The following is a 46,328-nucleotide window of genomic DNA, read 5'->3' as shown; positions in this document are numbered from 1 at the left end:
GGCGCGGTGGACGGGGCTCGAACCCGCGACCCCCGGCGTGACAGGCCGGTACTCTAACCAACTGAGCTACCACCGCAAGCGGTCCGCAGAACGTGCTGGCGTCTTACGGAAGCCCGCGGGGGGCGTCAAGACCGCATCCGCACAGAAACCGAATTTTCCGCATCCGACCCGGCATCCGACCCGACACCCGACCCGGCGCCCTTGGCCGGCCCAAAGCGGAAAGGACCGCGGTCAGACCAGGTTGAAATCGTCCCGGCCCATGTCTTCCAGGCTCCAGCCCAGAACCTTGATCGACGAGGTCTCGGACAGCGTCAGCGTGACCCCGGTGGCATCTTCGGTCGCGACCATGTTCTTATAGGCCAAACGGCTGATCTGAATGAAATCGTCGGTCGGACCGCCATCCGCAAAGTCGGTGATCACATCGGCGCCATCTCGATAACGCATAAAGATGAAGACATCCGTATCCGCCCCACCGGTCAACATGTCATCGCCGATGCCGCCTCTCAGGACATCTTGACCCGCACCGGCCAACAGCGTGTCCTTGCCGCGCCCACCGGTCAAATAATCCTCGTTATCGCTGCCGTTCACCGTGTCATTGCCACGGGTCAACAGCGCAAAGGCCGCAGCCCCATCATCCACCGGGGCCAGGATCATGGCCTGGGCAACCGCCGTGGCCTTCAGGTTGAACCCGCTGCCCGAAAACGCCGTGGCGCCGGTGGTGGTCGTTTCGGTGACGCCCGTGATCTTGCCGCCGATCGGGCCGGTCGTCCCATAGACCAGCCCCGAACCCGTCAAGGTGATGGCGGCCCCAAACGCATCGCGCAAGACGAATTGGGTGGCGGTCAGGCTTGTCAGGTCCAAGGCAATCGACGCGCTGTTGGTGTCGGAATCAACGCTGAAATAGGTGAAAACGGCCAAAGTCGTTCCTTTCTGAAGGATCAAAGTCGCCCCAGAAATGCGTTCGGGGCCTGACACACCGTGGACAAGCCCCGGGCCGCCTGTCAAGCCTCAGCGGTCGGGCGCGGGGATGAACTCGTCCCGGTCGTTCGGCGGCAGACGAAAGCGCCCATGCATCCAGTCGCCCGCGCGCCAGGCCTCTTTGGCGGCCTCGATCCGCTCTTTCGACGAGGCGACGAAGTTCCACCACAGATGCCGCGGCCCATCCATCGTGGCCCCGCCCAACAGCATCAGCCGCGCCCCCGTGGCCCCGGCCCGCGCCGAGATCCGATCCCCGGGGCGAAACACCAGCATCCGTCCGGGCTCGAACACCTGACCCGCCACGGTCACTTCGCCCTTCAGCACGTAAAGCCCGCGGTCCTCGGTGTCGTCGGGCAAGGGGATCGCGGCAAAAGGGTCCAGGGTGATATCGGCATAAAGCGTGTCCGAGGCGGTGGCGACCGGCGCGCGCTCACCCCAGGCCTGCCCCAGGATCAACCGCACCTCCTTGCCCTCGCCCTGCAAAACCGGCAGATCGCCCGCAACGGTGTGGGAAAAGGCGGCCGGATCGTCCTCGTGGCTTTTGGGCAGGGCAAGCCAGGTCTGCAGACCGAAAAGCCCGTGGGGGCCCTGGCGCAGGTCCTGGTCCTGACGTTCGGAATGGGTGATGCCGATGCCCGCCGTCATCAGGTTCACATCCCCCGGGGCAATCCAGGCATCGGTGCCCAAGCTGTCGCGGTGATGGATGCGGCCCTTATACAGATATGTCACCGTGGCCAGCCCGATATGCGGATGCGGCCGCACGTCGATGCCTTGGCCGGTCAGGAACTCGGCCGGGCCCATCTGGTCAAAGAAGATGAACGGGCCGACCATCTGCCGTTGCGCCGAGGGCAGCGCCCGGCGCACCTCGAAGCCCCCAAGATCACGGGCGCGCGGCACGATCACGGTTTCAATCGCATCCACGGCATCGCCAAGGGGGATCGAATGGTCCAACAGGGGGTTCCAGCTCATCATGTGTCTCCTTGTTCCCCTTTACATAGGGCCAAACCTCCAGCGGATCACGCGCCAAGACTGCAGGGAGACTGTGCCGCAATGCACAAGGGGACGCGCAATGGCGCGCCCCCTTGCCCTGATACGCCGAACTCAGGATTTACGCGCGCGACGCCGGGCGATTGCACCCAGAACGACCGGCCCGACCAGCATCAGGGGCAGGGTCGCCGGGACCGGAACGGTCGGCACGGGCTCGACCACCGAATTGCGGACCGAGAACAACAGACGACCGGGGTTGGCCGGAAGCGTGTTCGTCGCCGTGATCAACTGGTTGCTGCCGCCATCCAGGAAGGCGCCATTGACGCCCGAACCGGGCTGCTCAAAGAAGGTCCCCGTGCCGTTCGACCAGCCCACCCGGGCCGAGAACCCGCCCAGGCCATTGGCATTGCCGTTGCTGGCTTGACCGGTTTCCCACTGGATCGAGCCATAGTTGAACTCGAAGTCGAAGGCCCCAGCCAAGATATCCGACCGATCAATCAAGATAAGCTGGATGCTGTTGCGCGCGGTATGGCTGAGTGAGCCGCCAAAGTAATCCACGTCCTGCCAGTTGACGCCGAAGGCTTGACGGCCGCCCACCGATCCTGCGCCATAAGTGACCGCAGAGCCTGCCGCTCTTGTGTCGATATCGGCAAAGAACGGCGCGATGATGGGCTGCGTTACGGCGCCCGTCAGACCGAATGGCGTGAAAGTTGGCAACGGCTGCGTAAAGGTCACGTTGCCGTTGTTGTTCACAAAGATCGAGTTGGTCGAGACCCCGAAAAAGTTCAGAAGGAAGCCGACATTCACGGCCCCCGTGCTGCCATCGTCGTTGCGCGGCAAGGTGTTGGCATCGAAACCCGTCCGAATCGTTGCCGCCTCCGTCGAAGTCAAAGTGGAAAGGCCGATCACGACCGCCGCCGCAAAAGCTTTAAAGTTCAGAGACATAATTGCCTACCCCTACCAAGGTTACATGTCGGAACGCTCCAACTTGAAAACGCTAGCATGAACCTAAAAATCTACCAAATCGCAAAAGGGAACCAAGGGCGAGGTCCGGGTGCTGCATATGGGAGTGGTGGGTGGTGACGGGTTCGAACCGCCGACATTCTCGGTGTAAGCGAGACGCTCTACCAACTGAGCTAACCACCCCTGACCCCAGATTTACCCGCGGATCGGTCGGGCTGCAAACCGAAATTTCCGAAACCCGGGGTATACCCCGGGCTACGCTGCGGATGCACAGCCCTGCCAAATCAAAAGGCCCGGCAAATCAAAAGGCGCGCCGGGTGGGGCGCGCCTTTGGAATGGTGGGTCGCATAGGGATCGAACCTATGACCCCTACCGTGTGAAGGTAGTGCTCTACCGCTGAGCTAGCGACCCATTGCGGCGGCTTTTAGTCGGCTTCGTTGGCCGCTGCAAGAGCCTCTTTCGCATCATTCTCGCCCTTTGCGGGCTTTTCTTTGACCGCCGAGGGGTCGGCCTGGCGCAGCTTCAGCACCATCTTGCCGTTGTCCTCGGTGCGGGCAACCTTCAGATGACCCAGGCCGGGAAGGTTGACCTGCTCGCCCTTGACCAGCGCCGCGCCAAGTTCGGCCAAGGCGACTTCGACGACCTCGCGCAGGTCTTTCTTCTTGACCGCGGTCTTGCCCCCGACCCGCTCCAGCAAGACGCGCAGGTTCAGCGTCGCGGTCTTGGCCTCGGGAGCGGCCTCGGCCACCACTTCGGGCGCAGCAGGGGCGGGCTTTGCTTTGGCACGGGAGGAAGTCGGTTTCGAGGCCATGTTCGGTCCATTGTTCAAGATTTGGAAACAAGGCTAACGGCATTTTCCCCGCTTGCCTAGAGAGGCGGCGGGAAAAGGTTAACGAAAGCCCCGTTGGATAAGGAAACGCCCGCACAAAGCGGGCGTTTCAGGGTCAATGAGCGGTTTTGGACGGCGCCTCGTCGATCCTTGCCGTGCGGGCGGCCTGCGCGGCCTCTTCGGCGGCCTCGTCCCATTCGACGGCCACGGGCTCACGCACCAGGGCCACTTTCAACACTTCGCGGACATGGGACACGGGGATGATCTCCAGCCCGTCCTTCACGTTTTGCGGAATATCGGCCAGGTCCTTGGCGTTTTCCTCGGGGATCAGCACGGTCTTGATGCCGGCCCGCAAGGCCGCCAGCAGCTTTTCCTTCAGGCCGCCGATGGGCAGGGCATTGCCGCGCAACGTCACCTCGCCCGTCATCGCCACGTCCTTGCGCACCGGGATGCCGGTGATCACGCTGACAATCGACGTCACCATGGCCAGACCCGCACTCGGCCCGTCCTTGGGCGTCGCCCCCTCGGGCACATGGACATGGATGTCGATATTCTCGAACTTGGGCGGTTTGACCCCCAGCGCAGGCGAGACCGACCGGACATAAGAGCTTGCCGCGTCGATGCTTTCCTTCATGACATCGCCAAGTTTCCCCGTCGTCTTCATCCGCCCCTTGCCCGGCAGTTTCAGCGCCTCGATCTGCAGGATTTCGCCGCCGACAGAGGTCCAGGCCAGGCCCGTCACCACGCCGACCTGATCTTCCTTTTCGGCCAGACCATAGCGGTAACGCTGGACGCCCAGGTAATCTTCCACCTTGGCCTCGTCGACCGAGACCTGTTTCGTCGTGCCTTTCAGGATGTCGGTCACGGCCTTGCGGGCCAGTTTCGCGATTTCCCGCTCCAGATTCCGCACGCCCGCCTCGCGGGTGTAATAGCGGATGACATGGGTCAGCGCCGCATCCGAAATCTCGAACTCGCCCTTCTTGAGCCCGTTGGCCGCGACTTGCTTGGCCACCAGATGCCCCTTGGCGATCTCGCGCTTTTCGTCCTCGGTGTAACCGGCGAGGCTGATGATCTCCATCCGGTCCAACAAAGGCCCGGGCATGTTATAGCTGTTGGCCGTGGTCAGGAACATCACGTTGGACAGGTCATATTCGACCTCCAGGTAATGATCGGTGAAGGTGCCGTTCTGTTCCGGGTCCAGAACCTCCAGCATCGCGCTGGCCGGGTCGCCCCGGAAATCCTGGCCCATCTTGTCGATTTCATCCAACAAGATCAGCGGGTTGTTCGTCTTGGCCTTTTTCAGCGCCTGGATGATCTTGCCCGGCATGGACCCGATATAGGTCCGCCGATGGCCCCGGATTTCGCTTTCATCCCGCACCCCACCCAGGGAAATGCGGATGAACTCGCGCCCCGTGGCCTTGGCGACCGACCGCCCCAGCGAGGTTTTACCCACGCCCGGAGGCCCCACAAGGCACAGGATCGGCCCCTTGATCTTGGTCGACCGCGCCTGAACCGCCAGATACTCGACGATGCGTTCCTTGACCTTCTCCAGCCCGTAATGGTCGGAATCCAGGACCTTTTGCGCCTCGATCAGGTCCTTTTTCACGCGGCTCTTCACGCCCCACGGCACCGACAACAGCCAATCAAGGTAGTTGCGCACCACCGTGGCCTCGGCGCTCATGGGCGACATGGATTTCAGCTTTTTCAGCTCGCTTTCGGCCTTTTCGCGGGCCTCTTTGCTGAACTTGGTGGCCTTGATGCGGGCCTCCAGCTCGTCCAGCTCGTTCTGGCCCTCGTCGCCCTCGTTCAGCTCCTTCTGAATGGCCTTCATCTGCTCATTCAGGTAATATTCGCGCTGGGTCTTCTCCATCTGGGTTTTCACCCGGGATTTGATCTTTTTCTCGACCTGCAGGACCGACATTTCGCCCTGCATATGGCCATAGATCTTCTCCAGCCGCTGAGCGACGTCCAACGTCTCAAGGATTTCCTGCTTCAAGGAGACATCGGCGCCCAGATGCCCCGCGACCAGATCGGCCAACCGCGCCGGCTCATGCGTTTCGGCAACCGCCGACAAAGCCTCTTCGGGGATGTTCTTCTTGATCTTGGCGTAACGTTCGAATTCGTCCGTGACCGAACGCTGCAAGGCCTCGGCGGCGACGCGGTCGCCCGGGGTTTCGTCCAGCACCTCGGCCCGGGCCTCGAAGAACGAGGAATTGGGCAGGAAATCGGTGATGCGCACGCGCGCCTTGCCCTCGACCAGCACCTTGACCGTGCCATCGGGCAGTTTCAGCAGTTGCAGCACATTGGCTATGACGCCGACGCGGTAGATGCCCTCGACAGCCGGATCATCGACCGAAGGGTCCATCTGGCTGGAAAGCAGGATCTGCTTGTCGTCCTGCATGACCTCTTCAAGGGCACGCACCGACTTTTCGCGCCCGACGAACAGCGGCACGATCATATGGGGGAAAACCACGATATCGCGCAGCGGCAACACCGGGTAGCTTTGGGGAAGTTTGTCCGTCATCTCGGTTCCTTTCCGGCAGGAGAGCGGGGCCCCGTTCGCGGCAACCCTTGGGCTCTCCCCATGCGTCCAATTTGGGGCAATGGCGCGGGGGTTTCAATGGCCCCCGGCGATCACGTTTCACCCAGCATGGACCGGCAGGGGGCCGGGTGCAAGGCGGGCCAAGGGACAGGGTAAAGGCGGAATGATCGGAAAGGGTCGACTTGTCGCCATTTCGCGCGGAAAGGAAAAGGGCTGCCCCGCGGACGGGACAGCCCCCAGATATGGACCCGCAGGTCAGGAGGACTTGCGCCGACGCGCCAAAAGGCCAAGGCCGCCCAGGCCCGCCAGCATCAGCGGCAGGCTTGCCGGCACCGGAACCGCAGCAAGCTCATAGGTGAAGTCGTCAAAGGCCATGCCGTCGCCGACCCCTGTCTCCGCGATTTGCGAGAACTCCACCCGCCAGATCGACGGCCCCGAGACCGACAGCGTCTGAAAGGTGCCAACACCGATGTCGACACCGGTAAAGCTGGCCATTTGCACCAGGTTGCCGCCCGACATCGCGTCAAACGCCTTTAGCACATAGCCATTCGCCCCGATGTCCAGTCCGGTCAACGACACAAAGGACGCCGCCGCGGCAAAGACCGCCTGAATCGGGCTGGCCTGCTGCGGCTGATAGGTGGCAGAGCTTGACCGGATGATGGTCGGCGCCGAATAGCCAGCCAGGAAGAATTGATCCGTCGTGGCATCCACAAAGGTCACGCCGGCATAGGTCGATCCGACCACCACACTTGGGCCAAGATCGTCGAAGTTGATCACGGTGGCCGCCGCAGCGCCCATCGGCAAAAAGCTCAGCGCCACGGCGCACAAAGTCGCATGTTTCATCTGAATCCCTCGGTAAAGTTACTTTCCCAAGGCTGCATGAAAAGACCCGAATCGTCAACCTTGACGAAAAGTTGATTGACCGGCTTCAACCTTGGGTGGATCTCACAGCGGCTCGATATCCCCCATCGCCCTTTGCGCATGGAACTCGGCCACGAAAGCCGCCAGCCGCCCCGCGGCAATGGCATCGCGCAGGCCCTGCATCAGCTCTTGGTAGTAATGCAGGTTGTGCCAGGTCATCAGCATCGACGCGATGATCTCGTCGCTTTTGAAGACATGGTGCAGATAGGCGCGCGAGTAGTTGCGGCAGGCGGGACAGGTGCAGGCCTCGTCCACCGGGCGGGGGTCGTTCTGGTGGCGGGCGTTCTTGATCGTCACCGGGCCGCGGCGGGTCCACACTTGCCCCGTCCGCCCCGACCGACTGGGCAACACGCAATCCATCATGTCGATGCCGCGTTCGACCGCGCCCACGATGTCATCGGGTTTCCCCACCCCCATCAGATAGCGCGGCTTGTCCTCGGGCAAAAACCCCGGCGCGTAGTCCAGCACGCTGAACATCGCCTCCTGCCCCTCGCCCACCGCAAGGCCGCCCACCGCATAGCCGTCAAAGCCGATGCCGCGCAGGGCCACCGCGGATTCCTCGCGCAGATCCTTTGTCACCCCGCCCTGCATGATCCCGAACAGCGCATGGCCCGGACGGTCGCCAAAGGCATCGCGCGACCGTTGCGCCCACCGCATCGACATCCGCATACTGGCCGCAACCACTGCATCATCAGCCGGAAGCGCGGGGCACTCGTCAAAACACATGACGATGTCAGAGCCCAGCAGCTTCTGGATCTCCATGCTGCGTTCGGGGGAAAGCATGTGTTTGGACCCGTCGATATGCGACGAAAACCGCACGCCTTCCTCGGTCAGCTTGCGCAGGGACGCCAGCGACATGACCTGAAACCCGCCGCTGTCGGTCAGGATCGGCCGCTCCCAGTTCATGAACTTGTGCAGACCGCCCAGGGAGGCGATCCGCTCTGCCGTGGGGCGCAACATCAGGTGATAGGTGTTGCCCAGCAGGATATCGGCCCCCGTGGCGCGCACGCTTTCGGGCATCATCGCCTTGACCGTCGCGGCCGTGCCCACCGGCATGAAGGCCGGCGTCCGGATCTCTCCGCGCGGGGTCGAAATCACCCCGGTCCTTGCCATGCCGTCGGTGGCCTTGACCTGATACGAGAAACGCGCGCCCATCCCGGCCTCCTTGCTGGTTTCGGCCCATTTGGACCCAAAGCCGCCAAAAGCCAAGCGTCGCTTTTCCGCGCAATACTCCGCACAATCGGGGGCAATGGCTTTCCCTTGCGGTCCACAGGCCCTAATGTGAACCCATGTCACTTTGGTCGCGCATCGTCGAAGCCATCTCCTCTCTGGCCACCGGTCAGGGCCTGGCCGAGGTTTTCGACCGCTTCCGCAGCCCGCCCGAAAAATCCGTGGCCTTCACCATCGCGGTCATTGCCCTGGGGGCCAAGATGGCCAAGGCCGATGGCGAGGTGACGCGGGGCGAGGTCGCGGCCTTTCGCCGGGTCTTCGTGATCCCCCCGGGCGAAGAGGATGCCGCGGCCCGTGTCTTTAACCTGGCGCGGCAGGATGTGGCGGGCTTTGACGCCTATGCGCGCAAGATCGCGGCCATGTTCCCCGGCGACCGCGAGGTTCTGATCGACCTGATGGAGGGGCTGTTTCACATCGCCCTGGCGGATGGCAGCTTTCATCCCGGCGAAGAAGCCTTCCTGACCGAGGTCGCCCGCATCTTCGGCCTGGATCAGCGCTGTTTTGCGGCGCTGCGGGCGCGGCATGTGCCGGGTGATCCCTATGCCGTGCTGGGTGTAGACCCCGGCGCGCCCCTGGACGAGGTCCGCCGCGCCTGGGCCCAGGCCGTCCGCGCCTCCCATCCCGACGGGATGATCGCGCGCGGTGTCCCGCCCGAGGCCGTGCGCCTGGCCGAAGACCGGATGCGGGCGATCAACGCGGCATGGGACGTGATCCAGAAGCGCGCCGCATGAAATTCGCGACCTGGAATGTCGCCTGGATGAACGCGCTGTTCGATGATCAGGGGGCGATGCTGCCCGATGATCAGCCCTCGTCGCGATATGGGGTGACGCGGGGGGAACAGCTTGCGGCCATCGGCATCGTCCTGACCGCGCTGGATGCCGATGGGATCATGCTGATCGAGGCGCCCGACCAATCGGCGCGCCGGTCCACGCTGCGCGCGCTGGAGGGTCTGGCCGCGCATGTCGGCCTGCGGGCGCGCCGCGCCGTGGTGGGCTTTGCCTCGGACACCGAACAAGAGATCGCCTTTCTGTATGACCCCGATGTGATGGCGGCGCGTCACGACCCCCAAGGCGCCCCGGCGCTGGCCCAGGGCGGAAGCCTCGCGCAGGCGCCGCGCTTTGACACGGGCTTGCGCCATGATGCCGATGGCGATGGCGCGGCAGAGCTGATCCGGTTCTCCAAGCCGCCGCTAGAGCTGGCGGTGGACACTGCGACGCGGCACCTGCGGCTGATCGGGGTCCATGCCAAGTCCAAGGCGCCGCATGGGGCCAATGGCGCCGAGGAGGCGCGGCGGATCTCGATCACCAACCGTCGCAAGCAGCTGGCGGAATGTACCTGGGTCCGGGCCCGGGTCGAGGCGCATTTGGCCGCGGGCGACAGCCTGATGGTGATGGGCGATTTCAACGACGGCCCGGGGCTGGACAAGTATGAACGGCTGTTCGGCGTGTCGGGGGTCGAGCTGGTGATGGGCCTGTCCCTGCCCCGGCCGCGGCGGCTGTTCGATCCCCATGCCTTTCTGGCGATCAACCAAAGGGGCGGGTTGACCCCCACGACGGCGCGGTTCTGGAACCCGGTCCACAAATGCTATTTCGAGGCGCTGTTGGATTACGTGATGGTCAGCCATGACCTGTTCACCGATGCGGCGCGCTGGCGGATCTGGCATCCGTTCAACGATCCGGGCGTGGCGGGGGTGGCGGACTTGTCCGCGGCGGTGCTGGCGGCCTCGGATCATTTCCCGGTGACGGTGGATCTGTAGCCGGTTCCCCTGTCGCCCGTCAGCCTGGCCCCCCGGTTGACCTTCTCTCGCCCTTGCGCCACCAAGGCCAAAACGGAGGGGCTGATGCGACTTTCCATGATCTCTGCGGCTTTGGTCGCGGCCCTGGTGGGCTTTGGGTCGACCATCGCCCTTGTCCTTGCCGCCGCCGCCGCGCTGCAGGCAACCCCGGCGCAAACCGCCTCGTGGGTGACGGCCATCTGCCTGATGAAGGCCGCGGGCTCGGCCTTCCTTTCCGCCCGGGGCCGCATCCCCACGGTGTTGGCCTGGTCGACCCCCGGAGCCGCCCTGATCGCCGCCACCCAGGGCCTGACCATGGCCGAGGGCGTCGGCGCCTTCCTCCTGGCCGGCGCCCTGATCGCGGCCAGCGGCGCCATCCGGCCTCTGGGCGCGCTGATCGCCCGCATCCCCGACTCCGTGGCCTCTGCCATGCTGGCGGGCGTGCTTTTGCCCTTTTGCCTCAGGGGTCTGGCCGCCAGCCCCAGCCTTGGCCCCATCGCCGCCGCCATGATCGCGGTCTTTGCCCTGGTGCGGCTGCGCAATCCCGCGCTGGCCGTGCTTGCGGCCCTGTCCACCGGCCTGATCGCCGCCTTTTGGGGGGCGCCGCCTGCGCTGGCCCTTGCCTGGCCGCAGCTGACCTTTATCGCGCCCCAGCTTTCGACCCAGGCGCTGATCGGCCTTGGCCTGCCGCTGTATCTTGTCACCATGGCCTCGCAGAACCTGCCCGGTTTCGCCACCCAGCGCGCGGCGGGCTATACGCCCCAGGTCGCGCCGGCGCTGATCACCACCGGCGCGCTCTCGGTCCTGGGGGCCCTCGCCGGCGCGCATACGGTCAACATGGCGGCCATCACCGCCGCCCTCTGCATGGGCGACGACGTGCATCCCGACCGCGACCAACGCTGGAAAGTCGGGCTGGCCTATGCCGGGGCCTGGGTCGCGCTGGCGGCCCTGTCGCCCGAGGTCATCGGCCTTTTGCGCGACCTGCCGCCCGGGATATTGACGCTGCTGGTCGGCCTTGCCCTGCTGGGCCCCCTGACCGGAGCCCTGACCGGCGCCTTTGCCGCCCCGCCCCAGCGCTTTGCCGCGACGATCACGCTGACCGTCACCGCCTCGGGGCTGGCGCTTTACGGTGTGGGCGCGGCGTTTTGGGGGCTTCTGGCGGGACTTGCCGTGCTGGCACTGGACCGGATCAGCCCCAAACCCCGGTAAGCACCCGCCGCGTCACCCGTTCAACCGGGGCTTCGCGGGCGATCAGCCCGGCCACCCATTCGCAGGACCCGGCGTTAAAGACCGCGCCGCTGCCGCGCCGGTATTCCGCGATGCAGCCATTCCCCCGGCTGGCGCGGCCGACCGTTTCGGGCGTCACCGCGCCATAGACCACCTGGGCCACCTCTTCGGCATCCAGATGGCCGATGAACTTGTCTGCGTCATGCGGGCCGGTGGAATGGGCCAAGGTCGTGGCAGGCGACCAGGCGATGATCTGCAAATCGCCCACCAGCCCCGGATCGACCGGGAAAGGCAGGCCCTGGGTCATCGTCATCTCGATCCCGTCGACCTCATAGGCAAAGATGCGCGAGGCCGCCCCCAGCACATCGCCATACCCCAGCCCGCTTTCGGTCAGGCTCCAGTGGTCGGGGCGATAGATGGCAAAGCCGCCCGACCCATGGGCGGCACAGCGGCTCCAGCCGGCATAGACCCCCATCGACCCGGTCAACCCCATCGAGGCCACCGCAGGCCGCCCCACCCCGGGATGATCCCAATACGAGGTCAACCGCGACGGGTCCGACGTCGGGTCCGCCCGCGGCGCGTCGTATTTGTAGCAGGTCTGGACCGACAGATCGTCCGACAACCGCGTCTGCCAAAAGAAGTTGCCGGCGAAGCGCGCCAGCTCTCCGCCCGCATCGACCCAGGCGTCCAGATGGTCGCGCATCTCCCAGGTCCAGTATTCGTCATGGCCCACGATCACCGCGCGCTTGCCCGGGGTCACACCGCGGTGCAGGTCATGTTGCGTGATAAAGGACAGCGCAATTCCCTGCGCCTCGCACCACAGCGCAAAGGGCCGCTCAAACGCCGCCCAACCCGAAGAGGCGTATTTTTTCGACACGCCCTTGGCGCGGGCATAGTCCATATGCGGATAGCGCGGCCGCGTCAGCAGGGGCGAGGCATGGGGGATGCGCGGCGCATCATGGGGCCAGGACACAAACCCCCGCGCCCAAGGCCGATGGATCGACACATGGGGCGCGAACTCCACCCCATGCGGCCCGGTGATGCCCTGATAATGGTTCGACCCGCCCCAATCGTTATAGGCGCACCAGGTGCCGGTGGACAGGATCATGGTCAGGTCACTGACGCCCCGGACGACGAACATATGGTCCGACTGATGGCCCGGCACGGTCAGGCGCAGCACATAAACGCCCGAGCGCCAGTCGGGCAGCACCAGCCGCAAGACCTCGGGCCAGGCGCAACCCGTGACCGAGGCCTGTTCCGGGGTCGGCGCGAAATCCACCGCGATATCCTGCTCATGCACGGTTTCAGGCGTGATCCCGTCGCGCAGGATGGTCAACCGCGCGGGACCTTGGCCCATGGCATGAAGCCGCAGGGTCTCGCCGGGGTCATAGCTGATCTTGTCGGTGTAACCCCAGACCTGCGCGGCCTTGGGGTCGGGGCTGGCGGTTTCGTAAAAGATACCCGTGACCGGGTCGCCGTCATCCTGCGGACCGGGGACGAAAAAGCCTTGCAGCATCACAGGGTCTCCAGGAAGGCGGCGGCGCGCAGGAAAAAGGCCTGAAGGTTGGCGGGGCGGGTGATAGTGCTGGTCTCGTCGGGCAGGAACAGATCCGGGCTGCGGCCCCGCGTCGGGGCATGGGCGAAATGGACGCGCAGGGTGGGCACATCCTCGGGCACCGGGGCGGGACCGATGCGGATGACACCCGTGGCCAGGTGAGTGAGGCCGTCGATCCGACAGACCCGGGGCGGCAGGTCCAGCGCGCGGAGTGCGGCGGCAAGGTCGGCTTGCGGCCCGATGACCGCCCAGCCCAGCGCGGTGAAAAAGCCGGTCCAGGCCGGATCGGGCGGCATCACGACCAGGCCCTTGGGCGCATCCGGCCGCCAAAGCGGGCCGAACTCTGTCACGTCGGCCGGGTCAAGCGTCGGGCCGGTGGCCGCGTCCAGGCGGCGGTCGGCCCAGACCTCGGGCGGGGCGCAGGGGTCGCGGGTGACGCCCAGCCAGCCTTCGGGCAAGGCCGCCATGGGCCGAAATCCCGGCGCCTCCTCTGTGCGTGTCAGCGCCCAGCGCCCGTGACCCGCCGCGATGTCCCGGCCCTCCAGCCACTCCACCCCACCCGTCAGCGTCACGATCCCCGGCCGGTCGCCCAGAACCGCGATGCGGGTGGCGTCGATCCAGGTCGCTTTGGTGACGCCCGCCAAAAGGTCGCGCAGGGCGCCATCCCAAAGCCACAGGCCGTCGCCCGCCAGCAAGATCCCTCCCGGGCCTGCCTGCACCGTCCGGGGCAGGCAGGGCAGCGCAGTCAGGGCCTCTAGCCTGGCGGAGGTCAGGTCCAGCCGCCAAAGCGTCGGAGCGCCGTTTTCGTCGCTGGCAAAGATCACCCCGCCCGACACAAAGACCCCGCCGCGCAGGTGGTGCCGCTCTTGCTTGGGCGTCAAAAGCCGCAGGCGGTTGCCCAGCGTCCGGTCCAACAGCAACAGGTGGTCATGGCCCGACCCGTTGCGGCTTTGCCCCAGGATCAGCCGCAACCCATCGCCCGACACATCGCGGATGTCGTGGTGATCGGGCCCGAAGGTCAGCTGTTCCGGATGGCCGCCGGACAGGAGGGCTGTGGACGGCAGGGCTGTGAACGGGGCTTTGGACGGGGCGACGGTCAGGGGCGCGCAAAACACATCCCGCCCATGATCGCCCTTGCCGGTCCAGAAGGCCCAGGCCCCATCGCCCGAGGCCAGAACCTGCCAAACCTCGGGCCGCCTTGCCCATGTGCGCGCCAGTTGCTTCATGACGCCATGACGGCCTGTGCCGCGCCAGAAGTCAACCGGGCGCACCCGGGCTGGGCGCACCTGTTGTTTGCGCACTTAGACTGGGCGCACCCGGGCTGGGCGCCCTGATGACTGTGACCGAGGCCGCGGCCTCTGCGACGACCTTGGCCGAGACGGACCCCAGATAGCGCCGCGCCGTCGAATGGCCGCGTGCGCCCATCAGGATGTGATCGGCCCCCACCTGCGCCGCATGATCCAGAATCGCCTGGGCGGCATCAGAGTTCTCCAGCACCTGAAAGGTCAACTGCGCCTCGGGCAGGTCAAGGCCCCCTCCATTCAGCCCCCCTCCGTTCATTCCAGCCCCATCAAGCCCCCCGCCCTTCAGATCGGCCGCCCAATGCTTCAAGGCCACCAGCCGGCTGACATGGATGCTTTGCCCCGCCGCATCCGTGCCGCTGTCCAGCCCCAGGATCGCGGTGCGGATCACGTTGACCAGCGCCACGCGGGCATCGGGTTGATGGGTCAACATGCGGCGGACCCAGGTGATCAGCAGGTCATGCAGCGCCTCACCCTCTGGGGACAGATCGACCGCGACCAGCAGGATCGGCACATCGGCCCGCGCCCAGGTGGCGCCAAGCCGCGTCACCCCGCGCATCCTGCGCCGCCGCTTCCACAGCGTGACCCAGCCGTCGGGCTTCAGCTTGCGCCCCCGCGCGGTCAGGACCACTTGCCCCGGATGCTGCAGGTCGAACCGCAGCTGAGCGGCGGTCTGATAGCGGCGCTCGGGGTCGACCTCCAGCGCGCGCAGGATGATTTCCTGCAGCCACTCTGGCAGATCGGGCCGCAGAAAGCGCGGCGGAACCGGGTCCAGCCAAAGCCGCTTTTTCAGCTGTTTCATCTTGGACGGCATCCCAAAGGGCGCGCGACCGGTGGCCATCTCATACAACAGCGCGCCAAGGGCAAATATATCCGACCGCGGATCGCCCCGCGTCTGCAGGACCTGTTCGGGGGCGATATAGGGGTAAGTCCCCATCGGGATGCGGAATTCCTCTTCCAGCAGGTCCGGAAGGTCGCGGTGACGCGCCAGGCCAAAGTCGATCAGGACCATTTCCCCGGTCTCGCGGGTCAGGATATTGGCGGGTTTGATGTCCAGATGCGCCGCGCCCTGGGCGTGCAGCGCGGCCAGGGCCTCGGCCACGCGGGCCGCCGTCTCCAGCAGGTCCGAGAGCGCCCAGGGCCCCATGTCAAAGCGCGATTGCAGCGAGTGGCCGGGGATCGCCTCCTGGACGATATAGGGCAGGCTGTCAAAGCCGCCCTGCCCCATGATGCGGGGCACATGGGGACCGGTCAGGCGCGGCATGATCATCTGTTCGATCTCGAAGCCGACGATGGTCGGGCCATCGTCGCCATCCAGGATCTTGGGCGCCTTCAGGATCATCGGCGTGCGATACAGCGGATGGGTCACGGCCCAGATCGTCGCAAAGCCGCCCTCGTGCAGTGGGTCGCCAAGGGTAAAGCCGTCGATGGTCAGGCCCTTTTCGGGTCGCAGCATGTCAATCTCCGCCAAGCAGTCGCAGGGCCAGGGCCTCGGGCAGGCCCGCGGCGCGGACCTTCAGCGCGGTGGCGCCGCAGTCATAGGGGGTGCGGCGAAAGGTGATCTCTTGCGCCGTGGTGTCGACCAAAGCCCAGGCCGCCAGCGGCGAGCGGTCGCGCGGCTGACCGACAGAGCCCACGACGGCCAGCCAGCGGCGGGTCAAAAGCAAGGGCATGGCCTGGCCGATGCTCACCCGCATCCCCGCGACCATGCCGCGCAGGTCCTGGGAATACAGCTGCGGCACATGGACATGACCACACAGCGTCAATCGCGCCCGGCTGGCCCGAAAGGACCCGGCGGCGGTGGCCTCTCCGGTCACATAGATCCAGTCGGCGGGGGCCTGCCAGCTGGCATGGACCAGGGCCAGACCCTCCATCTCGGCGGTCAGCGGCAAGCCGGCCAGCCAATCCGCCTGATCCGCTGAAAGCTGCCCGCGGGTCCAGTCGATCGCCAGCCGCGCATTGGTCGACATGTCATCGCCCGAGCCCCGGATCGCCGCGTCATGGTTGCCCTGCAGCGTGACGCAACCAAGGCTGCGCACCCGGTCGACGCACCAGGCCGGGTCCGGCCCATAGCCCACGATGTCGCCCAGCACGGCCATGCCATCGCAGCCCCGCGCCGCGATGTCGGCAAGGACGGCGGTCAAGGCCTCTGCGTTGCCATGAATATCGGTCAGAACTGCCAGCCGCACCCGTTCCTCCTTCAGGCCGCCTGCCCCCTGCTTAGCCGGTTTTCTGCGCCCTGCCCATGCGACCGATGCGCGCCCTTGGTCTTTGTCCTCAGGCCCGCGCCTGCAACACCGCCAAAGCGCAGGACACCAGCCGCGCCGTCATCCCGTCCGACCGGCTTGTCAGGATCACCGGCACAGAGGCCCCCATGACCAGACCGGCCGCCTCGGCATGGGCCAGGTGGGTCAAAAGCTTGACCAGGATATTGCCGGCCTCGATCCCGGGCACGATCAGCACATCGGCGCGCCCCGCCACCAGGCCCGTGACGCCCTTGGCCCGCGCGGCCGCGGGGTTCACGGCGATGTCCATGGCATAGGGCCCCTCGACCACGCCGCCGGTGATCCGCCCGCCGGTCATGGCCGCCAAAGCCGCCGCATCCATCGACGAGGGCATATCCGGGGTCGGCACCTCGACCGCGGACAGAACGGCGACGCGGGGGCAGGCAATCCCAAGCCGCTGGCCCAGGTCGATGGCGTTTTGCGTGATCTGCACCTTGGTTTCCAGGTCGGGCGCGATGTTGATCGCGGCATCCGACACCAGGATCGGGTGATCCACCCCCGGCACATCCATGACAAAGACATGGGAAAACCGCCGCCCCGTCCGCAACCCCGTCTCGCGCGCCAGCATCGGGCGCAAAAGGGTATCGGTGTGCAGATGCCCCTTCATCACCGCGCCCGCCCGGCCTTGCCGCACCAGGTCCACCGCCAAAGCCGCGGCCTCTGTGTCTGTGGCGGCCTCGATCACCTCGGCGCCGGTCAGGTCCAGGCCCAGCCCCGAAGCCAAGGCGCGCAGGCCCTGACCGATCAGCAGGGGCGTGATCAACCCCGCCTCCATCGCCCGCAAGGCGCCCGCCAAAGAGGCCGCGTCCGAAGGCCAGACCACCGCCGTCCGCAAGGCGGCCAGGCCCCGCGCCCGCGCCAGAATCGCCTCGAATTGCCGGTGGCTTTGCACGATCAGGCCGGGCAAAGCGCTGTCGTCAAAGGATATCTCGTGGTCGGGCGCGTTCACCTCGGCCTCACCCTCGGCGATGATCACCCCGCGACAGGCGACCTCTGTCGCCAGCACGGCCACGCCGCCCGACAGGCCCGTCACCGTGACCCGCGCCACCAGCTCGTCCCCCACCCGCGCCACGCCGTGAAACCGCAGGCTCTGGCTGCGATAGGTCGTCCCCGGCCCCGGCAGGTAATTCCCCAGCGTCGTGGCCACCATCGCCGCCACAAAGGTCGCCGGAGCCCGGCTTTCGCGCATACCGTCGCCGTCCAGGTCCTGATCCGGCAGGTTCATCGGGTTGTGGTTGCCGGTGGCCGCGGCAAAGACATACAGGTCGTCAAACGTCACCAGGCGGCGGTATTCCGCGTGGTGTCCGATCGACAGGCTTTCATAGGGGCGATTGTCCAGGGTCATGCCCCTACCTTGCCCCATAAGCATGACAGTTCAACCCTTGACGGCCGCAAGGCAGGTTTACCTTGGCGCCCCCTGCCCATAACCTGTGCGCCTGCGAATCCCAGGAAGTCCCATGACCGATCCCGCCTACCGCGTCCTTGCCCGCAAATACCGGCCCGAGACATTCGCCGACCTGGTGGGCCAGGAAGCCATGGTCCGCACGCTGAAAAACGCCTTCGCGGCGGGCCGGATCGCCCATGCCTTCATCATGACGGGCATCCGCGGGACGGGCAAAACCACGACCGCGCGGATCATCGCCAAGGGGCTGAATTGCGTAGGCGCCGATGGCAAGGGCGGCCCCACGACGGAACCCTGTCTTGTGTGTGAGCCCTGCCGGGCGATTTCCGAAGGCCGCCATGTCGATGTGATGGAGATGGACGCCGCCAGCCGCACCGGGGTGGGCGACATCCGCGAGATCATTGATTCGGTGCGCTACCGCGCGGCCTCGGCCCGGTATAAAGTCTATATCATCGACGAAGTGCATATGCTGTCGACCGCGGCCTTCAACGCGCTGCTGAAAACCCTGGAAGAACCGCCGGAGCATGTGAAGTTCATCTTTGCCACCACCGAGATCCGCAAGGTCCCGGTGACGGTCCTGTCGCGCTGCCAAAGGTTCGACCTGAAACGGATCGAGCCGGAGGTGATGATGGGCCTGCTGCGCAAGATCGCCGGGGGCGAGGGCGCCACGATCACCGATGGCGCGCTTGGCCTGATCACCCGCGCGGCCGAGGGTTCGGCGCGGGATGCGACCTCTTTGCTCGACCAGGCGATTTCCAATGGCGCCGGAGAGGTCCAGGCCGATGCCGTCCGCGCCATGCTGGGCCTGGCGGACCGCGGCCGCGTCATGGACCTGTTCGACATGATCATGAAGGGCCAGGCGCCCCAGGCCCTGACCGAACTGGCCGCACAATATGCCGATGGCGCCGACCCCTTGGCGATCCTGCGCGACCTGGCGGAAATCACCCATTGGGTTTCCGTCACCAAGATCACCCCCGAAGCCTCGGAGGACCCGACGCTGTCGCCCGACGAACGCACCCGCGGCGCCGAGATGGCCAAGGGCCTGCCGCTGCGCAGCCTGTCGCGGATGTGGCAACTGCTGCTGAAGGCGCTGGAGGAAGTCGCCCAGGCCCCCAATGCCATGATGGCGGCCGAAATGGCGGTGATCCGCTTGACCCATGTGGCCGATCTGCCCGATCCCGAGACCCTGATCCGTCACCTGCGCAACGTCCAACCCGGCGCGGCCCCGGCCGGTGGCGCGCCCTCCGGTCCCGGCCTTGGCAGGCCGTTGCATTCCCCCATGACCCGGGCGCCGGCGCGGGGCCCCATAATGTCGGGCGCCCATGCCCTGGCGCTGCAGACCGATGCCCAGACGCTGTATCAGACCTTTGACCAGGTCGTCGCCCTGATCCGCGAAAAGCGCGACATGAAGCTGTTGGTCGAGGTCGAAAGCCACCTCCGCCTTGCCCGCTATGCCCCCGGCCGGATCGAGTTCGAGCCGACAAGCGACGCCGCCCCCGACCTTGCCGCCCGCCTCTCGGCCCGGCTGCAGGGCTGGACCGGCAATCGCTGGGGGGTGTCGGTGGTCTCCACGGGCGGCGCGCCGACCATCTCCGAGGCGCGCGACGCGGTGCAGACCGCCGCCCGCGCCCGCGCGATGGAAACGCCGATGCTGCAAGCGATATTTCAGGCCTTCCCCGGCGCAAGGATCACCGAAATCCGCGCCCCCGAGGAACTGGCCGCCGCAGCCCAGGCCGAATCCCTGCCCGAGGTCGAAGACGAATGGGACCCGTTCGAAGAGGGCTGATCTGTCGAAGCCCCGGGGTATACCCCGGGCTACGCAGCTTGACCCAAGCCCCCAGCCCCGGCCCATCGCGCTTGGGGCCTGGCCGCTCTTGACCCTTCCCGGCCCCCGCCCCATCTGCTATCCCAACCAGAACGAAAGGGAGACGGCGATGCTGAAAGGTTTGGGCAATCTGGGCGGGCTTGGCGACATGGCCAAGATGATGCAGGCCGCCAAGGACATGCAGTCGAAAATGGCCGATCTGCAACAGGATCTGGCCAAGATCGTCGTCATCGGCGAGGCTGGCGCCGGCCTCGTCAAAGCCCGCGCCACCGCCAAAGGAGAGGTCACGGGCCTGGACATCGACCCTTCCATCCTGATCCCCAGCGAAAAAGAGGTCATCGAAGACCTGATCCTGGCCGCGATCCGCGACGCCCAATCCCGCGCCGTGGCCCGCAGCCAGCAGGAGATGCAACGCCTGATGGCCGAAATGGGCCTGCCCGCCGATATGAAGCTTCCGTTCTAAGATGCAAGGCCGCTCTTCTGGCGCCTCGCTTTTCTGGCCCCCCACTTTTCTGGCGCCCCGCCCCCGGGTTGCGCCCAGCCAGACGGCAAGCCAAAGCCGCAGGGGCGCGCCTTTTCGTCTTTCACATTGGCTCAAATATTCTCGGGGGGTCCGGGGGGCAGAAGGCCCCTCGGCGTCTGGCCCCGGACGCGAAGCCCTGCCATGAATGACACCCGCGACATCGAGGCGCTGATCGACCTGATGGCCCGCCTGCCGGGCCTTGGGCCGCGCTCGGCCCGCCGCGCCGTGCTGGCCATGCTGAAACGCCGCGAGGCGCTGATGGCGCCGCTGGCCCAGGCCCTTGCCACCGTGGCGCTCAAGGCGCGCGACTGCCAGACCTGCGGCAATATCGGCACCCAGGACCGCTGCCCGATCTGCGCCGACGCCTCCCGCGCCACCGGAGAGCTGTGCATCGTCGAGACCGTCGCCGATCTTTGGGCGATGGAACGCTCCCGCGCGTTCAAGGGGCGCTATCATGTGCTGGGCGGCACGCTGTCGGCCATCGACTCTGTCGGCCCCGATCAGCTGCGCATCCCCGCCCTGCTTGACCGCATCCCGACCGAGGGCATCACCGAAGTCATCCTCGCCCTGAACGCCACGGTCGAGGGCCAGACCACCGCCCATTACATCGCCGACGCGCTAGAGCCGTTGAACCTGCGCCTCACCTCACTCGCTCAGGGCGTGCCGATCGGCGGAGAGCTGGATTACCTGGACGATGGCACCATCGGCGCGGCGCTGCGGGCCAGACGCGGGGTCTAGCCGAACCGCGTCACGATATGGCCCTCCAGACCGAAGACCGAGGTCAGGCCCAGCACATGCAGCTCTTGCACGCCGAAATCCAGCACGACATGACCGGCGCGCAACAGGGCGAATTGCGCCACGATCTCGGCATGGCCCAGGGCCGCCCCGCCCCACAAATCGGCATCCAGTGCCAGCACATCCAGCGCATTGTCGAAATCCGTGACCCAGTCGCTGCCATCGCCCTTGTCAAAGACGAAACGGTCCGCCCCAAGCCCCCCGGTCAGCGTGTCATTGCCGATCCCGCCGTCCAAAGTGTCATCGCCCTGCTTGCCCGTCAGCCGGTTGGCCAGACCATTGCCCAGGATCAGATCCGCCCCCGCCCCCCCCACGGCATGTTCGATCGACACCCCCAGCGCAATTGACAGATTGCCGCGATAGCCGCCCACATCCGAGAACCGCCCCGCCGTCAGGTCGATCTTCTGCGCCTGGGAAAAGCCCGACAGATCAATCGTATCGACCCCCGCCCCGTCCCAGATGCACAGCAACGGCGCCTTGTTGACCGCAAAGTCATAGGGACCGCCCATGGTCGCATTGAACCCATAGGTCGAATTCCCCGCCCGGGCCGCATAGCTTGCGCCATAAAGCCGCTGCAGCGCCAGGATGTCATGCATCATCAGCGTGTCAGGCATCTTGCGCGGGGCATTGGGCTCGGTCGCCCAGGCGTCGAAATAGCTCATGACGGTGTATTGTGTGCTGTCCTGGGCATATTGCGCATGGGTCCGATAGGTGATGACCTCGCCCGGGGCGGCGTTGTAATCGCCGGGATGGTCCAAGCCAAGGGCATGGCCCATCTCGTGCAAGATGGCGAAATGCGCATAGCTGCCGCGGGGCAAGGCGGTCTGCGAGATCGAGTCGTTGTTCAGCCAGACATCCCCGTCCTCTGACGCCGCAGCCCGGCTGCCGGGCAGGTTTGCATAGGCCCCCGCCCCATCGGTCTGCGACCAATAGGCGCCGATGCGGATCGTGGCCTCTGCCCCCGCGACCTGCTGAAAGCGCACCCCCGAAACCTCGGCATAGGCGTTCAGCACCTGCACCACCGCGGTTTTTTGCGCCGCGGTCAGGGTGGCGAACTGCGCCCTGTCACCGCTGGCATCATAGGCCGGGCCCGCGGTCACATAGCCCCAAGTCACCGTCGCGGCCTGCGCCGGCGCAGCGGCCCAAGAGCCCCCCTCGCGCAGCAGGGCGCCGGCCGCGGCCTCGGGTGCCAAGGAGGCCATGGTGCCCACCACGACCGAGGCCGCATAGGCCCCCGTAGCCCCGCTTTGATGCGAGATCACCTCCAGGAAATAGCTGCCCCCGCGCGGCGGCACATAGGTGAACAGCGCCGAAAGCCCCGGCCCGCCGTCCTCGTCCCCGAACAGCGCCGCCCCGCTGGCATCGCGCAGGACCAGCCGCGCATCGACCAGGCCCAGACCCAAAGCGCCCAGCCCCATGACGGCAAAGGCATAGGATTGCCCCGCCACCAGCGAGATCCGGACCCAATCCGACTGCCCCGTGCCCAGACTGCCACGGAACACATCGCCCACCGCCATGGCATAGGTGGTGGACAAGCCATCGGCGGCATCGGCACTTTCAAACAAGACGGCCAAGCGGTTCTCCAGCAGGCAGTTGCGTGCCTTGAAAACAGCACAGGCCCCCGCCCGTTTCCAACCGCCAACAAAGTTAATGCCGGGCGAAGTGCCCGGCATTCATGTCGAATTCCGCTAAAAGACGATCAAAGATCGTCGTCGTCCTCGTCGTCGCCATCATCCTGCGGCAGGTTAAAGAAGCTTTCGGCGTCCGAGTAATCGGCGGGCTTCTTGGGTTCTTCTTGCGGCCGGGTAAAGGCCTCAAGCCCCGAGGGCATCCGGGCCTCTTCGCCCATCGACAGGGATTGTTCGGTCGACACCAGCTTGCGACGTTCGTCGTCGGTCATCACCACGCCATCGCCAGCCTTTTTGCGGGCGGCGGCCTGGACGGCGGTGTCCAGTTCCGACTGGCGGCAGAAGCCCAGCGCGACCGGGTCGATCGGCGAGATATTGGCCATGTTCCAATAGGTCCGCTCGCGGATGGCAAGGATCGTCGGCTTCGTGGTGCCCACCAGCTTGCCAATCGCGCCATCGGTCAGCTCCGGGTGGAACTTGACCAGCCACAGGATCGCGGCCGGGCGGTCCTGACGCTTGGACAGGGGCGTATACCGCGGCCCGCGACGCTTTTCCTCGCCGACGGCGGCGGGGTTGAACTTCAGCTTCATCCGATACAGCGGATCGGCCTGGCCCTTTTCGATCTCGCCGTCGTCCAACTGGTTGTTGCCGACCGGATCAAAGCCCTTGACCCCCGTCGCCACGTCGCCATCGGCAATCCCCTGCACTTCCAGCTCGTGCATCGAGCAGAAGTCGGCGATCTGCCGGAAGGTCAGCGTCGTGTGTTCCACCAGCCAAACGGCGGTCGCCTTGGCCATAAGCGGTTTGGACATCGGATCACTCCTTTACAAATCTCTCCCGCGCCGGGAAAACGGCTGCGACCGGGGCCGCGACTTTCTCGTTTTCGGGGGGAAGTCCGGGGCCGTATACCTGATGAAAAGCCCAAGGGGAAGCGGAAATGCGTGTGATACTGGCCCTGATCGCTTGGGTTTTTGCCTTTCCCGCATGGGCGGATGGCGAAAAGGCGGGGGATTTCGACTACTATGTGTTGTCGCTGTCCTGGTCGTCCTCGTGGTGCGCGGAAACCGGCGATGCCCGCGACGATCCGCAATGTGACGCGGGGCGCGGGCTGACCTTCATCCTGCACGGGCTTTGGCCGCAATATGACGAGGGCGGCTGGCCGTCCTATTGCCGCACCGATGTGGCGGATGCGACCCGGGCCGAAACCGCCGCCATGGCCGATCTGATGCAGTCGCAGGGTCTGGCCTGGCACGAATGGAAGGCGCATGGCCGCTGTTCGGGCCTGTCCGCCCGCGCCTATTTCGCCGCCGCCCGCAAGGCCTGGCAGGGTCTGACCATCCCCCCGGTCTTTGGCCGCGTCACCACCCCCCTGCAGGTCCCGCCCTCGGTGCTGGAGGAGGCTTTTTACGAGGCCAACCCCGCCTTGCCCAAAGGGTCGATCACGCTGTCTTGCGGCGATGGCCGGATCGAGGAGGTGCGGCTGTGCCTGACCCGCGACCTGTCGCCCCGCCCCTGCGCCCCCGATGTGGCGGCTTGCCGGATGAAAACTGTGACCCTGCCGCCTCTTCGGTAGTCATTCTTGGGCGGTGGAAGAAATTTCACTTCACGGCCCGGCGCATTGCGCCAAAGAAGGCTACAATCCGGGAGCCAACCCGGTTTTTGCAGCGGTATTGCCGCAGGATAAGGGAACAGTGACATGATCAAGGAATTTCGGGACTTCATTGCCAAGGGCAATGTCATGGACCTCGCCGTCGGTATCATCATCGGTGCCGCCTTCACCGCCATCGTCAAATCGCTGGTCGACGACCTGATCAACCCGGTGATCGGCCTGATCGTCGGCAGCGTCGACTTTTCGAACCTCTATGTCGTCTTGACCGGCAATGCCGTGCCGGGCGCCAGCCTGACCGCCGCCCGCGAAGCCGGCGCCGCCGTCTTTGCCTATGGGTCCTTCCTGACCGCCGTGATCAACTTCCTGATCATCGCCTTTGTCGTCTTCTTGCTGGTCAAGTCGGTCAACAAGATGAAGGAAGCCGCCGTCAAGAAAGAAGCCGAGGCTCCCGCCGCGCCGGCCGGCCCGACCGAACTGGACGTCCTGCTGCAGATCCGCGACTCGCTGCAGAAATAAGCCTTCCCCATGGAAAAGGCCCCCGGAGCGATCCGGGGGCCTTTTGCGTTTCGGCGCGCAAGCACGCCCTTCGCTTACATATCCAAAGCCTCCGCCGCCGGGATCGTCGGCAACCCCAAGGCAACCCCAACCGCCGCATAGGTCAGCTTTCCGGCATGGGTGTTCAGCCCGGCCAACAGGTGCTTGTCCTCGGCACATGCCTTTTTCCAACCTTTGTCGGCCAGCGCGAGCATGAAAGGCATGGTCGCATTGCCCAAAGCCAAGGTCGAGGTCCGCGCCACCGCGCCGGGCATGTTGGCAACGCAGTAATGCATGATCCCATCGACCGCATAGATCGGGTCCTGATGCGTCGTCGCATGGGACGTCTCGAAGCAGCCGCCCTGGTCAATCGCCACATCGACCAAAGCCGCACCGGGCTTCAGCAGTTTCAACTGGTCCGCGCGCAGCAGCTTGGGCGCCGCAGCCCCCGGGATCAGCACCGCGCCGATGATCAGATCGGCTTCCCGCGCCAGCTCCAAGGTCGTGGCCGCATCGGCAAAGGCGTTCTTGAACTGCCCGCCAAAGACGTCATCCAGATAGCGCAGCCGGTTGACCGACCGGTCCAGCACCGTGACATCCGCCCCCATCCCCGCCGCGACCTTGGCCGCATGGGTGCCGACAACCCCACCGCCGATGACCAGCACCCGCGCCGGCAGAACCCCCGGCACGCCGCCCAGCAGCACACCGCGCCCGCCATTGGCCTTTTGCAGCGTCCAGGCGCCGACCTGCGGCGACAGGCGCCCCGCGACCTCCGACATCGGCGCCAGCAGAGGCAAGCCGCCGCGATCATCCGTCACCGTCTCATAGGCGATGGCCGTAACGCCCGAGGCCAAAAGGTCCGCCGTCTGCTCCGGATCGGGCGCCAGATGCAGATAGGTGAACAGCACCTGCCCCTTGCGCAGCCGCTTGCGTTCGGCCGGTTGGGGCTCCTTGACCTTGACGACCATATCGGCGGCAAAGACGTCATCGACCGCGCCCATCTGGGCCCCCGCCGCCACATAATCCGCATCGGTAAAGCCCGCGCCGATGCCGGCCTGGGTTTCCACCACCACGGCGTGACCCCGGTTCACCGCCTCGCGCACGGCAGCGGGCGTCATGCCGACGCGGAATTCCTGCGGTTTGATCTCTTTCGGGCAACCGATCTTCATTTCGCTCTCCTGATGGGGGGCCAACCCCTGATGGGATCAGCTTGGCGCAGATTTTCGCATCAGGTTTTGAATTCTGGCTGGCATGTCCGCGCGTTTTCGGGAAATCCTTGCGTCAAGCGACACTTGGACGAAAGATCCTCCCATGCTGGAAGCCCTTGACGCAATCGACCGCCGCATCCTGGGGGTGCTGCAAAAGGATGCCCGTGTCACCAATGCGGAACTGTCCGAACGGGTGAACCTGTCGCCCTCGGCCTGTCACCGCCGGGTGCAGCGGCTGGAAGAAGAGGGTTACATCGCCGCCTATGTGGCCCTTCTGGACGCGCGCAAGATGGGCAAACCCACGACGGTTTATGTGGAAATCACCCTGCAATCGCAGGCCGAAGACCTGCTGGACGCCTTCGAACGCGAGGTCGCCAAGGTCCCCGACGTGCTGGAATGTCACCTGATGGCGGGCTCGGCCGATTACCTGATCAAAATCATGGCCGAAGACACCGAGGACTTCGCCCGCATCCACCGCCGCTATCTCGCCCGCCTGCCCGGCGTGCGCCAGATGCAAAGCAGCTTTTCCTTGCGGACGGTTGTGCAGACGACGGCCTTGACGGTTTGACGGTTCAGACCTGATCGGCCCAGACCGCGAATTTCTCCAGCACATGCGGCCCAAAAGAGTGGATCAAGGGCACATCCGCCGCATCGCGCCCATGGGCCACGACGATCCGCCCGATCCGCGGCTTGTTGTTGCGCGGGTCAAAGGTGTGCCAGCCGCCCTCAAGATAGCACTCCATCCAGGCCGCGAAATCCATCGGCCCCGTCACGGGAACCCCGATATCGCCCAGATAGCCGTTCACATAGCGCGTCGGAATGTTCATGCAGCGGCAGAGCGTCACCGCCAGATGGGCGAAATCGCGGCAGACGCCGGTTTGCTCTTGCCACCCCTCATAGGCCGTCCGCGTCACGCGGGCGTTCATATAGTCAAAGCGGATGTGGTTGTGGACATAGTCGCAGATCGCCTGAACCCGAGGTTGCCCCGGGGTGACAGTGCCGAACATGTCCCAGGCGAATTGCGACAGGCGGTCGGTCTCGCAATAGCGGCTGCCCAGAAGGTAAAACACCACATGGTCGGGCAGATCGGCCACCGGAACCTCGCGCAGATGGGCGGGCACGGTGTTGGGCAGGTCAGAGGTCTCGATCGTGCAATCGGCGCGCAGGCGGAACAGCCCTGCCGGCGCCACGACGCGGCGACAGGTGTTGCCGAACATGTCACGGTAAGACCGCGTGGGCACCGAAGGCATCGTCTCGACCGCGCCCTGGATGCGCAGATCGTCGCGGGCCTCGTCACGGACCGACATCATGGTGATCAGCGGCGTATCCTGCGGACAAGAGACGGTGATGTCATAGCCATAGCGGATGAGCATGGGGGCGCGGACCTTTCAGAGCCGTCGCAAGGGCGCGACAGATCAGCCTTAGGCGCAAAAGCCCCGCTTGGCGCTAAAGAATGATGCGGCGCGCCCTTTATCCGCACGCTGATCGGCCAAATTGCCCTCAGGCGGGCAAAGGCGCGGTCAAAAACAAACCCCCGGCCTTTCGGTCGGGGGCTGGCTTCGGGGATCGCTCCCCCAGCTGTGTAACGGCTTACATACCGCCTTCGCGCTGAAGCTTCTTCCGGGCGAGCTTACGCGCGCGGCGGACAGCTTCGGCTTGTTCCCGGGCCTTCTTGACGGAAGGCTTTTCGAAATGTTGCTTGAGCTTCATTTCGCGGAACACACCTTCGCGTTGAAGTTTCTTCTTCAGAGCGCGGAGGGCCTGTTCGACGTTGTTATCACGAACGCTGACCTGCATGTGGTTTTCACCACCTTCCTAAGCTAGAGTTGCACTGATTGTGCAGGCAGGGGCCGCATAGCAGTCAAAGCCCCGCTTGTCCACCTTTGTGCAAGAGGCCACCCGATGGAAAACGCCGAAACCCTGCAACGCCTGGTCGATGCCGCCCTGGCACATGTGGTTTTCGATGGCTGGGGGCCGGCGACCCTGCGCGCGGCGGTGGCCGATTCGGGGGTCGATCCCGCCCTGGCCCATGCGCTTCTTCCGCGCGGGGGGCTGGACCTGGCCTTGGCCTGGCATCACCTTGGCGACGCGGAACTGGCGCGCCAACTGGGGTCTGAGGACCTGACCGCGCTGCGCTTTCGCGACCGGGTGGCCCATGCGATCCGGGTCAGGCTGCAGCTGTCCGACCGTGAGGCCACGCGGCGGGCAACGGCGCTTTACGCCCTGCCGCAGAACGCCGGGGATGGCGCGCGGGCGCTGTGGCACACCGCCGACACGATCTGGACCGCGCTTGGCGACACCTCCCGCGATGTGAACTGGTATACGAAACGCGCGACGCTTTCGGCGGTTTACGCCGCGGTGGTGCTGTATTGGCTGGGCGCGCCCGAGGATCTGGACGACTTCATCGACCGCAGGATCGAGGGCATCATGGCCTTCGAGAAGACCAAGGCGCGGATCAGGGAAAATCCCCTGGCCAAGCTGCTTCTGGCTGGTCCGCTAAAGCTTTTGGAAAGGGTTTCTGCGCCACAACCAGCCGAAGATCTGCCCGGATTTGTCAAGAAAGGCGCCTGAGATGAGCTTGTCGAATGCCATGCTGGCGATGGAGATTTCGTCCCATGGCGGGCCGGATGTGCTTTATCCCTGTTCGGTGCCGGTGCCGGTGCCAGGCCATGGCCAGATCGTGATCCGCCTGGCCTATGCGGGCGTGAACCGGCCCGATGTGCTGCAACGCCAGGGGCTTTATGCGCCGCCGCCCACCGCCTCGCGCCTGCCCGGGCTGGAGGGGTCGGGGACCGTGGTCGAAACCGGCCCCGGTGTGACGCGCTGGAAGATCGGGGATCAGGTTTGCGCGCTGCTGCCCGGGGGCGGCTATGCGGAATATGCCGCCTGCCACGAAAGCCACGCCCTGCGGGTGCCGCGCGGCCTGTCGCTGCGCGAAGCCGCGGCCCTGCCCGAGGCGGCCTTTACCGTCTGGTCCAATGTCGTGATGCGCGGCGGGCTGCGGGCCGGAGAGAAATTCCTTGTCCATGGCGGGTCCTCGGGCATCGGGACCATGGCGATCCAGGTCGCGGCAGCCTTGGGCGCCCGGGTTTTCACAACCGTCGGCGCGCCGGAAAAGCAGGCGGTGGTGCGCGGTCTGGGGGCCGAGCAGGCGTGGAATTACCGCGCCGACCCTTGGGGGTCTGATGCGAAAAAGCTGGGGATGGACCTGATCCTGTGCATGGTGGGCGGGCCCTATATCCAGCCGAACCTGGCCGCTTTGGCCGATGACGGGCGCCTTGTGCAGATCGCCTTTACGCTGGGCGCCAAGGCCGAGGTGAACTTCTCCGAGCTGATGATGCGGCGGCTGACCTTTACCGGCTCGACCTTGCGGCCGCAGTCGGACCTGGCCAAGGGGCGGATCGCGGCAGAGCTGGAGACCCATCTTTGGCCGCTGATCGAGGCCGGCAAGGTCCGCGTGCTGATCGACAGCGAATTCCCCCTGACCCAGGCCCCCGCCGCCCATTGGCGGATCGAGGCGCCCGGCCATATCGGCAAGATCGTCATGAAGGTCGAAGAGTAAGCCCCAGGCCCCGCACCGCCCAGCACCACCGCCTCCGAAAGGTCGCTTTGGTGCCACGGCGTAGCCCGGGGTATACCCCGGGGCTCTCAGCGCCGCCCCGAGGCCGGGGGAAGGCCCAGCTCTTCGCGGTATTTCGCCACGGTGCGCCGGGCGATGCGGGCGCCTTCCCCGGTCAGCAGATCGGCAATCGCCTGATCGCTCAGCGGCCGCGCCTCGGTCGCAATCAGCGCCGCCACCCGCGCCCGCAGCGCCGCCGCCGACACCCCGCCCATATCGCGCGAAAACAGCGCGCGCAGCCACCAGACCCCCGAGGGCGTATCGACCGAGGTCCCCGCCACCACCCGGCTGACCGTGCTTTCCGCAAGCCCCAGCGCCGCCCCGACCTCGGCCATGGTCAAGGCCACCAGGTCGCCGCCCGCCAAGGCCGCCTCTTGCCGCCCCAGCACCTCGCGCGCGACCCGCAACAGCGTCGCATTGCGCGCCGACACCAGCCGTTCCAGCCCCTTCAGCGCCGAGGTCGCAGCCTTTCCCGCGCCCTCGGCCAAGGAAAGCCCCGGCAGCGACGAGCCCGAAACCTCCAGCACCCCACCGCGCAAAACCAAATCGGGCTCCCGCAGGGGGGGCGCCGCGCGGTCGTCGAAACTGGCGCCGGGCTTGGGGTTCATCGTGCGGATGGTGCGAAACCGCCGCAGGACCTCGGCTTCCTCGACCGCAGCCAGCGCCGCCAAAGCCGCGAAATCGGCCCGCGCCAGCAGGTCCAGACGCGACAGGATCAGGGCCATGACCGGGTCCAGAACCCCGGCCTCGGCCGCCTGAAGCCGCAGGCAATCGGCCAGGTCGCGGGCAAATATCCCTGTCGGCTCAATCTCTTGCAACTGCACCAGCACGGCATCGACCGCAACGACCGGCACGCCCAGGTCGCGCGCGACCGCGGGCACCGACCGTTCCAGCCAGCCAGCCGGCCCCAGCGCCTCGGCCAGGGCCAGGGCGATGCGCCGCGGCGCGGCCCCCTTGATGCGCAAGTCGATCTGCCCCAGCACATGCCCCATCAGCGACGAGGTCGCAGGCGCCGCGATCTCGCCCTCGAACACCCCGGTCCAGCGCGGCAGCCAGTCGCGCGGCATCGGCGGCCGGACCACAAGGCCCGGAACCTCGGCCGCCTGTTCCTCCAGGTGGCGGGCCAGGGCGGGACCGTCCATCCGCAGGACCTGAATGGCGGTGTGCAGCCCGGTGGTCAGCTTTAACCGCAGGCTTTGGCGGACTTCGATGCGGGGGCGTTGCGACATGGGACAGGACTAGCGCCCGCAAAGGCCTGTGGCAACGCCCCCGGCTTGGCGATAGGGTTGGCGGATGCAGAACTTTCAATCCGACCTGCCGCTTGTCCAGGATCTTGTGCTGATCGGTGGCGGCCATGCCCATGCCCTTGTCGCCCGGGCCTGGGCCATGGCGCCCCTGCCCGGCGTGCGCCTGACGCTGATCAACCCTGACCCCGTGGCGCCCTATACCGGCATGTTGCCCGGGCTGATTGCGGGCCATTACCGCCGGGACGAGATCCTGATCGACCTGGTGCGGCTGGCGCGGCTGGCCGGGGCGCGGCTGATCCTGGACCGTGTCACCGGGATCGACCTTGCGGCGCGGCGCATCCATCTGCAGGGCCGCCCGGCCATCGACTATGACCTGGCCTCGATCGACGTGGGCATCACCTCGGACCTGGCGGGGCTTGCGACCCATGCGGCCAAGCCGCTGGGCGCCTATGCCGAGGCCTGGGAGCGGTTTGTGGCGACGGCTCCGGCCCAGGCGCGGGTGACGGTGATCGGCGCGGGGCTGGGCGGGGTGGAACTGGCCTTGGCCTCGGCCCATCGCCTGCCCGGCGCCCAGGTGACGCTGGTCGACCGCGCCCCGCCCTTGCAGGGTCAGCCGGGCCGCGAGGCGCTGTTGGCCGAGCTGTCACGCGCCGGGGTGCGGTTTTTGCAAGGCGTCCCGGTCGAGGCCCCGCCCGGCGCCTTGCGGCTGGCCGATGGCGGGCTGATCGGGTCGGATTTCACGCTGTCGGTGGCGGGTGGGCGTCCCCAGGCCTGGCTAACGACGACGGGGCTTGCCCTGGAAGCGGGCTTTGTGACGGTGGATGCGCGGCTGCAGACCTCGGACCCTGCGGTCTTTGCGGTGGGCGATTGCGCGCATATGCCCCATGCGCCGCGGCCCAAGGCGGGGGTCTTCGCGGTGCGCGCGGCGCCGGTGCTGTTGGCCAATCTGAAAGCGCGGTTGACGGGGGACGCCTTGCGCGACTTTCACCCGCAGCGCGATTACCTGAAGCTGGTGTCCTTGGGCGACCGGCGGGCCCTGGCGGTGAAATGGGGGATGGCGGCGCGCGGCCCGGGGCTTTGGCGGCTGAAGGACCGGATCGACCGGCGCTTCATGGCGATGTTTGACCAGGGTCCGGTGATGAAGCCGCCCGCCCTGCCGCCCGTGGCAGGCTTGGCCGAGGCGATGGGGAACCGCCCGCTGTGTGGCGGCTGCGGCGCCAAGCTGGGGCCGGGGGCGCTGGTGGCCCTGCGCGCCGCCCTGCCCGCGCCCGCGCGCCCCGAGGTCCTGTCCGGTCCGGGCGACGATGCGGCCGTGCTGAGGGTGGTGGGCGGGGTGCAGGTCCTGACGACCGACCATCTGCGCGGGTTCACCCATGACCCCCGTCTGATGGGGCGGCTGGTGGCGGTTCATGCCCTGGGCGATGTCTGGGCCATGGGCGCGCGGCCTCAGGTGGCCTTGGCGCAGATCACCTTGCCCCGCGGATCAGAGGCGCTGCAAGCCCGGATGCTGGCCGAGGTCATGGGCGGCGCGGCCGAGGTCTTTGCCGCCGCAGGGGCCGATGTGGTGGGCGGCCATTCGGCCCAAGGCGCCGAGCTGGTCGTGGGCTTCACCGTCACGGGCCTGGCCGAACGCCCCGTGACCAAGGGCGGGGCGCGGGTGGGCGATGTGCTGGTGCTGACCAAGCCGCTGGGCTCCGGGACGATCCTGGCCGCCGAGATGGCAGGCCTGCGGGTGCCGGGCCTGATGCTGGGCGAGATCGTGGCAAGCTGTTGGGCCGAGATGGCCAAGGACCAGGCCCGGGCCTCGGAGGTGCTGTCAGCCCATGCCCATGCGATGACCGATGTGACGGGCTTTGGCCTGGCCGGGCATCTGATGGAGATGCTGGAGGCCTCGGGCCTGGCGGCGCGCATCCGGCTGGATGCCCTGCCGCTGATGCCGGGCTATGAGGCCCTGGCGGCACTGGGGGCCGGGTCCTCGCTAGAGCCCGCCAACCGGGCGGCGCTTTTGGGGCGGATCACGGGCGGGGACCTGACGACGCCGCGGGCGGCCGCCCTGTTCGACCCGCAGACCTGCGGCGGGCTTTTGGCCGCGGTGCCCGGGGCCTTGGCCGACCGTGTGGTGCAGGCCCTGGGCGCGGTGGTGATCGGCGAGATCGTGCCCGGGGCGCCGGGGATTGCGCTGGAATAGGCGGGGCTGGACTAGGCGGGCCCGTCACAGCACCCGCGGGAACTCGGCTGCAAGGCGGTCAAGCGCCGGGGCGTCAAGGCTTTCGGTCTGCAAGGTCAGGGCCGGCGGGGCGCTGCGCTCGCGGTGCTTTTGATAGCGCGGGTCATAGTGGTCGCGCATCAGAGCCTCGGCCAGGGGCGGAAAATCGCGCGCCTCGGCCAGGGTCTGCCAATCGGCAATCGTCTCGCGGGCATGCCAGGGGCGCAGATGCTCCAGCGTCTGGATCAGCCGGGCGGGGTCGGCGGTGATATCGGCATAGGCCCCGGTCAGCCAGGCGGCGCGGGCCGCAAGCGGGGCCGCGATCTCGACCCTTGGGGCCACGCGCATCGCGGCCCACAGCGGCGCGGGCAGGCGCAGGTTGCCGACCTTGGCGCTTTCGGCCTCCAGGATCAGCGGACGGGCCGGATCAAGCCGCGACAGCTGCATGGCCAGGGCACATTCAAACGCCTTCTGGCTGGGCTGGGCGCCCTGACCGCCAAACAGGCTGCCGCGGTGGTTGGCCAGACCTTCCAGGTCGATGACCTGATGGCCCAGGGCGGCCAGCCGCGCCAGAAGCGCCGTCTTGGCCGTGCCGGTGTTGCCGTCCAGAAGGATGACCTTGGCCGTGACGGGCTGATTGTGAACCTGTTCGACGACCAGCTTGCGCCAGGCCTTGTAGCCGCCCGAGATGGTCTCGACCCGCCAACCGATCTGGCTGAGGATCAGCGCAAAGCTGCCCGACCTTTGCCCGCCGCGCCAGCAATAGACCAGGGGCCGCCAGCCGCCGGGCTTGTCCATCAGATGCGCCTGAATATGGGCCGCGACATTGCGCGCCACCAGCGCCGCACCGATCTTGCGGGCGGTAAAGGGGCTTTCCTGCTTATAGATCGTGCCGACTCGGGCGCGTTCGGCGTCGTCCAGCACCGGCATCGACACCGCGCCGGGCAAATGATCCTCGGCATATTCGGCGGGCGCCCGGGCGTCGATGATCTCGTCAAAGCCGGTCAGGTCGGAAAGGCTGTTAAGTGTGATCACAAGCCTGCCTCTAGCCGGTCAAGCAGCTTGGCCAAGATGGCCTCGCAGCGGGTCATCTGGTCCAGCGTGACATATTCGTCGGGCTTGTGGCCCTGCGCCATGGAGCCGGGGCCGCAAATCACGGTGGGGATGCCAAGCCGGGCGTCGAACAGGCCGCCCTCGGTGCCGAAGGCCACCTTGATCGTGCCATTGGCCCCGGTCAGCGACTTGACGAAATGGACCACCTGCGCCTCCGATTGCGTGCCAAGGCCGGGGTAATCCCACAGCCGTTCGATGCGGATCTCGGCCTCGGGGAAGTCGGGATAGGCCGCCACGATCTGCGCGGCCCGGGCTTTCAGCCTGTCGATGATCACCGCCGGATCGTCGCCCGCCAAAGAGCGGATCTCGAAGTCCAGCACGGCCTTGTTCGGCACGATATTGACCTGCACGCCGCCCGACATCTTGCCGACATGGACGGTCGTATAGGCCACGTCGTAATCGCCGTCCTTCAGGCCATGGGCGGCAATCTCGGCCTGTTCGGCGCGCAAGGCCCCGATGAATTCCGCCGCCAGATGCAGGGCGTTCAGCGCCAAGGGGGCCAGCGCCGAATGACCCTCGCGCCCGATGCAGGTGGCCCGCAGCGCGACCTTGCCCTTGTGGCCGGTGGCGACCTGACAGCCGGTCGGCTCTCCGACGATGCAAAAGCGCGGGCGCTGGGGGGCGGCCTCCAGCAGGGTGATCAGCGAACGCACCCCCATGCAGCCGATCTCTTCGTCATAAGACAGCGCCAGGTGCAGCGGCGTCTTCAGCGGGCGCTGTTTGGCCGCGATCATGGCGGCGATGGCTGCGGCGCAAAAGCCCTTCATGTCGGCGGTGCCGCGACCGTAAAGCCGCCCCTCGGCCTCGGTCAGTTCAAAGGGAGGCCGCGTCCAGGCCTGGCCCTCGACCGGGACGACATCGGTATGGCCCGACAGCATGACCCCCGCCCCCGGCCCGGTAGAGGCGTAAAGGTTCGCCTTGCCGCCCGCAGGATCGGGGATCAAGGTGGCCTCGATGCCATGTTGCGCCAGAAGGCCCAGGACATAGTCCATCAGCGCCATGTTGGGGTTGGAGCTGACCGTGTCAAAGCCGATCAGGCGGGCGAGGATCTCGCGGGTCAGGGCTTGCATCGGTCGTCTCCTGGCGCCTTGGGCGTTCGGCTCTGTGTTACGCCCAGGCGGCGGGGCGCTGCAAGCCTGCTTGCGACAGGCGACGCGCGCGGGGCGTTGCGGTCGCCTTGGCGGCCTGCGGGTCCTTGATCATGCAGCCCCAGCGGCCTGCGGGGCGGCTTCTCTTTTGGCGGCAAATGGGGCACAAGGCGTCATGCGCAGGTATTTCCCCTCTTTGGTCTGTGGCGCCCTTTTGGTTGCGATGAGCTGCGGACCGGCCCCGGCAGACACACCCGCACCCGAAACACCCGCACCCGAGGGCCCCGCCGCGCGTTGGGTCGCGGCGCATCGGCTTGTGGACCTGGGCACCCGCGCGCGCGACCCGGTCCTGGTCTTTGCCGCGGCACGGTTGATCCAGGGCCTGCAACTGGCCGAGACCCAGCGGCAGCCCACGGACGTAAACCCGGAACTGGCCCCAAACCCCACCGCCAAGGTGCCCGATCCCGCCGCCCAGGCGCCGTTGCCGGGGGCGCTGGACGCCGCCGCGCTGTTCGAGACGGCGCGGCAGATGGCGCCCGAGGGCTCTGCCCTGCGCGAGGCGATTGCGCTTGCGGCGGCCGAGGTCCCCGCGGCGCCGGCCTTCCTGCAGGTGTCGGCCCAAACCGGCGCGCAAAGCCTGACGCTGACACTGGCGGGGGGCGAGCCGGTTCAGATCGGGCTGATCCGCCTGGGGGCCTTGACCTACCGTCTGGTTGCGCCCGATGGCACTGTGCTGTGCGAGGATGCGTCCGCCGCGCGCGCCAGCCTTTGCACCGTGACGCTGCCCGAAAGCCAGGTGCTGACCCTGACCACGACGGGCTCTGCCGACTGGGTCCTTGCGACGCCCTAGGGGCCCTGCCGTCCAAGGCGCATCCCAAGTCCGACCCCCAAATGCAAAGGGCGCCCCGTCACCAGGGCGCCCCATACCGCAAATGCCCCGGGGTCAGACCTCGGACATCTTGACCGTGCGGCCCAAGGCGACCGATTTCAACGCGGCCTCTGCCAGGGCCAGGGCGGAAAGCCCGTCCTCGCCCGAAGGCTCCGCCGCCGTCTTGGCCGCCACCGCGTCGATAAAGGCTGCGATTTCCGCGGCATAGGCCTCGGTATAGCGCGTCATGAAGAAGTCGTGCAGCGGGGGACGGGTATAGCCCGCCCCATTGGCCACCTCGATCGACACCGGCCGCTGGTTCTCGGCCGAGACGACGCCCTTCGACCCGTGAACCTCGATCCGCTGGTCATAGCCATAGGTCGCCCGGCGCGAATTCGAGATCAGCGCCATCTTGCCCGTGGCCGTCTTCAGCATGACCTGAACCGAGTCGCTGTCGCCCGCCACGCCAATCGCCGGATCGACCAGAACCGCCGCCATGGCCGATACTTCCGTCACTTCCTCGCCCAACAGGAACCGCGCCATGTCGAAATCATGGATCGTCATGTCGCGGAAAATCCCGCCCGAGCGGGCGATATACTCGACCGGAGGCGCGCCGGGATCGCGAGAGGTGATCGTGACCATCTCGACCTCGCCAATCGAGCCCTTGGTGATTTCGGCCTTCACCGCCGCGAAATGCGGGTCAAAGCGGCGGTTGAAACCGACCATCAGCGTGCCCTTGTTGGCGCGCACGGTCGCCAGGCACTCTTTCACCCGGGCCAGCGACAGGTCGATGGGCTTTTCGCAAAACACCGCTTTGCCGGCATTGGTAAAGGCCTCGATCAGGTCGGCATGGGTGTCGGTCGGCGTGCAGATCACGACCGCGTCGATGTCAGCCGAGGCCAGGATCGCGTCAATCGAGCGGACCTCGCAGCCATATTGCGCGGCAATCGCCTCTGCCGCCGGCGCCATGGCATCGGCCACCGCGACCAACTTGGCCGCCGGATTTCCCGTCACCGCCTTGGCGTGAACCTTACCGATGCGCCCGGCGCCCAAAAGCCCAAATCTCAACATGTTATCCTCCTGTACCCGCAGCCCGGGTTTTGTCGCTGGAACTTCTATTCCATTTCCGGCGGATTTCAACGCGCAATTCCAGAACTGACGCGATTTCGCCGGGGGAACTGACGAAAATCCGTCACCCCTCGACAGTGCGCAAAACCCCCGCGGGCCGGGCCGAGATCGGCACCGCGGCAAAGGCCAGCCCCGCCAGCAGCGTGACCACGACCCCGCCCGAGACGACCAGAACCGCCGAGACGGGCTCGAACACAAAGGGCAGGTCCATGACCAGACGCATCACCGCCCAGCCGCCCGCCGCCCCCGCGCCCACCGCGACAAGCCCCGCGGCCAGCCCCATGATCGCCGCCCGCAGCGCGAAACTGGCCAGGATTGCGCCGCGCGTGGCCCCCAGGACCTTGAGGATAGACGCCTCGCGCACCCGGGCCGGCACGCCCGAGGCCACGGCGCCGATCAGCACCACAAGCCCCACGATCAGCACCGCCCCCGCCGCCGCCACCGTGGCGGTGGCCACCGCGGTCAGCGCCTCGACCACTTTGGCGATGGCCTCTTTGACCGAAATCGCGGTGATGTTTGGCCAAGTCCGGGCGGTGTCGCGCAACAAGGCCGCCTCGGCCTCGGCCCCGGCATAGACCGTGGCGATCGACGTATAAGGCGCCCCCGCCAGCGCCGCCTTGTTCACCACCATGACGAAACCCATCCCGGCATTAGAGAAGTCGACATTGCGCAAGGATGTCACCGTGACCTCGATATCGCGGCCAAGGATGTTCAGCGTCAGCCGGTCGCCCAGTTTCAGCCCGATTTCCCGCGCCTCCTCGGCGCCAAAAGAGACCTGCGCCGCGCCGGTCAGCCCCTCGGGCCACCAGGCGCCCTCGGCGATATCGGTGCCCTCGGGCATGGCATCGGCCAGCGAAATCCCCCGGTCGCCGCGCAAGACCCAGTGATCCTGCGTGGGCTTCGCGCCATTGATCGCCACCACCGCGCCCCGCAGCATGGCCGCGGATTCGACCTTGGTGACGGCGGGGTTGCCGGTCATCTTGGCGATAAAGGCCTCGGTCTGATCGGGCTGGATGTCGATGAAAAAGAACGACGGCGCCCGGGTCGGCAGGTCGCGCGCGATGGCCAGGCGGAAGTTCTCGTCGATCTGACCCACGACGGCCAGCACCGACAGGCCAAGGCCCAGCGACAGCACGACCGACATGGCCTCGGACCGCGGACCGCCCACGGCGGCCAGCGCCAGCCGCAACCCGGGCCGGCCGTTGACCATCCGGCTGCGCGCCAGACGCCGGGCTAGTCGCGCCAAGGCCCAGCCCGAAGCCCACAGCACCGCCAAGACCGCGGCCACCCCGCCCAAAGTGCCCAAAGTCAGCATCCAGTTGCCCGAGAACCAGACCGCGCCGCCCACCAGTGCCACCAGCAACACGGTCTGGACCGCAAGCCATCCCGCCCCCGGCCACAGCCGCCCCGCGCCACGATACAGCGCCGCCGCCCCCTGTCGCAAAGCCTGCGCCAAAGGCCAAAGCGCGAACAGCATCCCCGTCACCAAGCCATAGAACCCGGCCTCCAGCAGGGGCCGGGGGTAAAGGCCGATGGTCACGGGAAAGGGCAGCTGCGCGGTCAGAAAGGGCAAGACGACCCGCAAGGCGCCGGCGCCAAGGATCAGGCCCAGCAGGGTGCCCAAGGCCACGATGCCCAGGATCTGGATCAGGTAAACCCGTGCCACAAGGCCGCTTTCGGCACCCAAGACCTTCAGCGTGGCAATTGTCGCCACCCGCCGCTCCATCCAGGCGCGGACGGCCGACGCCACACCCACGCCGCCCACGGCCAGGCCCGCCAGGCCGACCAGCACAAGGAAAGACCCCAGCCGTTCCACAAAACGCTCCACCCCGCGGGCGGCGTTGCGGCGGTCGGTCCAGTCCAGCCCCTTGGCGGCAAAGCGCGTCTCGGCTTCGGCCCTGGTGGCGTCCAGATCGCGCCCCGTGACCATGCGGTAATGGCTTTCATACATCGACCCCGGCGCCAAAAGGCCGGATTGCCCAAGGTCTGACGAGCGCACCACGGTTTTCGGCGCCAGACCCACGCCCGCCATGGCGCTGTCGGGTTCGGACAGCATCAGCGCGCCCAAGCGGAACTCTTGCGCGCCCATCTTGAACCGGTCGCCAACGCTTAGGCCCAGACGGTCGGCCAGAAGCTTCTCCATCAGCGCGCCGGGGATGCCGTCCACAGGCGCAAAGGCCTGTTCCAGCGTGCCTTGATCCAGACCGACCGTGCCCAGCAAGGGCCAGGCCTGATCCACCGCCTTGACCTGGGTCAGGGCCTGATCCTGCCCCACCACGGCCAAAGACCGAAAGGTCAGCACCTCTGACACTTTGTCGGCCTTGGAGGTGATCCAATCCAGCTCCTCGCGTTCCGCCCGGCGATAGGTGAACGACACCTCGGCGTCGCCACCCAGGATCACCGCGCCCTGATCCGACAACCCCGCCTCGATGGCCGCCCGCAAGGACCCCACGGCGGCAATCGCCGCCACGCCAAGCGTCAGGCACAGGATCAGAACGCGAAAGCCCGAGAGCCCGCCGCGCATCTCCCGCGCGGCCAGGGTCAGAGCCAGCCTCATGCCAGATCTCCGGGGGCCAGCCGTCCATCGGCCATGCGCACCACCCGGTCGCAGCGTTCCGCCAGTTCCGGCGCATGTGTCACCATGATCAGGGTCGCGCCATGCCGGTCGCGCAGGCCGAACAGCAGGTCCATGATCGAGGCGCCATTCGCCTGATCCAGGTTCCCCGTCGGCTCATCCGCCAACAACAGCTTCGGCCGCCCCGCCGAGGCGCGAGCCAGCGCCACGCGCTGTTGCTCACCCCCCGACATCTGGCTGGGATAATGCCCCTTGCGGGCGCCAAGGCCCACGGCGTCGAGTTCTTCGGCGGCCAGACGCGCGGCGTCAGTCACGCCCGCAATCTCCAGCGGCACCGCGACATTTTCCAGGGCCGTCATGGTGGGGATCAGGTGAAAGCTTTGGAACACCACCCCCATCCGCCCGCGCCGAAACCGCGCCAAGGCGTCCTCGTTCATCGCGCCCAGATCCTGGCCCAGGGCCGCAACCCGCCCCCCCGTGGCCTTTTCCAAGCCCGCCATCAGCATCAGTAACGAAGATTTGCCCGAACCAGAGGGCCCGATCAGCGCCAGGCTCTCTCCCTCCTTGACCCTAAGGTCGATCCCCCGCAGGATTTCCACCGGCCCGGCATTGCCATCCAGCGTCAACCGCACCCCATCGAGTTCAAGAACATCCATGCATCACCTCTTTCGCCTGACATATGGGTCCGCAAGGACGATCCGCAATCTCACGCTTGCGTTACTATTGGGTGTAAGTGCCCTGCCCGCCGTGGCGGAGCCGGTGATTGCCGCCTTGGGCGACAGCCTGACGGCGGGGTATGGGCTGGCGGATGGTCAGGGTCTGGTGCCGCAGCTGCAGGCCTGGCTTGACGGAAAGGGCGCCGATGTGACGGTGATGAACGCGGGCGTGTCAGGGGATACGACGGCGGGGGGGCTGTCGCGGCTGGACTGGACCTTGTCGCCGGACGTGGGCGGGCTGATCGTGGCTTTGGGTGGCAACGACATGCTGCGCGGCCTGCCGCCCGAGGCGTCGAAGGCGAACCTTGAGGCGATCTTGCAGGGCGCAGAGGACCGCGGCATCCCGGTGCTTTTGGTGGCCATGCAGGCGCCGGCGAACCTGGGGCCGGATTACCAGGCGGCTTTTGATGCGATCTATGCGGACCTGGCGGCCAAGTATCAGGTCGCGCTGAACCCGGGCTTTTATGCGCCCTTGCTGGGCAGCCCGCCCGATCCGGCGCGGCTGGCGCCCTTTCTGCAGCCCGACGGCTTGCACCCCAATGCCGAGGGTGTCACCAAGATTGTCGAGGGGCTGGGCCCCGATGTGCTGACCCTGCTGGACCAGATGAAATGAGCTTTCTGACCGCGCTGACCGCCCTTTTGGGCCCCGAGAATGTCGTAACCGGCGCGGGGCTGGACCGCTATACCCATGACTGGTCGGGCCATTACCAGACAAAGCCCTGTGCGGTGGCGCGGCCCGGGACTACCGACGAGGTCTCAGCCGTGGTGCGGTTGGCGGCCTCCCATGGCGTGCCGGTGATCCCGGTCTCGGGCCTGACGGGGCTGACCGGGGGGGCGATGACCGAGGGCGGGCTGTTTATCTCGGTGGAACGGATGAACCGCATCCGCGCGCTGCGGGCGGATGCAAGGGTGGCCGTGGTCGAGGCCGGGGTGATCCTGCAAAGCCTGCATGACGCCGCCGAGCGCGAAGGGCTGTATTTCCCGCTGTGGTTCGGCGCCCGGGGCTCTGCGATGATCGGCGGGGTTTTGTCGACCAATGCGGGGGGCTCGAACGTCGTCCGCTATGGCTCCACAAGGGGCCTTTGTCTGGGGCTGGAGGTCGTGCTGGCCGATGGCCGCGTGCTGAACCTGATGAGTGAGTTGCACAAGAACAACGCGGGCTATGACCTGCGCCAGATGTTCATTGGCGCCGAGGGGACGCTGGGCGTGATCACCGCGGCCACGATGCGGCTGGTGCCGCGGCCGCGCGCCTATGCCACGGCCTTTGCCGCCGTCAGCGACCTGCCTGCCGCCCTGTCGATGCTGAACCGGCTGCAAGAGGTCTCTGGCGGCTTGGTCGAGGCCTTCGAGTTCATGCCGCGCACCTATATGGAGCGCCTTGCCGCCCATCGCCCCGACATCCGCCAGCCCTTTGCGCAGATGCATGAGGTGAATATCCTGGTGGAACTCGCCTCAACCGCGCCGCGAGATGCTTTGGTCGATGCCGAGGGCCGGGTGCCGCTGCAGGCTCTGCTAGAGGACACATTGGGCGAGATGGCCGAAGCCGGTCAGGTGCTGGACGCCGAGATTGCGCAATCGGACAGCCAGCGGCTTGCCATGTGGAAACGGCGCGAACTGGCGGCAGAGGTGATGAATTCGCGTCAGCCGACGATCGACACGGATATCTCTTTGCCGCTGCAGGCCGTGGCCGAATTCTTCCCCCGGATCGAGGCGCGCTTGCCCGCGCTGGACCCGGGGTATGAGACGATCACGGTGGCCCATCTGGGCGATGGCAACCTGCATTTCACGGTCTATCCGTCGCGTGAGGGGATTTACGACGCGGTGATCGAAGCGGTGGAGGATGTGGTGCAAGAGCTGGGCGGCAGTTTTTCGGCCGAACATGGGGTGGGGCTGTCGAAGCTGGCCTCGATGCGGCGGCGCAAGGACCCTGTGGCGCTGGCGGTGATGCGTCAGGTCAAGGCGGCGCTGGACCCTGATAACCTGATGAACCCCGGCAAGGTGATCCCATGACCCGCGACATCGCCCGGTGCGGACCTGCGGCCTTGCGCGCTCTGCTGCCGCTGCGTAGCCCGGGGCATGCCCCGGGTCTCCTCTCCCCCTGCCAAAGGAACGCTTCATGACCGGCACTTGGTCGCATATGACCGCCACCGACCTTGGCCGCGCCATCGAGGCAGGCAAAGTGAACCCGGTCGAACTGGTCGAATATTTCCTGGCCGAGATCGACGCCCATCCCCACCGCGACCGCATCTATGCCCGCACCACAGCCCCCCGCGCCCGGGCCGAGGCGATGGCCGCCGCCGCCCGCGCCAAGTCCGGCCTGCGGCGTCATGCTTTGGACGGCGTGCCCCTGTCCTGGAAGGACCTGTTCGACACGGCGGGCACGCCGACCGAGGCGGGCTCGGCCTTGCTGAAGCACCGCACGCCCTTGCAGGATGCATCTGTGCTGCAGGTGGCCACGCTGATGGGCTCTGTCTGCATCGGCAAGACACATATGTCGGAACTGGCGTTTTCCGGCCTGGGGCTGAACCCGGTGACGGCCACGCCGCCCTGTATCAATGACCCCAATGCCGTGCCGGGGGGGTCCTCTTCGGGGGCGGCGGCTTCGGTGGCTTATGGGATCGCGCCGGCTGCGGTGGGGTCGGACACCGGGGGGTCGGTGCGCATCCCCGCGGCCTGGAACGACCTTGTGGGGCTGAAGACCACCCATGGCCGCCTGTCGCTGCAAGGCGTCGTGCCCCTGTGCGAAAGCTTTGACACCGTGGGACCGCTGGCCCATACGGTCGCGGATTGCGCGGCGGTTCTGTCGCTGTTGGAGGGCCGCCACGCCCCCGATCTGGCCCCGCAGTTGGCCTCGCTGTCCGGCCTGCGGTTGGCCGTGCTGGAGACACTCGCGCTGGACGATCTGCGCGACCGACCCGCCCGCGGCTTTGACGACGCCCTGACCCGGCTGGCCCGGGCCGGCGCCAGCATCACCCGCATCACCGCCCCCGAAGTGACCGAGGCCCTGACCCTGGCCGGCACCCTGGTCGCCCCGGAGGCCTATGCGATCTGGGCCGAGACGATCGAGGCCGCCCCGCAGCTGATGTTCCCCCGCATCCTGGAACGCTTTCGCACCGGCGCCCTGACCAAGGCCCATGACCATATCGCGGCCTGGCGGCGGCTGCGGGTGTTGCGCGCGGCCTATAACGCAAGGGTGGCGGGGTTTGACGCCGTGCTGATCCCCTCGTCGCCCATCCTGCCGCCCCATGCCCAGCGCCTGATGACGGACGAGGCCTATTACGTGACCGAAAACCTGCTGGCGCTGCGCAACACGCGGATCGGCAACCTGCTGGACCAATGCGCGCTGACCCTTCCGACGTCGGAACCCTCTTGTGGGCTGACGCTGATGGCGGGGCCAGGGCAGGAATACCGGCTTCTGGCGCTGGGACTGGGGGCCGAAGCGGCTTTGCGGTAGGCTGGGGGCGATAGGCTGGGGGGGCAGTCAGACCAGCGGGCAATTGTCCAGATAATCCGCCCAGATCGAGCGCGCCATAAAGCGGCGGACGGCGGGGCCGTTGATGACCTTGGTCGTCTCGGGCGTCAGGGTGCCGGGCTTGAACGGGTCCACCAGCGCCTGAGACGCCAGCCCCAGAAAGCGCAGGATCTCGGCGTAGCACCCCTCGGCATTGATCACCAGATCCTCGTAGGACAGGTAAAGACAGTCATGGGCGGCGAAGATCTCGGCCACCCGGTTGAAGCCGGCGTAATGTTCAAAAAGCTCGCGCCGCAGCACCGGAAGGGTGACTTGGATGGCAACCTGCTGGCCATATTGGGCCTGCAGGTAATCGGGCCCGACCGGGTGGACGACGCCGCTGGCCTCGGCCCGCAACTCGCTGATATGTTTCATCAAAAGGTTGCGGCGGTTCAGGAAGATGAACTTCACGTCGCGGTCGGCGCGCAGGTGGTCCCAGATATCGGCCGAGAGCGCGTCCTCGCGGCAATGAAAGCAGAACAGCTTGAAGCCCTCGACCGGCTTTTGCCCGGTCCAGATGTGCTGGAAGGCGAATTCCGTGGCCGAAGTCCCAACCTCCCAGCGGTGGCCATCGACGGCGGTCCGCGTCGCGGGGATGGAATGGAACGGGTCCATCCCAAGCATGACATCGGGATGGGCGTCCAGGTTGTTCAAGATGAATTGCGCCCCCGCCCGACCCTGGGAGACCAAAACGAAGCGTGTCATCTGCAGCCCTCTTGTCTGTCTGCCCTGTCTACGGCGCTTTGGCCCTTGCCACAAGCCGGGGCCACCGCGCCCCATTTGCCACAACTGTGGCGCCCAAGCTGCCCCCGTTCTTCACTTTTTCTGGACCCCGCCCCGGTCTTTGGCTAGGGTTTGATGCAAACGGGGCGAAATGACTCCGGGGACGAGGCAGATGAATTTTCCTGAGCGGTTCGCGAACCTGCCAGACTACGCGTTTCCGCGCCTGCGGAAGCTGTTGGATGCGCATGAGCCGGGCGGCCCGGCCATTCAAATGACCATCGGAGAGCCGCGTCATCCGATGCCCGATTTCGTCGGGCCGATCCTGGCCGCCAACCTGGGCGGCTTTGGCGTCTATCCGAACAACGACGGCACGCCGGACCTGCTGTCGGCCATCACCGGCTGGATCGCGCGGCGCTATGGCGTTGAACTGGCCGCGGACAACATCATGGCGCTGAATGGCACGCGTGAGGGGCTGTTCAATGCGGCCCTTGCCCTGGCGCCCGAAACAAAGGCGGGTCGGACCCCGGCCTTCCTGATCCCGAACCCGTTTTATCAGGTCTATACCGTGGCCGCCGTGACGGCCGGCGCCGAGCCCATCTATGTGCCCGCCACCGCCCAGACCGGCTTTCTGCCCGATTACGCGGGGCTTTCGCCCGATGTGCTGGACCGCGTGACGGTGGCCTATATCTGCTCTCCGGCCAATCCGCAGGGGGCTGTTGCCTCACGCGACTATTGGGCGGACCTGCTGCACCTGGCCGAAAAGCACGATTTCCGCATCTTTGCCGATGAATGTTACGCCGAGGTTTGGCGGACCGCGCCGCCTCCGGGGATACTGGAGGTCGCCCGCGACATCGGCGCCGATCCCGAGCGGGTCTTTGCCTTTCATTCGCTGTCGAAACGGTCGAACCTGCCGGGGCTGCGGTCGGGCTTTGTGGCCGGTGGCGCCAAGGGCATCGCGGCGATCCGCAAGCTGCGGAGTTTCGCAGGCGCGCCCTTGCCGATGCCCATTCAGGCGGTCTCGGCCGCGGCCTGGAGTGATGAGGCCCATGTGACGGCCTCGCGCGCGCTGTATCATCAGAAGTTCGACGTCGCCGCGCAGGTTTTCGCGGGCGTTCAGGGTTTTCAACTGCCCGAGGGCGGGTTCTTTCTGTGGCTGCCCGTCCCCGATTCTTTGAACGGCGATGGCGAGGAAGCCACCCTGCGGCTTTGGCAGCAAACCGGGGTGCGCGTGCTGCCCGGCGCTTATTTGTCCCGCGAGGCCAATGGCTTCAATCCGGGCAAGACTTACATCCGGGCCGCGCTTGTCGGCCCCAAAGACGAGACGCAGCGCGGGTTGATTGCCCTTCGCGACTGCCTTTACGGTTGAGGTTCAAATGGCGTCCTATCAGTCCCGACAGCGCGACCCGCTCCTTGACCAA

At 66.6% G+C, this 46,328-nt stretch carries 42 protein-coding genes and 3 tRNA genes (1 of these 45 running past the window's edge); 18 read left to right on the top strand and 27 right to left on the bottom strand.

Annotated features, from left to right (window positions below; all coding sequences use genetic code 11):
• Nucleotides 1-2: 2 nt before the first annotated feature.
• The 10 genes from NX862_RS17245 to tgt form a co-directional block, all read right to left on the bottom strand.
• Nucleotides 3-76: transfer RNA gene (locus NX862_RS17245), tRNA-Asp, on the bottom strand.
• 155 nt (nt 77-231) lie between these two features.
• Nucleotides 232-942, bottom strand: a complete 711-nt coding sequence (locus NX862_RS17240; RefSeq protein WP_264495175.1) for a calcium-binding protein — start codon at nt 940-942, stop codon at nt 232-234.
• A gap of 66 nt (nt 943-1,008) precedes the next feature.
• Entirely contained in the window at nt 1,009-1,947 is a 939-nt protein-coding gene (locus NX862_RS17235) for a pirin family protein (protein WP_264495174.1), read from the bottom strand.
• A 132-nt stretch (nt 1,948-2,079) separates the two neighbouring features.
• A complete protein-coding gene (locus NX862_RS17230) occupies nt 2,080-2,910 on the bottom strand; it encodes a nidogen-like domain-containing protein (RefSeq protein WP_264495173.1) in 831 nt (276 codons plus the stop codon).
• Nucleotides 2,911-3,035: 125 nt separating this feature from the next.
• Nucleotides 3,036-3,111: transfer RNA gene (locus tag NX862_RS17225), tRNA-Val, on the bottom strand.
• A gap of 153 nt (nt 3,112-3,264) precedes the next feature.
• A tRNA-Val gene (locus NX862_RS17220) sits at nt 3,265-3,339 on the bottom strand.
• 13 nt (nt 3,340-3,352) lie between these two features.
• Nucleotides 3,353-3,739 (bottom strand): HU family DNA-binding protein, encoded by a 387-nt coding sequence (locus tag NX862_RS17215; protein WP_264495172.1) that lies wholly within the window; start codon nt 3,737-3,739, stop codon nt 3,353-3,355.
• A gap of 133 nt (nt 3,740-3,872) precedes the next feature.
• Nucleotides 3,873-6,281 carry an endopeptidase La gene (gene lon / locus NX862_RS17210; RefSeq protein WP_264495171.1) on the bottom strand — a complete coding sequence of 803 codons (2,409 nt, stop codon included), beginning with the start codon at nt 6,279-6,281 and terminating at the stop codon, nt 3,873-3,875.
• 273 nt (nt 6,282-6,554) lie between these two features.
• Nucleotides 6,555-7,142 (bottom strand): VPLPA-CTERM sorting domain-containing protein, encoded by a 588-nt coding sequence (locus tag NX862_RS17205; RefSeq protein ID WP_264495170.1) that lies wholly within the window; start codon nt 7,140-7,142, stop codon nt 6,555-6,557.
• Between the two features lie 102 nt (nt 7,143-7,244).
• Nucleotides 7,245-8,375: a tRNA guanosine(34) transglycosylase Tgt gene (gene tgt / locus NX862_RS17200; protein WP_264495169.1), complete on the bottom strand. Its 1,131-nt coding sequence runs from the start codon at nt 8,373-8,375 to the stop codon at nt 7,245-7,247.
• Nucleotides 8,376-8,509: 134 nt separating this feature from the next.
• Here tgt and NX862_RS17195 point away from each other — a divergent pair, with 134 nt between their 5' ends.
• From NX862_RS17195 to NX862_RS17185, 3 genes are all read left to right on the top strand, one after another.
• Nucleotides 8,510-9,181: a molecular chaperone DjiA gene (locus NX862_RS17195; RefSeq protein WP_264495168.1), complete on the top strand. Its 672-nt coding sequence runs from the start codon at nt 8,510-8,512 to the stop codon at nt 9,179-9,181.
• Nucleotides 9,178-10,206, top strand: coding sequence for an endonuclease/exonuclease/phosphatase family protein (locus tag NX862_RS17190; protein ID WP_264495167.1), 1,029 nt, complete (start codon nt 9,178-9,180; stop codon nt 10,204-10,206). The genes NX862_RS17195 and NX862_RS17190 overlap by 4 nt, the downstream gene beginning before the upstream one ends.
• Before the next feature lie 84 nt (nt 10,207-10,290).
• On the top strand, nt 10,291-11,433 hold the full coding sequence (locus NX862_RS17185) for a benzoate/H(+) symporter BenE family transporter (RefSeq protein WP_264495166.1): 1,143 nt from the start codon (nt 10,291-10,293) through the stop codon (nt 11,431-11,433).
• Here NX862_RS17185 and NX862_RS17180 read toward each other — a convergent pair.
• The 5 genes from NX862_RS17180 to NX862_RS17160 all read right to left on the bottom strand — a co-directional run bounded on the left by NX862_RS17180 (nt 11,414) and on the right by NX862_RS17160 (nt 17,937).
• A complete protein-coding gene (locus NX862_RS17180; RefSeq protein WP_264495165.1) occupies nt 11,414-12,967 on the bottom strand; it encodes a N,N-dimethylformamidase beta subunit family domain-containing protein in 1,554 nt (517 codons plus the stop codon). The genes NX862_RS17185 and NX862_RS17180 overlap by 20 nt on opposite strands.
• Nucleotides 12,967-14,232 carry a TolB-like translocation protein gene (locus NX862_RS17175; RefSeq protein ID WP_264495164.1) on the bottom strand — a complete coding sequence of 422 codons (1,266 nt, stop codon included), beginning with the start codon at nt 14,230-14,232 and terminating at the stop codon, nt 12,967-12,969. The genes NX862_RS17180 and NX862_RS17175 overlap by 1 nt, the downstream gene beginning before the upstream one ends.
• Before the next feature lie 31 nt (nt 14,233-14,263).
• Nucleotides 14,264-15,763: a serine/threonine protein kinase gene (locus tag NX862_RS17170; protein WP_264495163.1), complete on the bottom strand. Its 1,500-nt coding sequence runs from the start codon at nt 15,761-15,763 to the stop codon at nt 14,264-14,266.
• A 1-nt stretch (nt 15,764) separates the two neighbouring features.
• Complete coding sequence (locus tag NX862_RS17165) at nt 15,765-16,496, bottom strand: metallophosphoesterase family protein (RefSeq protein WP_264495162.1); 732 nt, start codon at nt 16,494-16,496, stop codon at nt 15,765-15,767.
• 88 nt (nt 16,497-16,584) lie between these two features.
• Nucleotides 16,585-17,937, bottom strand: coding sequence for a bifunctional enoyl-CoA hydratase/phosphate acetyltransferase (locus NX862_RS17160; protein ID WP_264495161.1), 1,353 nt, complete (start codon nt 17,935-17,937; stop codon nt 16,585-16,587).
• Nucleotides 17,938-18,049: 112 nt separating this feature from the next.
• Between NX862_RS17160 and NX862_RS17155 the strand changes: the two genes are divergently transcribed.
• From NX862_RS17155 to recR, 3 genes are all read left to right on the top strand, one after another.
• A complete protein-coding gene (locus tag NX862_RS17155; protein WP_264495160.1) occupies nt 18,050-19,780 on the top strand; it encodes a DNA polymerase III subunit gamma/tau in 1,731 nt (576 codons plus the stop codon).
• A 148-nt stretch (nt 19,781-19,928) separates the two neighbouring features.
• A complete protein-coding gene (locus tag NX862_RS17150) occupies nt 19,929-20,282 on the top strand; it encodes a YbaB/EbfC family nucleoid-associated protein (RefSeq protein ID WP_264495159.1) in 354 nt (117 codons plus the stop codon).
• A 201-nt stretch (nt 20,283-20,483) separates the two neighbouring features.
• Nucleotides 20,484-21,080, top strand: a complete 597-nt coding sequence (gene recR / locus NX862_RS17145; protein ID WP_264495158.1) for a recombination mediator RecR — start codon at nt 20,484-20,486, stop codon at nt 21,078-21,080.
• Here recR and NX862_RS17140 read toward each other — a convergent pair.
• Both NX862_RS17140 and NX862_RS17135 read right to left on the bottom strand, forming a co-directional pair.
• Nucleotides 21,077-22,711, bottom strand: coding sequence for a M10 family metallopeptidase C-terminal domain-containing protein (locus NX862_RS17140; protein ID WP_264495157.1), 1,635 nt, complete (start codon nt 22,709-22,711; stop codon nt 21,077-21,079). The genes recR and NX862_RS17140 overlap by 4 nt on opposite strands.
• A 125-nt stretch (nt 22,712-22,836) precedes the next feature.
• Nucleotides 22,837-23,577, bottom strand: coding sequence for a DUF1013 domain-containing protein (locus NX862_RS17135; protein ID WP_264495156.1), 741 nt, complete (start codon nt 23,575-23,577; stop codon nt 22,837-22,839).
• 125 nt (nt 23,578-23,702) lie between these two features.
• Here NX862_RS17135 and NX862_RS17130 point away from each other — a divergent pair, with 125 nt between their 5' ends.
• Together NX862_RS17130 and mscL are read left to right on the top strand one after the other, a co-directional pair.
• Nucleotides 23,703-24,338 carry a ribonuclease T2 family protein gene (locus NX862_RS17130; protein ID WP_264495155.1) on the top strand — a complete coding sequence of 212 codons (636 nt, stop codon included), beginning with the start codon at nt 23,703-23,705 and terminating at the stop codon, nt 24,336-24,338.
• Between the two features lie 123 nt (nt 24,339-24,461).
• Entirely contained in the window at nt 24,462-24,890 is a 429-nt protein-coding gene (mscL, locus tag NX862_RS17125) for a large conductance mechanosensitive channel protein MscL (protein WP_264495154.1), read from the top strand.
• A gap of 74 nt (nt 24,891-24,964) precedes the next feature.
• Here mscL and ald read toward each other — a convergent pair whose 3' ends face one another.
• The gene (gene ald / locus NX862_RS17120) at nt 24,965-26,077 is read right to left on the bottom strand and encodes an alanine dehydrogenase (protein ID WP_264495153.1); all 1,113 of its coding nucleotides are present in this window, start codon (nt 26,075-26,077) and stop codon (nt 24,965-24,967) included.
• Nucleotides 26,078-26,219: 142 nt separating this feature from the next.
• On the opposite strand from ald, the gene NX862_RS17115 reads away from it, so the two are divergent.
• Nucleotides 26,220-26,684, top strand: a complete 465-nt coding sequence (locus NX862_RS17115) for an Lrp/AsnC family transcriptional regulator (RefSeq protein ID WP_264495152.1) — start codon at nt 26,220-26,222, stop codon at nt 26,682-26,684.
• A 4-nt stretch (nt 26,685-26,688) separates the two neighbouring features.
• Here NX862_RS17115 and NX862_RS17110 read toward each other — a convergent pair whose 3' ends face one another.
• Together NX862_RS17110 and rpsU are read right to left on the bottom strand one after the other, a co-directional pair.
• Nucleotides 26,689-27,489, bottom strand: coding sequence for a transglutaminase-like domain-containing protein (locus NX862_RS17110; RefSeq protein WP_264495151.1), 801 nt, complete (start codon nt 27,487-27,489; stop codon nt 26,689-26,691).
• A gap of 217 nt (nt 27,490-27,706) precedes the next feature.
• Nucleotides 27,707-27,913, bottom strand: coding sequence for a 30S ribosomal protein S21 (gene rpsU / locus NX862_RS17105; RefSeq protein WP_168775914.1), 207 nt, complete (start codon nt 27,911-27,913; stop codon nt 27,707-27,709).
• A gap of 105 nt (nt 27,914-28,018) precedes the next feature.
• On the opposite strand from rpsU, the gene NX862_RS17100 reads away from it, so the two are divergent.
• Entirely contained in the window at nt 28,019-28,687 is a 669-nt protein-coding gene (locus NX862_RS17100) for a COQ9 family protein (protein ID WP_264495150.1), read from the top strand.
• Between the two features lies 1 nt (nt 28,688).
• Nucleotides 28,689-29,678 (top strand): NAD(P)H-quinone oxidoreductase, encoded by a 990-nt coding sequence (locus tag NX862_RS17095; RefSeq protein ID WP_264495149.1) that lies wholly within the window; start codon nt 28,689-28,691, stop codon nt 29,676-29,678.
• 86 nt (nt 29,679-29,764) lie between these two features.
• Here NX862_RS17095 and NX862_RS17090 read toward each other — a convergent pair whose 3' ends face one another.
• A complete protein-coding gene (locus tag NX862_RS17090; protein WP_264495148.1) occupies nt 29,765-30,964 on the bottom strand; it encodes an RNA polymerase factor sigma-54 in 1,200 nt (399 codons plus the stop codon).
• 64 nt (nt 30,965-31,028) lie between these two features.
• Here NX862_RS17090 and NX862_RS17085 point away from each other — a divergent pair, with 64 nt between their 5' ends.
• Nucleotides 31,029-33,170 carry a slr1591 family oxidoreductase gene (locus tag NX862_RS17085; protein ID WP_264495147.1) on the top strand — a complete coding sequence of 714 codons (2,142 nt, stop codon included), beginning with the start codon at nt 31,029-31,031 and terminating at the stop codon, nt 33,168-33,170.
• A 24-nt stretch (nt 33,171-33,194) separates the two neighbouring features.
• Here the strand turns inward: NX862_RS17085 and mnmH are convergent, their stop codons facing one another.
• Nucleotides 33,195-34,220 carry a tRNA 2-selenouridine(34) synthase MnmH gene (mnmH, locus tag NX862_RS17080; protein WP_413694586.1) on the bottom strand — a complete coding sequence of 342 codons (1,026 nt, stop codon included), beginning with the start codon at nt 34,218-34,220 and terminating at the stop codon, nt 33,195-33,197.
• Nucleotides 34,220-35,371: an acetylornithine deacetylase gene (gene argE, locus NX862_RS17075; RefSeq protein ID WP_264495145.1), complete on the bottom strand. Its 1,152-nt coding sequence runs from the start codon at nt 35,369-35,371 to the stop codon at nt 34,220-34,222. The genes mnmH and argE overlap by 1 nt, the downstream gene beginning before the upstream one ends.
• 193 nt (nt 35,372-35,564) lie before the next feature.
• Between argE and NX862_RS17070 the strand changes: the two genes are divergently transcribed.
• Nucleotides 35,565-36,239: a hypothetical protein gene (locus NX862_RS17070; protein WP_264495144.1), complete on the top strand. Its 675-nt coding sequence runs from the start codon at nt 35,565-35,567 to the stop codon at nt 36,237-36,239.
• 93 nt (nt 36,240-36,332) lie between these two features.
• Here NX862_RS17070 and iolG read toward each other — a convergent pair whose 3' ends face one another.
• The 3 genes from iolG to NX862_RS17055 all read right to left on the bottom strand — a co-directional run bounded on the left by iolG (nt 36,333) and on the right by NX862_RS17055 (nt 40,616).
• Entirely contained in the window at nt 36,333-37,328 is a 996-nt protein-coding gene (gene iolG, locus NX862_RS17065) for an inositol 2-dehydrogenase (protein ID WP_264495143.1), read from the bottom strand.
• Nucleotides 37,329-37,449: 121 nt separating this feature from the next.
• Entirely contained in the window at nt 37,450-39,942 is a 2,493-nt protein-coding gene (locus tag NX862_RS17060) for an ABC transporter permease (RefSeq protein WP_264495142.1), read from the bottom strand.
• Entirely contained in the window at nt 39,939-40,616 is a 678-nt protein-coding gene (locus NX862_RS17055; RefSeq protein WP_264495141.1) for an ABC transporter ATP-binding protein, read from the bottom strand. The genes NX862_RS17060 and NX862_RS17055 overlap by 4 nt, the downstream gene beginning before the upstream one ends.
• Between NX862_RS17055 and NX862_RS17050 the strand changes: the two genes are divergently transcribed.
• From NX862_RS17050 to NX862_RS17040, 3 genes are all read left to right on the top strand, one after another.
• Nucleotides 40,615-41,289, top strand: a complete 675-nt coding sequence (locus tag NX862_RS17050; RefSeq protein WP_264495140.1) for an arylesterase — start codon at nt 40,615-40,617, stop codon at nt 41,287-41,289. The two genes, NX862_RS17055 and NX862_RS17050, sit on opposite strands and share 2 nt — an antisense overlap.
• A complete protein-coding gene (locus NX862_RS17045) occupies nt 41,286-42,686 on the top strand; it encodes an FAD-binding oxidoreductase (RefSeq protein ID WP_264495139.1) in 1,401 nt (466 codons plus the stop codon). The genes NX862_RS17050 and NX862_RS17045 overlap by 4 nt, the downstream gene beginning before the upstream one ends.
• Nucleotides 42,687-42,792: 106 nt before the next feature.
• The gene (locus NX862_RS17040) at nt 42,793-44,130 is read left to right on the top strand and encodes an amidase (protein ID WP_264495138.1); all 1,338 of its coding nucleotides are present in this window, start codon (nt 42,793-42,795) and stop codon (nt 44,128-44,130) included.
• A gap of 27 nt (nt 44,131-44,157) precedes the next feature.
• On the opposite strand, the gene NX862_RS17035 is transcribed toward NX862_RS17040, so the two are convergent.
• Entirely contained in the window at nt 44,158-44,892 is a 735-nt protein-coding gene (locus tag NX862_RS17035; protein ID WP_264495137.1) for a hypothetical protein, read from the bottom strand.
• A gap of 190 nt (nt 44,893-45,082) precedes the next feature.
• On the opposite strand from NX862_RS17035, the gene NX862_RS17030 reads away from it, so the two are divergent.
• Complete coding sequence (locus tag NX862_RS17030) at nt 45,083-46,276, top strand: aminotransferase class I/II-fold pyridoxal phosphate-dependent enzyme (RefSeq protein ID WP_264495136.1); 1,194 nt, start codon at nt 45,083-45,085, stop codon at nt 46,274-46,276.
• 7 nt (nt 46,277-46,283) lie between these two features.
• Nucleotides 46,284-46,328: the 5' portion of a DNA translocase FtsK gene (locus tag NX862_RS17025; RefSeq protein WP_264495135.1), read on the top strand. 3,240 nt of this gene lie beyond the right edge of the window; the window shows 45 of its 3,285 coding nt (coding positions 1-45); it begins with the start codon at nt 46,284-46,286; its stop codon lies beyond the right edge, outside the window.

Origin of the sequence: Stagnihabitans lacustris, from assembly GCF_025950525.1 — a bacterium.
Classification (GTDB): Bacteria; Pseudomonadota; Alphaproteobacteria; order Rhodobacterales; family Rhodobacteraceae; genus Stagnihabitans.
The sequence above is the reverse complement of the archived record's forward strand: the minus strand, read 5'-3'. Positions and strand labels throughout refer to the sequence as shown.

Coding starts and splice junctions, on each gene's coding strand:
- NX862_RS17235 (WP_264495174.1), bottom strand. CDS start 1,947: ATGAGCTGGAACCCCCTGTTGGACCATTCGATCCCCCTTGGCGATGCC.
- NX862_RS17230 (WP_264495173.1), bottom strand. CDS start 2,910: ATGTCTCTGAACTTTAAAGCTTTTGCGGCGGCGGTCGTGATCGGCCTT.
- NX862_RS17215 (WP_264495172.1), bottom strand. CDS start 3,739: ATGGCCTCGAAACCGACTTCCTCCCGTGCCAAAGCAAAGCCCGCCCCT.
- lon (WP_264495171.1), bottom strand. CDS start 6,281: ATGACGGACAAACTTCCCCAAAGCTACCCGGTGTTGCCGCTGCGCGAT.
- NX862_RS17205 (WP_264495170.1), bottom strand. CDS start 7,142: ATGAAACATGCGACTTTGTGCGCCGTGGCGCTGAGCTTTTTGCCGATG.
- tgt (WP_264495169.1), bottom strand. CDS start 8,375: ATGGGCGCGCGTTTCTCGTATCAGGTCAAGGCCACCGACGGCATGGCA.
- NX862_RS17195 (WP_264495168.1), top strand. CDS start 8,510: ATGTCACTTTGGTCGCGCATCGTCGAAGCCATCTCCTCTCTGGCCACC.
- NX862_RS17190 (WP_264495167.1), top strand. CDS start 9,178: ATGAAATTCGCGACCTGGAATGTCGCCTGGATGAACGCGCTGTTCGAT.
- NX862_RS17185 (WP_264495166.1), top strand. CDS start 10,291: ATGCGACTTTCCATGATCTCTGCGGCTTTGGTCGCGGCCCTGGTGGGC.
- NX862_RS17180 (WP_264495165.1), bottom strand. CDS start 12,967: ATGCTGCAAGGCTTTTTCGTCCCCGGTCCGCAGGATGACGGCGACCCG.
- NX862_RS17175 (WP_264495164.1), bottom strand. CDS start 14,232: ATGAAGCAACTGGCGCGCACATGGGCAAGGCGGCCCGAGGTTTGGCAG.
- NX862_RS17170 (WP_264495163.1), bottom strand. CDS start 15,763: ATGCTGCGACCCGAAAAGGGCCTGACCATCGACGGCTTTACCCTTGGC.
- NX862_RS17160 (WP_264495161.1), bottom strand. CDS start 17,937: ATGACCCTGGACAATCGCCCCTATGAAAGCCTGTCGATCGGACACCAC.
- NX862_RS17155 (WP_264495160.1), top strand. CDS start 18,050: ATGACCGATCCCGCCTACCGCGTCCTTGCCCGCAAATACCGGCCCGAG.
- NX862_RS17150 (WP_264495159.1), top strand. CDS start 19,929: ATGCTGAAAGGTTTGGGCAATCTGGGCGGGCTTGGCGACATGGCCAAG.
- recR (WP_264495158.1), top strand. CDS start 20,484: ATGAATGACACCCGCGACATCGAGGCGCTGATCGACCTGATGGCCCGC.
- NX862_RS17135 (WP_264495156.1), bottom strand. CDS start 23,577: ATGTCCAAACCGCTTATGGCCAAGGCGACCGCCGTTTGGCTGGTGGAA.
- NX862_RS17130 (WP_264495155.1), top strand. CDS start 23,703: ATGCGTGTGATACTGGCCCTGATCGCTTGGGTTTTTGCCTTTCCCGCA.
- mscL (WP_264495154.1), top strand. CDS start 24,462: ATGATCAAGGAATTTCGGGACTTCATTGCCAAGGGCAATGTCATGGAC.
- ald (WP_264495153.1), bottom strand. CDS start 26,077: ATGAAGATCGGTTGCCCGAAAGAGATCAAACCGCAGGAATTCCGCGTC.
- NX862_RS17115 (WP_264495152.1), top strand. CDS start 26,220: ATGCTGGAAGCCCTTGACGCAATCGACCGCCGCATCCTGGGGGTGCTG.
- NX862_RS17110 (WP_264495151.1), bottom strand. CDS start 27,489: ATGCTCATCCGCTATGGCTATGACATCACCGTCTCTTGTCCGCAGGAT.
- rpsU (WP_168775914.1), bottom strand. CDS start 27,913: ATGCAGGTCAGCGTTCGTGATAACAACGTCGAACAGGCCCTCCGCGCT.
- NX862_RS17100 (WP_264495150.1), top strand. CDS start 28,019: ATGGAAAACGCCGAAACCCTGCAACGCCTGGTCGATGCCGCCCTGGCA.
- NX862_RS17095 (WP_264495149.1), top strand. CDS start 28,689: ATGAGCTTGTCGAATGCCATGCTGGCGATGGAGATTTCGTCCCATGGC.
- NX862_RS17090 (WP_264495148.1), bottom strand. CDS start 30,964: ATGTCGCAACGCCCCCGCATCGAAGTCCGCCAAAGCCTGCGGTTAAAG.
- NX862_RS17085 (WP_264495147.1), top strand. CDS start 31,029: ATGCAGAACTTTCAATCCGACCTGCCGCTTGTCCAGGATCTTGTGCTG.
- argE (WP_264495145.1), bottom strand. CDS start 35,371: ATGCAAGCCCTGACCCGCGAGATCCTCGCCCGCCTGATCGGCTTTGAC.
- NX862_RS17070 (WP_264495144.1), top strand. CDS start 35,565: ATGCGCAGGTATTTCCCCTCTTTGGTCTGTGGCGCCCTTTTGGTTGCG.
- iolG (WP_264495143.1), bottom strand. CDS start 37,328: ATGTTGAGATTTGGGCTTTTGGGCGCCGGGCGCATCGGTAAGGTTCAC.
- NX862_RS17060 (WP_264495142.1), bottom strand. CDS start 39,942: ATGAGGCTGGCTCTGACCCTGGCCGCGCGGGAGATGCGCGGCGGGCTC.
- NX862_RS17050 (WP_264495140.1), top strand. CDS start 40,615: ATGCATCACCTCTTTCGCCTGACATATGGGTCCGCAAGGACGATCCGC.
- NX862_RS17055 (WP_264495141.1), bottom strand. CDS start 40,616: ATGGATGTTCTTGAACTCGATGGGGTGCGGTTGACGCTGGATGGCAAT.
- NX862_RS17045 (WP_264495139.1), top strand. CDS start 41,286: ATGAGCTTTCTGACCGCGCTGACCGCCCTTTTGGGCCCCGAGAATGTC.
- NX862_RS17040 (WP_264495138.1), top strand. CDS start 42,793: ATGACCGGCACTTGGTCGCATATGACCGCCACCGACCTTGGCCGCGCC.
- NX862_RS17035 (WP_264495137.1), bottom strand. CDS start 44,892: ATGACACGCTTCGTTTTGGTCTCCCAGGGTCGGGCGGGGGCGCAATTC.
- NX862_RS17030 (WP_264495136.1), top strand. CDS start 45,083: ATGAATTTTCCTGAGCGGTTCGCGAACCTGCCAGACTACGCGTTTCCG.